44 protein-coding genes and 1 pseudogene (2 of these 45 cut by a window edge) are annotated in these 57,671 nt (G+C 58.6%); 32 read left to right on the top strand and 13 right to left on the bottom strand.

Going from position 1 to position 57,671, the window contains the following annotated elements:
• From tpx to HG800_RS24155, 4 genes are all read left to right on the top strand, one after another.
• Positions 1 to 488 carry the 3' portion of a thiol peroxidase gene (gene tpx / locus HG800_RS24170; RefSeq protein ID WP_169980429.1) on the top strand. Its footprint begins 52 nt before the window's first position, so the window shows 488 of its 540 coding nt (coding positions 53–540); its start codon lies off the left edge, out of view; its stop codon occupies positions 486 to 488.
• 1,012 nt (positions 489 to 1,500) lie between these two features.
• A complete protein-coding gene (locus tag HG800_RS24165; RefSeq protein ID WP_169980427.1) occupies positions 1,501 to 2,778 on the top strand; it encodes a hypothetical protein in 1,278 nt (425 codons plus the stop codon).
• Positions 2,779 to 2,819: 41 nt separating this feature from the next.
• Complete coding sequence (locus tag HG800_RS24160; protein WP_169980425.1) at positions 2,820 to 3,518, top strand: nucleotide exchange factor GrpE; 699 nt, start codon at positions 2,820 to 2,822, stop codon at positions 3,516 to 3,518.
• A gap of 138 nt (positions 3,519 to 3,656) precedes the next feature.
• On the top strand, positions 3,657 to 4,322 hold the full coding sequence (locus HG800_RS24155) for a dioxygenase family protein (protein ID WP_169980423.1): 666 nt from the start codon (positions 3,657 to 3,659) through the stop codon (positions 4,320 to 4,322).
• A 144-nt stretch (positions 4,323 to 4,466) separates the two neighbouring features.
• Here HG800_RS24155 and HG800_RS24150 read toward each other — a convergent pair whose 3' ends face one another.
• Complete coding sequence (locus tag HG800_RS24150) at positions 4,467 to 5,624, bottom strand: type I restriction endonuclease (protein WP_169980421.1); 1,158 nt, start codon at positions 5,622 to 5,624, stop codon at positions 4,467 to 4,469.
• Between the two features lie 283 nt (positions 5,625 to 5,907).
• On the opposite strand from HG800_RS24150, the gene HG800_RS24145 reads away from it, so the two are divergent.
• The 8 genes and pseudogenes from HG800_RS24145 to HG800_RS24115 all read left to right on the top strand — a co-directional run bounded on the left by HG800_RS24145 (position 5,908) and on the right by HG800_RS24115 (position 15,996).
• On the top strand, positions 5,908 to 7,572 hold the full coding sequence (locus HG800_RS24145) for an Hsp70 family protein (protein WP_169980419.1): 1,665 nt from the start codon (positions 5,908 to 5,910) through the stop codon (positions 7,570 to 7,572).
• Between the two features lie 59 nt (positions 7,573 to 7,631).
• Positions 7,632 to 8,297, top strand: a complete 666-nt coding sequence (locus tag HG800_RS24140) for a hypothetical protein (protein WP_169980417.1) — start codon at positions 7,632 to 7,634, stop codon at positions 8,295 to 8,297.
• Between the two features lie 53 nt (positions 8,298 to 8,350).
• Positions 8,351 to 10,465: an Hsp70 family protein gene (locus HG800_RS24135; RefSeq protein WP_169980415.1), complete on the top strand. Its 2,115-nt coding sequence runs from the start codon at positions 8,351 to 8,353 to the stop codon at positions 10,463 to 10,465.
• Positions 10,466 to 10,471: 6 nt separating this feature from the next.
• Complete coding sequence (locus HG800_RS24130; protein ID WP_169980413.1) at positions 10,472 to 11,419, top strand: FHA domain-containing protein; 948 nt, start codon at positions 10,472 to 10,474, stop codon at positions 11,417 to 11,419.
• Positions 11,420 to 11,456: 37 nt separating this feature from the next.
• Positions 11,457 to 11,759, top strand: a pseudogene (locus HG800_RS28545) (FHA domain-containing protein); the annotation flags it as partial.
• A 507-nt stretch (positions 11,760 to 12,266) separates the two neighbouring features.
• The gene (locus HG800_RS27735) at positions 12,267 to 12,974 is read left to right on the top strand and encodes a hypothetical protein (protein WP_235963930.1); all 708 of its coding nucleotides are present in this window, start codon (positions 12,267 to 12,269) and stop codon (positions 12,972 to 12,974) included.
• A complete protein-coding gene (locus tag HG800_RS24120; protein WP_169980408.1) occupies positions 12,971 to 15,082 on the top strand; it encodes a VWA domain-containing protein in 2,112 nt (703 codons plus the stop codon). The genes HG800_RS27735 and HG800_RS24120 overlap by 4 nt, the downstream gene beginning before the upstream one ends.
• Entirely contained in the window at positions 15,082 to 15,996 is a 915-nt protein-coding gene (locus HG800_RS24115; RefSeq protein WP_169980406.1) for a hypothetical protein, read from the top strand. Before HG800_RS24120 ends, HG800_RS24115 begins: the two co-directional genes overlap by 1 nt.
• 71 nt (positions 15,997 to 16,067) lie before the next feature.
• Here the strand turns inward: HG800_RS24115 and HG800_RS24110 are convergent, their stop codons facing one another.
• Positions 16,068 to 20,426 carry an amidohydrolase family protein gene (locus tag HG800_RS24110; RefSeq protein ID WP_169980404.1) on the bottom strand — a complete coding sequence of 1,453 codons (4,359 nt, stop codon included), beginning with the start codon at positions 20,424 to 20,426 and terminating at the stop codon, positions 16,068 to 16,070.
• Between the two features lie 293 nt (positions 20,427 to 20,719).
• Between HG800_RS24110 and queF the strand changes: the two genes are divergently transcribed.
• The 3 genes from queF to bioA are packed head-to-tail and all read left to right on the top strand — an operon-like array spanning position 20,720 to position 23,310.
• Entirely contained in the window at positions 20,720 to 21,076 is a 357-nt protein-coding gene (queF, locus tag HG800_RS24105) for a preQ(1) synthase (RefSeq protein WP_169980402.1), read from the top strand.
• Positions 21,077 to 21,111: 35 nt separating this feature from the next.
• Positions 21,112 to 21,903: an SAM hydrolase/SAM-dependent halogenase family protein gene (locus HG800_RS24100; protein ID WP_169980400.1), complete on the top strand. Its 792-nt coding sequence runs from the start codon at positions 21,112 to 21,114 to the stop codon at positions 21,901 to 21,903.
• 27 nt (positions 21,904 to 21,930) lie between these two features.
• Positions 21,931 to 23,310, top strand: a complete 1,380-nt coding sequence (gene bioA / locus HG800_RS24095; RefSeq protein WP_169980398.1) for an adenosylmethionine--8-amino-7-oxononanoate transaminase — start codon at positions 21,931 to 21,933, stop codon at positions 23,308 to 23,310.
• A gap of 103 nt (positions 23,311 to 23,413) precedes the next feature.
• Here the strand turns inward: bioA and HG800_RS24090 are convergent, their stop codons facing one another.
• The 4 genes from HG800_RS24090 to HG800_RS24075 all read right to left on the bottom strand — a co-directional run bounded on the left by HG800_RS24090 (position 23,414) and on the right by HG800_RS24075 (position 28,114).
• The gene (locus HG800_RS24090) at positions 23,414 to 24,568 is read right to left on the bottom strand and encodes a lactonase family protein (RefSeq protein WP_169980396.1); all 1,155 of its coding nucleotides are present in this window, start codon (positions 24,566 to 24,568) and stop codon (positions 23,414 to 23,416) included.
• A gap of 162 nt (positions 24,569 to 24,730) precedes the next feature.
• On the bottom strand, positions 24,731 to 26,122 hold the full coding sequence (locus HG800_RS24085) for a serine/threonine-protein kinase (protein WP_169980394.1): 1,392 nt from the start codon (positions 26,120 to 26,122) through the stop codon (positions 24,731 to 24,733).
• Positions 26,123 to 26,229: 107 nt separating this feature from the next.
• The gene (locus HG800_RS24080) at positions 26,230 to 27,186 is read right to left on the bottom strand and encodes a PP2C family protein-serine/threonine phosphatase (protein ID WP_169980392.1); all 957 of its coding nucleotides are present in this window, start codon (positions 27,184 to 27,186) and stop codon (positions 26,230 to 26,232) included.
• Between the two features lie 157 nt (positions 27,187 to 27,343).
• Positions 27,344 to 28,114, bottom strand: a complete 771-nt coding sequence (locus HG800_RS24075) for a PIG-L family deacetylase (RefSeq protein WP_169980389.1) — start codon at positions 28,112 to 28,114, stop codon at positions 27,344 to 27,346.
• Between the two features lie 356 nt (positions 28,115 to 28,470).
• Here HG800_RS24075 and floA point away from each other — a divergent pair, with 356 nt between their 5' ends.
• Positions 28,471 to 29,544, top strand: a complete 1,074-nt coding sequence (gene floA / locus HG800_RS24070; protein ID WP_169980387.1) for a flotillin-like protein FloA — start codon at positions 28,471 to 28,473, stop codon at positions 29,542 to 29,544.
• Positions 29,545 to 29,677: 133 nt separating this feature from the next.
• Here the strand turns inward: floA and HG800_RS24065 are convergent, their stop codons facing one another.
• On the bottom strand, positions 29,678 to 31,294 hold the full coding sequence (locus HG800_RS24065; RefSeq protein ID WP_169980385.1) for an amidophosphoribosyltransferase: 1,617 nt from the start codon (positions 31,292 to 31,294) through the stop codon (positions 29,678 to 29,680).
• A 253-nt stretch (positions 31,295 to 31,547) separates the two neighbouring features.
• Here HG800_RS24065 and proB point away from each other — a divergent pair, with 253 nt between their 5' ends.
• The 16 genes from proB to HG800_RS23985 all read left to right on the top strand — a co-directional run bounded on the left by proB (position 31,548) and on the right by HG800_RS23985 (position 49,682).
• Positions 31,548 to 32,705, top strand: coding sequence for a glutamate 5-kinase (gene proB / locus HG800_RS24060; protein WP_235963929.1), 1,158 nt, complete (start codon positions 31,548 to 31,550; stop codon positions 32,703 to 32,705).
• A gap of 164 nt (positions 32,706 to 32,869) precedes the next feature.
• The gene (locus HG800_RS24055; RefSeq protein WP_169980383.1) at positions 32,870 to 33,589 is read left to right on the top strand and encodes a hypothetical protein; all 720 of its coding nucleotides are present in this window, start codon (positions 32,870 to 32,872) and stop codon (positions 33,587 to 33,589) included.
• Positions 33,590 to 33,907: 318 nt separating this feature from the next.
• Positions 33,908 to 34,255: an NADH-quinone oxidoreductase subunit A gene (locus HG800_RS24050; protein WP_235963928.1), complete on the top strand. Its 348-nt coding sequence runs from the start codon at positions 33,908 to 33,910 to the stop codon at positions 34,253 to 34,255.
• Positions 34,256 to 34,323: 68 nt separating this feature from the next.
• The gene (locus HG800_RS24045) at positions 34,324 to 34,965 is read left to right on the top strand and encodes an NADH-quinone oxidoreductase subunit B (RefSeq protein ID WP_390622662.1); all 642 of its coding nucleotides are present in this window, start codon (positions 34,324 to 34,326) and stop codon (positions 34,963 to 34,965) included.
• 56 nt (positions 34,966 to 35,021) lie between these two features.
• Positions 35,022 to 35,549 carry an NADH-quinone oxidoreductase subunit C gene (locus tag HG800_RS24040; protein WP_206352428.1) on the top strand — a complete coding sequence of 176 codons (528 nt, stop codon included), beginning with the start codon at positions 35,022 to 35,024 and terminating at the stop codon, positions 35,547 to 35,549.
• Between the two features lie 122 nt (positions 35,550 to 35,671).
• On the top strand, positions 35,672 to 36,901 hold the full coding sequence (nuoD, locus tag HG800_RS24035; protein ID WP_169980377.1) for an NADH dehydrogenase (quinone) subunit D: 1,230 nt from the start codon (positions 35,672 to 35,674) through the stop codon (positions 36,899 to 36,901).
• A gap of 65 nt (positions 36,902 to 36,966) precedes the next feature.
• A complete protein-coding gene (locus tag HG800_RS24030) occupies positions 36,967 to 37,500 on the top strand; it encodes an NADH-quinone oxidoreductase subunit NuoE family protein (RefSeq protein ID WP_169980375.1) in 534 nt (177 codons plus the stop codon).
• Positions 37,501 to 37,580: 80 nt separating this feature from the next.
• Positions 37,581 to 38,987 carry an NADH-quinone oxidoreductase subunit NuoF gene (nuoF, locus tag HG800_RS24025; protein WP_169980373.1) on the top strand — a complete coding sequence of 469 codons (1,407 nt, stop codon included), beginning with the start codon at positions 37,581 to 37,583 and terminating at the stop codon, positions 38,985 to 38,987.
• A 71-nt stretch (positions 38,988 to 39,058) separates the two neighbouring features.
• On the top strand, positions 39,059 to 40,810 hold the full coding sequence (locus tag HG800_RS24020) for a molybdopterin-dependent oxidoreductase (RefSeq protein ID WP_169980370.1): 1,752 nt from the start codon (positions 39,059 to 39,061) through the stop codon (positions 40,808 to 40,810).
• A 69-nt stretch (positions 40,811 to 40,879) separates the two neighbouring features.
• Entirely contained in the window at positions 40,880 to 41,944 is a 1,065-nt protein-coding gene (gene nuoH, locus HG800_RS24015) for an NADH-quinone oxidoreductase subunit NuoH (RefSeq protein WP_169980368.1), read from the top strand.
• 44 nt (positions 41,945 to 41,988) lie between these two features.
• Positions 41,989 to 42,615 (top strand): NuoI/complex I 23 kDa subunit family protein, encoded by a 627-nt coding sequence (locus HG800_RS24010; protein WP_169980366.1) that lies wholly within the window; start codon positions 41,989 to 41,991, stop codon positions 42,613 to 42,615.
• A gap of 3 nt (positions 42,616 to 42,618) precedes the next feature.
• Positions 42,619 to 43,488: an NADH-quinone oxidoreductase subunit J family protein gene (locus tag HG800_RS24005; protein ID WP_315852100.1), complete on the top strand. Its 870-nt coding sequence runs from the start codon at positions 42,619 to 42,621 to the stop codon at positions 43,486 to 43,488.
• 58 nt (positions 43,489 to 43,546) lie between these two features.
• Positions 43,547 to 44,008, top strand: a complete 462-nt coding sequence (gene nuoK, locus HG800_RS24000; RefSeq protein ID WP_169980364.1) for an NADH-quinone oxidoreductase subunit NuoK — start codon at positions 43,547 to 43,549, stop codon at positions 44,006 to 44,008.
• Positions 44,001 to 46,271 (top strand): NADH-quinone oxidoreductase subunit L, encoded by a 2,271-nt coding sequence (nuoL, locus tag HG800_RS23995; protein WP_169980362.1) that lies wholly within the window; start codon positions 44,001 to 44,003, stop codon positions 46,269 to 46,271. The genes nuoK and nuoL overlap by 8 nt, the downstream gene beginning before the upstream one ends.
• Before the next feature lie 70 nt (positions 46,272 to 46,341).
• Positions 46,342 to 48,051: a complex I subunit 4 family protein gene (locus tag HG800_RS23990; protein WP_169980360.1), complete on the top strand. Its 1,710-nt coding sequence runs from the start codon at positions 46,342 to 46,344 to the stop codon at positions 48,049 to 48,051.
• Complete coding sequence (locus tag HG800_RS23985) at positions 48,048 to 49,682, top strand: NADH-quinone oxidoreductase subunit N (RefSeq protein WP_169980358.1); 1,635 nt, start codon at positions 48,048 to 48,050, stop codon at positions 49,680 to 49,682. Before HG800_RS23990 ends, HG800_RS23985 begins: the two co-directional genes overlap by 4 nt.
• Before the next feature lie 77 nt (positions 49,683 to 49,759).
• Here HG800_RS23985 and HG800_RS23980 read toward each other — a convergent pair whose 3' ends face one another.
• The 6 genes from HG800_RS23980 to HG800_RS23955 all read right to left on the bottom strand — a co-directional run.
• The gene (locus HG800_RS23980) at positions 49,760 to 50,368 is read right to left on the bottom strand and encodes a sigma-70 family RNA polymerase sigma factor (protein WP_169980356.1); all 609 of its coding nucleotides are present in this window, start codon (positions 50,366 to 50,368) and stop codon (positions 49,760 to 49,762) included.
• A 227-nt stretch (positions 50,369 to 50,595) separates the two neighbouring features.
• The gene (locus HG800_RS23975; protein WP_169980354.1) at positions 50,596 to 52,053 is read right to left on the bottom strand and encodes a hypothetical protein; all 1,458 of its coding nucleotides are present in this window, start codon (positions 52,051 to 52,053) and stop codon (positions 50,596 to 50,598) included.
• Complete coding sequence (locus HG800_RS23970) at positions 52,050 to 54,005, bottom strand: YgiQ family radical SAM protein (protein ID WP_390622661.1); 1,956 nt, start codon at positions 54,003 to 54,005, stop codon at positions 52,050 to 52,052. The genes HG800_RS23975 and HG800_RS23970 overlap by 4 nt, the downstream gene beginning before the upstream one ends.
• A gap of 802 nt (positions 54,006 to 54,807) precedes the next feature.
• Entirely contained in the window at positions 54,808 to 55,827 is a 1,020-nt protein-coding gene (locus tag HG800_RS23965; RefSeq protein ID WP_169980350.1) for a glycosyltransferase family 2 protein, read from the bottom strand.
• Positions 55,828 to 55,916: 89 nt separating this feature from the next.
• Positions 55,917 to 56,240: a DUF971 domain-containing protein gene (locus tag HG800_RS23960; protein WP_169980348.1), complete on the bottom strand. Its 324-nt coding sequence runs from the start codon at positions 56,238 to 56,240 to the stop codon at positions 55,917 to 55,919.
• 208 nt (positions 56,241 to 56,448) lie between these two features.
• Positions 56,449 to 57,671: the 3' portion of a DUF1501 domain-containing protein gene (locus HG800_RS23955; protein ID WP_169980346.1), read on the bottom strand. Its footprint extends 166 nt past the window's final position; the window shows 1,223 of its 1,389 coding nt (coding positions 167–1,389); its start codon lies beyond the right edge, outside the window; the stop codon is at positions 56,449 to 56,451.

The raw sequence follows: 57,671 nt of genomic DNA, 5'->3' as shown, positions 1-57,671 counted from the left end.
TGGTGGGTCCTCGCCTGAATGTGGGGGACACGGCGCCGGAATTTACGTGCGTCACGAAGGGGGCCTCGGGGCTCGAAGTGGTCACGTTAAAGGACACCGGCGGAAAGGCCCGACTGTTTAGCGTGGTACCGTCGCTGGATACTCCCGTGTGCAATACCCAAACCCGAACCTTGTCGAGCACGCTCAAGGAGCTGGGGGACACCGTCGCCGCGTATACGATCAGTACCGACCTGCCGTTCGCCATGGCCCGGTTCTGCGATGAGGCGCAGGTTGGGAACATGACGAACCTCTCCGACCTCCACAATCAGAGCTTCGGACAGCATTACGGCGTGTTAATGGCCGGCGTGCCGGTACCGTTGCTGGCGAGAGCTCTGTTCGTTGTCGACCCGAACGGGACGATCACGCACGTGGAATATGTGAAGGAAGTCGCAAGTGAACCGAACTACGCGCCCGCAATTGACGCCTTGAAGAAGGCGGCTGGCGTTTAAGTGCTCGACATGTCCAAAAAAACGATCCGGGGGCCGTCCGTCGTTTCGAATGGCAGCCTCTCGGATCGTTTCGACATGGTCTTCAGACTGTTGCGGGCCGGGATTCGTCACAGGTGGACGGGTTAGATTGGTTGGGCCAGTGCGATCCGGATCGGAGCCGCTCCAGTAAGACGAATCAGAACGATTCCCGCAGGGGTCGGGATGTCCCTCGGGCCAGGTCAGGTAACGGATTTGGGTCGCCTCGATCTCGATGTGAACCCGGCACGATGGGGCACAAATCAGTGAATTGTCTGAGTCGAGCTTCTGATATGTGATGGATCGGCCGTTGGCATCGCCTCGATGCGGCAGTGGCGTTCGGGAGCGTTCGAGAGCATCGTCCAGGAGGACGGGCATCCGTCCGCGCTGGTTGTAATCCTCGACGATGATCTGAGCCACGCGCAGGAGGTGAGCACGGTGCCGAGCGGCGGCTGCCTCCTTGCTTTCGAAGGCCATGCTGGCCAGGAGTCCCATCGATAGGGCGGGGGCAAGGACAAACAGGATGACGATTCGGCCGGTGGACCGGGCGTCGGGAAGTCTGCGCAGAAGTGGCAGCCAGCAGATCAGGGCGACGGTGAGCATGAACGCCGCCACGAAGAAGAGCATGCCCAGGACGAGCTGATCAGACACCCGATACGTGCCGTCGAATCGGATCGAGGCACCGGCCGCAACCAGAGCGGCGCTCAGGGTGATCCAGGCGGCGAAGGGAAAACGACGAAGCATCAGGACCGAAGGGCGATTCAATGGCCCAGCTCGGATCAAGAGGGATTGAGCGGATCATTCAGATTTTAGTCCTCTTGTGGGTCGATGAACAGTCGATCTTGGTGAGGATTGGGTGAACCTCGGAGGTTGACTGATCCACCGCAAGCCTGCTGGACCGTTGATCGTCTCTGGCGATTGAGCGAGGATGGATTGATCGCCCGGTCTCCGCGAGGTCGCCGGACAGGCCCCTTCGTCCTGTCGCCCGAGTCTGCTGATGCCGCTGGACCTACTGACTCGACTCGATCCGCTTCGGCGCGTGCAGTGTCCGTTCTGTTTCGAGCGGTTTGCGGCCTTTGAGCTTCACATCAAGTGTGAGAGTACGGCCTGCGAGAACGACTTTGGCCGACAGGTAGAAGATCCGATTCTGACGCGGACCTATTTCGGTCCGAACGCGGATTCGATGGTTCGAAGTCCCTGGTGGATCGATCCGAGGCAAGACGAGCGCCGGGGTGTTCGTCGCCTGATGGACTGGATGATCTTGCCGGGGTCGCTGGACTGTCCTCAGTGCGGTCGAGCGACGGATTGCCGCCTTTGTCCGCGATGCCATCAACGGATGCCTGAGGCAGCGATCGCCCGAAGGCCGGGGCATCTGACGATCTTCGGCCCGCAATCGGTGGGAAAAACGACGTTCATGACGGTGGTCCTGCACGAACTGAATCAGCATGTTGGCCCCGATCGCGGCCTCTTGCTGGAGCCGATCGACGAGGAGGTCCGTCGTCGATACCGTCAGGAATATCAGGAGGTCACGTACGGTTCGGCAATGGAGGGAATCGGTGTGGGCCAGTGGGGAGAGGTGACCCGTCAGTCCCATATGCCGACTCCTCCACTGGAAATGAACCGGCGCGTTTTGCAACCGCTGGTGTATCGAGTGAAGCGTCGGGGGAAGGGGGGAGCAGAGCCGTTGCTTTCGTTCTCAGATATGGCGGGTGAAGATTGGGAGATGAATTTCTCAGTGCTTCGTCGGGAAGCCGGCCACCTGATTCAGCGAGCAAAAGGGTTGCTCTTGCTGATTGATCCGATGCGGTTGCCGCAGGTGGCGTCGGACCCTCGAATCCGCTTGACCCCGAAGGAGTCGATTGCGCCACCGGCCGACTATCGGGAGGACCTGTCAAAGCTCGCCAGTTTCTTCGAACGGACTCCGGTCCGAGTGCCACTGGCGATTTGTTTAAACAAGCTCGATCGTTGGGGACCATTGATGGCTTCTGGAACATCGCTGCATGAGGTTGCGACCTCAGTTCCCGGCAAGAACGTGAGGCAGTTGAGCGATCAACTGGTTCATGACGAAGTTCAGGCCGCCATGAGGCGGTGGGATCAGATGTCGTTTCTGGAGCATTTGAGCATCGATTTTCCCCGCCATCGGTTTTTCGCATGTTCGGCACTCGGGGATGCCGCCGCAGCCGAGGATGATGCGGCCCAACCGCTGCCGACCCCGTTGCTTGTCGAACGCCCGCTTCTGTGGTTGCTTCAGCAGCAAAAGTTGATTCGTTCATGAGATTTGACTGATACGCTGCCCTTTTTTTTTCCGAGCCGATCATGAGTGACGCGACTCGCCCGGAAGAGACCGAGGTTCCACCCGAGACCGAAGAGGCGCAAATGCCGTCGGTCGAGCCCGAAGCGGTCGAGGTTGCCATGATCATGGCGGCCTCGGCTTATGAGGTGGTGGATACGTGGGAGAATCCGGCCGAGTTGAGGATCGAGCCGGAACAGGTGGAGGCTCAGGAACCAACGGTGGACTCGATGGCTCCCGTGCTTGAAGCCATTACGCAACTTGGCGGTCGCATGGATCGGCTTCAAGCCGTGATGGACCGGGAGTTCCGGGCGGAATCGAGCCGAGAAAAGGTGGTGGACCGGCTTCACGCGGAGTTACAGGAATACAAGAACGACCTGTTGTTGAAGATCACGAAACCGATCTTCATTGACCTGATCCAGTTGCACGACGATCTGGGGAAGATGGCCGATGCCATCGGTGGAGCGGACAATACGCAGGTCCTTCGAGACGTTCAGCAAGGACTTGAAGATATCCTTTACCGCCAGGGTGTCGAGCCGTTCGGAACCGAGGATGAGACGTTCGATCCTCGCCGGCAACGGGCCGTATCGACGGTGCCGACTGACGATCCGGGGCAAGCCAAACGCATTGCCGTTCGGCTGCGTCCGGGGTTTTCGATGGGAGAGAAGGTGATTCGGCCGGAACTGGTCTCGGTCTACGCGTTGAACCGTTCATCGCCATCCTGAGTCGCCTGACCGATTCACCAGAAACGTCAGAACGGTCGATGAGCCGATCGGGTGAGGTTTGTCGCTCTTCTTCGGAAGGATTAATGCGTTTCTTCCCCGATTTTGGGGAAATGGTTTCAGCCTGAGAGGAGATCCGGAATGGGACGATGGGACAACCGTCGCTTCGATCGACGTCAGATGATCGGTGGGCTCTCGTTCGGCGCAGCCATGTTCATGGTCCGGGGAGCCTTTGCTGAGGAGTTGGTTCGCACCCCCCCGCAGACGGAAGGACCGTTCTATCCGAACCAGCTCCCGCTGGACACGGATAATGATCTCCTGAGAATCAACGATGAGATTACCCCTGCCGTTGGTGAAGTCACGCACCTTTCGGGCCGCATTCTCGACGCTTCGGGATCGCCCGTGCGCAACGCCCTGGTTGAGATCTGGCAGGTGGATAATCACGGGGCCTACCTGCACACCGGAAGCGCGAATCGAAGCGATCGTGACGCAAATTTCCAGGGATTCGGGCGCTTTCTGACCGGTTCGGACGGTTCCTACTACTTCCGTACGATCAAGCCGGTTCCCTACCCTGGACGAACGCCCCACATTCATTTCAAGATTTGGAACGGTCGGGAGCCGCTGCTCACTACCCAGTGTTATATCAACGGACACCCTGGCAATGAGCGTGACGGCATTCTTCGGAGGATCACCGATCCGGCGGATCGCAATGCCGTTCTGGTGGATTTCAAGCCGATCGAAGACTCTCGAATCGGGGAACTCGAGGCTCGGTTCGACGTCGTGCTGGGGATGACCCCGCAGGGTTAACAATTCTCAAGCTCGATCGGTGATAAACTGGAAAAGCGAGAGGGATGATGCGTAATCTCATCGTTCCGGGATTGAAGCACCCAATCGCTTCATCCCTCTCAAAGATAAATAGTAATATCAACCAGTGTTAAGATTATTGTGGTGTTAGAGTTCGCTTAATTCGGTGTTGGGTGCATCGTTAAGGCTCTGACCATTTTCTGACTGTAGATCTGGAGTTTTCGATTTTTGTTGTTGGCTTGTGTAGAATATGACTGTGTTCACAAGTCTTGATTCAAATTTAAATAAATCGGTTGGAGCCTCTATCGGAAACTTCTCCTCGTTTCTGTGAGAGTCAAAAAGTCCTACGTATTTTTGTGAATAATTAAAACGTAAACGGCAAATCGGCTTGCGATTGTTGTCGTCAAGTAAAATTCCACAATAACTTTTGGTGTCGCGAATGACGATGCGCTGTGGATTGACATGTTTAGAGAGAATCGCTCGCACAATATGATATCCTTCGGTTTCCTCCTCAGTCGTCACGATTTCCTCATCATTCTCTTGGAGGTCAACTCCTGGGACGTCTGAAGTTGATGACGACGCAACAGGTTCCACTCCGTCAAGAGCGGATTGAATTCGTTGCTGGACCATCTCTTTGATAAAATCTCGAAATGCATCTCCAACAAGCTGAGTAAATTGCTGCTTGACACTTGTCGTAATGGATCCGTTATATACTTGCTTCGTGAATAACCTGACAAACTCTTCGGAAGGTGAGTTTAACTCGTTGTTCAAGAGACCGCGAATCTGCTTTTTATACTTTAGCTCACTTGCGTTGCATAGTATGTTATTCAGGTCAAACGATTGTTTTGAGAACTTCTTGATTTCTTCGACGATCTTCGAATCTAAGCTCAGCATCGAAAATTCAAAAAATGGATGCGAATCCATTTTGTTAGGTGCTTCGATGTCTGTGTAAAATTGGTACTCAATGCCATCGGTAAGAACGGCAAACCGTGCGTCAGTTGTAGTGAAATATCTGAACAATTGTGACGCATGATTAATACTCAGTTTCGATCCAGCTGACTTGCACTCAATCAAGATTGCGGGTTTTCCGTCTCTCATTATCACATAATCAACTTTTTCGCCTTTTTTGGTTCCCACATCAGCAACGAATTCAGGAACGACTTCCGTCGGGTCAAAGACGTTGTATCCAAGAGCATTGATTAGAGGTAGAACCAACGCATTCTTCGTTGCCTCCTCGGTGGCAAGATGAACACGATGCGCAGGGATTCGAGCAGCAATCTGTGCAAGGTGATCGATGAGGTCCATTTGCTAACCCTAGCAGGGATGTGAGTTTAGGTGATTACTCTCATTTTCTGGCAAGATAGATTTTCTCAAACTAATTGAGTACTATCAAGAACCGAATTCCATGAAAGATAGGCTGTGTGAATTGATGGCTACTTCAGCCTACGGATGATCCGGACACCACTACTGTTACGACGTGGCAAATCCACTAAAATAGGACAACGGTAGCGGCGAATATTCAGGAACTGGGCTTTCATCGAGATTCTGCTGCGTTTCCCACACCATTGCAGTAACAGGAGTATTTGCCGTGAGTGAGCCGATGAAACGGGTCTACGGCATCGACCTGGGGACGACCTACTCGGCGATTGCCTACGTTGATGAGCACGGCAAGCCGGTGATCGTCCCGAATCAGGAGAGTGAGCGGATCACGCCGTCGGTGGTCCTGTTCGACGGGGATGCGATCATCGTGGGGAACACGGCGAAGGAGTCGGCGAAGGTCGAGCCGGATCGTGTGGTCAGCCGGGTCAAGCAGCACATGGGCGACCCGCATTACGTGTTCGAGTATGAAGGGCAAGCCTACAGCCCTGAGGACATCAGCTCGTTCATTCTGCGCAAGGTCGTCGGCGATGCCGAGGTTGCACTCGGTCTGGGAGACGAGGAAAAAATCACCGACGTGGTGATCACCTGCCCGGCCTATTTCGGCACGGCCGAGCGCGAGGCGACGGCGAATGCCGGGACACTGGCGGGACTGAACGTTCGGGCCGTGCTCAACGAGCCGACCGCTGCTGCAATCGCCTACGGCCTGGAGCAAGAGCGAGATCAGGTGGTCCTCGTGTATGACCTTGGTGGCGGCACGTTCGACGTGACGATGATCGAGATCAAGGATCGTTTGATCCGAGTCATCTGCACCGGTGGCGATCACCGACTCGGCGGTACGCTGTGGGATGAAGCGGTTGTGATGTACCTGGCCGATCAGTTCCGCGAACAGACCGGCCTGGACAGTGATCCGATGGACGACTCCGAAGTCCTCAACGACCTGTTCCTTCAGGCAGAGCGTGGCAAGAAGACGCTGACTCAGCGCGATAAGGCTCCCTTCCGGGTGACTCATGCCGGGCAATCGGCCCGTGTAGAACTCGATCGGGAGACCTTTGAAGCGATCACCCGGCACCTGATGGATCGGACTCTGGAACTGACCCGCGAGATGCTGGCCGACGCCAAGGCAAAAGGATTTGACTCGTTTGATTCGCTCATACTGGTCGGTGGGGCGACGCGGATGCCCCAGGTTCACGATCGGTTGGTGGCCGAATTCGAGATCGAGCCGATCAGTTTCGACCCGGATGAAGCGGTCGCTAAGGGGGCCGCGCTCTACGGCTTCAAGGAGTCAATTCAGCAGCAAGTCGTCAATTACTTGCCTGGAGCAGGAAACGAGTCGGGTACGTTCGATCCCTCGGCCGTCAGTGAACAGGAAATGCAGGAAGCGCTCGACAAGATCGAGCAGGAGACCGGATTCACCCTGACCGGCCCGGTTCGAGAGCTGGTAAGCACCCAGATCGTCAACGTCCTGTCCAAGAGCCTCGGCGTGATTGCCCGCAACGACGAGGGGCTTGATGTGGTCGTCTATCTCTTGCCGCGTAATGGAGAGGTGCCGATGGAGAGCACCCAGGATTTCGGTACGGATCAGGCGAATCAAGCGGGCGTGGATATCCGGGTGATGGCAGGCGAGCGCGACAGCCCCGAGCCGGCCGATTGCCAGGAGGTGGGTATCGCTCAGCTTCACCTGCCCGAAGGCCTCCCGTCGAAAAGTCCGATCCGGGTGACATTTGGCATTACGCGGGATGGGCGGCTGACTGTATCGGCCAAGGACCTGACCGGGGGCGGCTCAATTGACGTCGAGTTCGAAACCGAGGCCGTCATGAGCGCCGAGGACGTCGAGGAACGGTCGACGGCGCTTCGCTTGATGCAGGTGTCGTGATCGATTGACTTCGGCAGGCCCGATCAGGAGCGGATTACCCGACGGGGAGCGACCAGCCCATGACCATCACGTTTGAGTTTGCCTGCCCCTCGTGTGCTGCTCCGGGGAAGGCTCAGACCGATTGGGCGGGTCGCTCGGTCCGTTGCAAGCATTGCAAGGCAGTCTTTGTGTTGCCCGAACCCGGTGAGTCCGCTGCCAATGCTTACGAACTGGCGGAACCCCCCGATAGAGAGGCGGCTCCCGTCGCCCTGGCACCTCGAGTCGAACGAGGCACCTCGACGTTCACCCCCTCGTTTCGAGAGGGTTCCCTCGAAAACGTTCCCGTCGATCGGCTCCGACCTACCCTGAGAAAACCGGTCAACCCGCGTGAGGAATTCCAGGAGTGGAGGGGGGATGTTCGGGTCAAGGTGCTTGGGGTGATCTTAGCCACGGGACTGGTGCTGACCGGGGTTTCGTTCGCCATCCCTGGATTCGGGGGCTGGGGAGGGCTGGTCCTGGTCGTCCTGGGTCTACTGTTGACTGCAATCGGTTACTTCGTAGGAGCGTACGCCGCTTTCTGCGAAGATTTCCTGCATGGAATGCTGTATCTTTTTATTCCGATTTATACAGGTTATTATCTCGTAACACGATTCGATGATCTCTGGCCGTTTTTTGCGGGGTCAACGATTGGGTTTCTCATGTTCCTATTAGGGACCAGGGCCCTGGAACTTCACGGAGCCTTCTGAGCTTGGGCAAGTCGTGCGTGGCGGATTGCGGGTCGAGCCGGAGTGTTGACGACATGAGTACCATTGTCGGAATCGACTTGGGGACGACCAATTCCGTCGTCGCACGCCGCAACACTTATGGTCGTCCGGAAGTGATCCCGAACCGAGAGGGCGCGACCATCACTCCTTCGGTTCTCTACTTCGGTACCGATCCTCCAAGCATCGGTCAGGAAGCCAGGGAATACGCCCGACTTGGCGATGATCAGATCGCCAGTTTCTTCAAGCCGCAGATGGGCAACCCACTCTTCTCGCTCCGCTTCGGTGATCGCGAGTACGACGCGACGGAGCTTTCCGCTCTGGTCCTGGCTCGCTTGAAGGAGGACGCTCAGGCGGTGATCGGCGAACCGGTTTCGCAAGCAGTTATCACCGTGCCCGCGTATTTCGCCGATCCACAGCGCAAGGCCACGATCGATGCAGGATCGCGAGCCGGGCTGGAGGTCATGGGGATCATCAACGAACCGACCGCCGCGGCGCTGGCTTACGGACTGCAACGCAGCGGGGTCGAGGAAACCGTTCTGATCTACGATCTTGGCGGAGGAACGTTTGATGTGACCGTCGCCACGATTACACCAGAGGAAATCGTGGTCCGATCGACCACGGGCGACCATGATCTTGGCGGCAAAAATTGGGATGACCGGATCGCGACCTTTCTTGCCGAGCGGTTCGAGGCCGAAACCGGGTTCGATCCGCTTGATGATCCGATTGCGCTGAATGAGGTTCTGGTGAGGAGTGAGCAGGCAAAGTGGCAGCTCTCGGAACGATCAGCGACCCGGGTGACGCTCCAGCTCGGTGCCGACCGAAGAAGCTTTGAACTGAGTCGAGACGAATTCGAAGGAATGACCTTCCCCTTGATGGAGCGAACGCGGGCGCTGACCGAGGAGGCCATTCAGGCGGCCGGGCTTCGATGGTCGGATCTGTCGGGTGTCTTGCTTGTGGGGGGATCCACCCGGATGCCGATGGTCCGGAAGTTCGTGACCGAGATGAGCGGTCAGCCTCCTCGAGAAGGAGTGAACGTGGATGAAGTCGTCGCGCTGGGAGCGGTGATCCAGGCCGCGATCCTCGCGGGAGACGACGAGCCTCAGGATGCCCGTCCCCGCTTCACGTTGGGAGGGAGCAAGCCGGCGTTTGCCCCCTCGTTCACCCTGCCTGGAGCCAAGCGGATCAAGGATGTGATGTCGCACAGCCTGGGGACTGTCGCCATCAGCCCGGACGGATCGCGCTATGTAAACGACACCGTAATTCGAAGAAACTTGCCGATTCCTGCCTGCGAGACACGATCGTACCGCCTTGCAACGCACGGTGGTGCAAACGATCGGATGGAGGTCTACCTGACCCAGGGAGAAAGCCCCGATCCGCTTGATTGCACGATTCTTGGGAAATATGTCTTCACCGGGATCCAGGCAACCGATGCCGAGGTGGAGATTGATGTCTCACTCTCCTACGACCGTGATGGGGTGGTGCAGGTTTCGGGAGTACAACGCGATACCGGGCACGGGCTGACCGTTGAGGTGGAACCGGTTCCGGATGACCTGTCGTGGTTGGGAAGGCCTCCCGAATCGCGATCGGTGGAAGGAGACGTGGCACCGATTCGCATTTTCTTGCTCATCGATGTCTCTTCCAGCATGGCGGGTGATCCGCTCGTTGAGGCACAAGAGGCGGCACGGGCTTTTCTTGACCGCTGCGACTTCACCCACACTGAGGTGGGCTTGATCTCCTTTTCAGATCAGGTGGACTTGCAGGCTGACGCCACCGACAATGCGCGCCGGGTGCTGGCCGCGATCAATCGTCTGGTCGCGGAAGGAACAACGAACCTGACTGAGGCGATTGAACTGGCCCATGCTCATTTGACCGAGCTGGATCGGACCCGATACCTTGTGCTGCTCACCGACGGCTACCCGGATGCCCCCGAGTCGGCCGTCGAACAGGCAGATCTTGCCAAACAGGACGGGGTCGAAATTGTGGCCATTGGCACAGGAGACGCCGACCTTGACTATCTGCGACGGTTGGCCAGTACCGAGGAAGGTTCGATCTTCGCGCGTCGAGGAGAGTTGGTGCAGGCCTTTGGTCACATCGCCCGCGTGATTGCCGAAGGGGGACGTTCCCTCCGACTGATGGAACGAGGCGGATGATCTGAGATGTCTCATGCTGTTCCCGTAGAACCCCGATCACTTACTCAGACGCTTCGCAGTAATGCCCGCCAGGTGTATGCGATGGCGATTGCGGGTGCCCTGGGTGCAGTTGTGGGCTTGTACTGCTATGTGGAAATGATTCGGCCTTTTGACCTGATTCGACAGGCGGATCGGCTTTGGTGGGTGCGGAACCTCCTTGCAGGGGCGATGCTGGGCGGCACGATCGGATTCTTTCTCAACGCAGTGGATCCGCTTCGGGACGGAGCTCCGCTAAAACTTGCACGATCGGCCACCTGGGGAGCTATTGCAGGAGCGATTGGCGGCATGATCGGCCTGGTGCTCGGCGAGCTGGTGCTCGGAGGGCTTCGCGGCGGGCCTCTCGGACGGGCCGTCGCCTGGTCGATACTTGGGCTCGGAATCGGCCTGAGCCAGGGAATCGCCTCGCGATCGAAGCAACGCCTCGTCTACGGTCTGATCGGGGGAGGAATCGGGGGACTGGTGGGAGGGTTTCTGTTCGAGGTGCTTCGAGAAGGGCTTGGAAACCGTTACGACCTGAGTCAGGGACTTGGGGTGGCAATCCTCGGCGCGGGGCTGGGGGTGTTCCTGGCGCTGGTGGAACAGGTGCTCAGACGATCGTGGGTCATGGTACTCAATGGTCGGCAGGAGGGGCGTTCCTACCTGCTGGCGACCTCACTTGCGCGGGTTGGTCTGGATGAACGGGCCGAGATCGGCCTTTTTGGGGATGCCACCATCGTGCGTCGCCATGCTGAGATTGAGCGAACGGCCGAGGGGCATGTACTTCGAAACCTGGATACTCAGGGCAGGACTCGCCTGAATGGTCGACCCGTGATTGGTGAGGCGCTTCTGAACGATGGTGATCGGATCGAATTGGGCCGCACCTCACTGCTATTCCGGAGCCGGGGTGGAATGCGGTCTGGCGATGGAATCTCTTGATTGAGACCTGCGCTGTCGAGTGCGAGTAGACCTGCCGATGAACGCTTCGCTCGAGTCCAAGAACTGGTTGCTGGAGGTCGTCCGCGGTCGAGACGTCGGTCGGCGTTACCCGTTGCAGCCGGGACGAGTCGTCCTGGGCAACGCACCTGGAGCGAACGCGGGAATAGATCTGTCAGAGCAGGAAGCGAATTCATCTCGGAAGATGGCGGCCTGCCATGCCGCGGTGGAGCTGACGAGATCGGGGCTGGTGTTGGTGGATCTGGAGAGTCCCGGAGGATCGTTTCTCAATCGTCGTCGAGTGCTTCCTGGACAATCTCAGCCCCTGACCGAGGGAGACGTTCTCCAGCTTGGGGGAGTTCAATTGCGCGTTGTCGTTGATGTGTCGAAGCTCGCATCGACTTCATCGAAGACGCAGTCAGGAAGCGTTGCAAGTCAAGTACGATCGGAAGCGACGGTAAATCCGAAGCCGATTCGAAGACCGGCCGACCCGCCTCGACCCTCGCATGGGGCGGTCGCTCCACTGGCATTCGTAATGAAAGACGGTCCCACCTGCCGAAGTTGGGACGACTTCATTACCGTATCGGCCCAACGATGGGGCGGGTTGAGGGAGGAGTTGGTCTCTGGACGGTTAGCGGCATATCTTTATTCCGTGGGACGAGGCGACCTGGCCCCGAGAGCCGATTACCCGGGATCACCGGATGATCGTCTCGATGCCTGGCTTCGTACACTTCCGACATCGAAACCGAGTCATCCCGAGCTGGACGTTCATCCTCGTTCGTTGCGAGTGCGGGCAACGCCTGGGGCCACCACGCGTCAATCCTTCCGAGTGTCCAACGTCGGATTCCGGATGCTTCGATCGACGCTCCGAGTGGAACCGAACAATGCAGACTGGCTAATCATTACTCCGGAATATGTTCGAGAATTTTCCACCGTTGATGAAACCGAAGTGCCGTTCTCGATCGCGACTCCCGATTCGTTTCCAGGTCGGCTTCAAGCCACCATTGTGGTGGAAAGCAATGGAGGCAAGGCTCGCGTTGGGGTGGTGGTGGAGTCACCGATTCCCCGAGGCGAAGAACCTCTCGGGCCGTTCGAAGGTGGGAATCAAGGAAGTTGGTCGCCTGAGTTGCTTACAGATACGGTTACCGGATGGATCGCTCGTCGGGGTGGTCGATCGAGAATTCTGGGAGGAGCAGCACTTGGGTTCCTGTTGCGACTGGGGGTCGGGGCTGCCAGCGGGTTCACCTCGGTTGCCTTGCTACCGGGGCCAGCGGTGGTGCTTGGGGTGATCGGGGGCATCCTGGGAGGAATGGGATGCTTCAGGCGAGGCGGAGTGTGGGACATTCCTTCAGGTGTATTCTCAGGTGCGTTTTCAGGGATGCTGATTGCAATACTTCTTGTCGCAACCTGTCAAGCCGTGGAGCCCCTGTTCGGGGTGGGTACTTCCTCAAATCTGGTGATGCTCGTGCTGCTCTGGGGATTCCTTGGGGCTGGACTTGGTGCCGGGTCGTTGCGAGTCGTGCCCTATGCGGGTCGGAACCTGGGAAACGAGTCATGATGATGATTCGAGTCATGGGGTTGATCATCGCTTTCGGAGTCGTTTCTCCCCAGGCGATGGGGCAACATGCCGGTCTTGATCCGAGAATCGATGAGGCGATCTCCAAGGGGGTGGAGTATCTCAGGAGGGAGCAGTCGCGATCGGGACACTGGGATTATCGACTGGCGCATGACCATCGGCTTGGCATGACGGCGCTGTGTGGACTGGCGATGATGGAGAATGGGGTATCGACGGATGATGAGGCGATTGTTCGGGCTTCAGAGGTGGTGCGGGAGTTGGCGATTGCCTCGGATCAGACGTATGACCTGGCGCTCGCAATTCTGTTTCTGTCTCGACTTCAGGGGACGAACCGAGGAGAGCTCGACACGCTGATTCAACGTCTTGCTCGACGGCTCGAAGGTGGGCACAACAACGGATTCTGGTCGTATCGCGTTCCCCTGGGCACTTCATACGAAACCGGCTCGGCAGATCAAGGTGGGACAAGACCGCCACGTGAGACAGTGAGGTTCCTCGGTGGTCCGGGTGATCTCTCGAACACGCAGTTTGCGTTGCTCGGGATCTGGACGGGGGGACGTCACGAGTACAACTCGGACGCGGCGCTGGAGGCACTCGACGGTCATCTGCGCTCGACGGTGAATCCTGACGGCGGGTGGGGGTATCGGCCAGGGATCGCAAGTGCTCCCGCGATGACCTGTGCAGGCCTCATGGGGCTTGCGATCGCGGCATCGCGTCCTTCGCTCGCGGAGCGATTGACCTCTCTGGCACGTGGGGAAGCGTTGATTGCCGATCCTGTTTTTTTGCGGGCGCTTGACAGAGTTGCGGCCGATGCGAGGCTCATTGGGCCAGCGACGGATGTGTACTATCTCTGGTCGCTTGAACGGGTGTGCGTGGCGTTGGGATTGAGTACACTGAACGGGCTAGACTGGTATGAAATCGGAGCGGAGTCGCTACTGAATCGACAACTTCCGAACGGGGGTTGGCCTCCGGGGAGCTGGCAATCACTGCCGGAGACATGCCTTGCGCTGCTGTTCCTGCGAAAGTCAAACCTTGCCTTCGAGTTGGATCGGGTCTTGCGACTTCCAGGACCGGAGCAGGACGAGGTCGAGGAGGTTGATCGCCAGATTGTTCAGGCAGAAGAAACGACCGGGGACGACGCCGTTCGAGTCGTCATTCGCCAGGTGGATGAGTCGGCGTTCCCGGAGATTACGCTCGATTTCGAGGTGATTCGACCGGATGGGTCTGCGTTGGTCGATGCGGGTCAGGAGGATTTTCGCGTCACGGAATACGATCAACCTGTCGAGGTTCTTCGGTTCGAGGCTCCAACGTCTCGCGAGGTGAGGGAAACGACCGTCGTTCTGGTGGTTGACCAGAGCCGGAGCATGGAGGAGGAAAACCGGATCGGTGCGTTGAAAGAGGCCGTCCGGACGTTTCTCGGCGTCATGCCGATTGGGTCACGCGTGGCAGTAATTGCGTTCAGTGATGAGATTCGGGTGATTTGCCCGTTTACAACGGATGTGAGACGAGTCCAGGCATCTGTGGATGAGCTGCAACCGATGGGAGGAACGCGATATTATGATGCCGTGGTTGAAGCCCTCGAGTTGATTGCCTCGCAGTCGGGCCGGAGGGCCGTGCTTGCCATGACCGACGGAGAAGACACATTCAGTCGAGTGGCAGATCTGGATGAGACAATCCTTGCGGCTCGAAGACTCGGCTTGCCGGTCTTTACGCTCGGGCTTGGAAGCGAAGAGGAAATTGCCAGCAACGATCTCCGACGCCTGGCCGCCGAGACTCGGGGTCAATATTTGCCCGCGAGGAATGCCGACCAACTTCGTGCGATCTATGAGGAACTGGCGACTCGACTCGGTCAGTTGTATCAATTGGTGTACCGGACTGAACGTCCCTTGCCTGATGGAACATTGCGACCCGTCGCGGTGTATTATCGATCGGCCACAGTGGGAGCACAGGCGGAAGTCTTTATTCGAGGCATGGTGGTTCCGGCGGCGGGTTGGTCGCGATTGTTCTTGGTGCTGGTCGGGATTCTGTTGGGGCTTGCCGTGCTGCCGGGGTGGATTCGCTGGCGATCGGCAACGCGGTTGCGAGTGAATTGATGACGCCTCCTCCCCTGCGCTATCCATTGCCGACGATTGTGATCCTGGTCGTGCTGACGATCCTCGGTTGGCGAGGCAGGGACTGGCTTGCTGCGGCGAGTGCATCGGTCTGGGCGGGCATCGAACGACTTCGATCCGGCCCCCCATTTCCAGAGTCGAACGAGCCGATTCGCGTTGGGGGGCCGATCCTTCGGAAGGTTCTCTTACTGCGCGATGGAGTGGAGGCGACGGATGTTCCCGAGGGGAAACCTGTAGAAACGATCAGTCGTCGAATCTTTGCCGATGTCTATGATATCTGGCCCTTGAGCGGCGAGCCGACACATTATCGAATCGGCAATCGCCGGCCCATTGGCTGGGTCGAGGCTGGGGTGGTTCTTCCCTGGAACACACGGCTGGTTCTCTGTCCGACGGGGAGTTCACTCACGATGCGGGCCGATCCGGGAGACAGAGAAGTGAGCCCTCTTTCGCTCGATTCGGTTCCCTTTCCCGTGCTTGATTGGAGTTCCGAAGCGGTAAGGGTGGCGGTTTGGGAGCCAAGCGAGCCGTGGAGCAAGGTACAACGCAGGGGGTGGATTCGCATTCAGGATGTTCCACCTGAGACGTTCGGTGTGTTGGTCACACGATACGAGCTGCTTGAACTCCTACGACTTGCAATCGAACCGACCAGGGACGATTCTCCACCAGGTCGAATGATGGCGGTTCTGGGGATGCTTGGATCTGAGTCGAGACTTAACAATGAACAACGTGAGGCAGCCCGTCGCCAACTACCGGGTGAAATCCTGGGTGTTCGATCGATCGGAGACGACTCCGTGGAAGAACAACTTGGTCGGATCAACGAAGGCTGGAATCCCGACGTGTCATGGTCCGGAATCGCGTTTCAAGCAATCCCGTTGACAGCGATTCCTGCCCCGTGAAGAACCACAGGGCCGTCACCCTGAGCGATCTATCTCGGGGTGACGGCCCTGGTCAACGTTCCTGAGATTGATTAGCGGGAATCGGCCTCGGAATCGGTGCTCGGCGGCTCGTCCGCTTGACGATTCATCTCTCCGACCTTCATGGCAGGTGTTGCCGAATCTCGAACCAGCCCGATCGGGCTGGAGCCGTCTCGGATTTCGGAAAGCCGACGACGATAACGCTCATAGAGTTCCGTTTGGCGACTTTCAGGAGCGACGGGCCGACCTCTGATAATCAGGTGCTTGACCTCACTCGTCGGCTGGAGCAGATGTCCGGCGCTAATGATGAGGTTGGCTCGCTTGCCGGGCTCGATCGAGCCGAGTTGATCGTCAACACCGAAGATTTTCGCGGGAACCAAAGTCACAGCCTTGACGGCGTCTTCTTCAGACAGGCCGTACGCTACGGCCATCGCGGCTTCCATCGGGAGGTTGCGGACCTCCGACGCGTCACCGGTCGAGGTGATTGCCACGGTGACACCGGCCTCGACGAGCCAGGCGGGATTCGCATAAGCCGCGTCGTAGGGGTCATTTCGACCAGGATTTCGGTGGGTGCCGGTGATGAGAACCGGGACACCGGATTCCTTGATCCGACCTGCGACCTTCCATGCGTCTGCTCCTCCACTAATGATCGCCTTCAGGTTGAGTTCGTCGGACAAATCGAGGGCAGAAAGGATCTCTCCCCGGCCGTTGGCCGCGAAGACGACCGGCTTCTCTCCCCTCGCGTAGGGAACGAGGGCTTCCAGTCGAGGGTCGACCGGAGGGAATTCTCCTCGCTCAAGTGCGGTCCGGCGGATCTCGTCAAATCGAGTCGCCGAGCGGAACAGCTGCTTGAACTCATTAAGACGCTTTTCTCGGTCTCTAAAGCGTTCCCGATACCGATTGGCGAAATCTGCAGAAACGCGGCTAAGCACATCTTCCAGGTTTGCCGGAGGGGCAGGGGGGACATTCACGTAGAGTGCCAGCTCGTCATGCTGCACCATCTCGGACCAGACCCAACCGTTCAGGTCAATCAAGGCACCCTGTCCGGAAATGGTGCCTCCCGTGGGACGGACAAAACTGGAGAGGACACCAGCGATCCGGTTCGCAGCGATCAGGGCCGAATCCGCATTGATCGCCACGCTGGCGCGAAGTTCGGGCTGGTACGGAGCAAGTTCCTGGGCGTCCTGAGTGGCGGAGATGCTTCCGATCTCGTTCAGGCCAAGATCACTGCCAGAGTCGATCATCCCCGGCCAGACGTCGAGCCCAGCGAGGTTAATCGTGGAAGCTCCCTCGGGAACCGCCGTTTCCGCACCTCCGACCTCGGCAATCGTGTCACCCTTGATGATGATTGTACCGCCCTCGATGGTCGGGCCGGTGACGGGGTGAATCGTTGCGTTGATCAGGGCGTACATGCCGTCCGGGTTTGCTACGATCTCGACCTGTTGGGATCGGACCGCTTCGGAAGATTGAGGCATCTGCTCGTGATTGCCCGGTCGAGGACGAAGGATTGGACCGTCCTTGCCGTGGTAGCGCTGGAAGGCAACCTCGCCGTCGATCAGGGTGAGCTGGCACTGGGCGAAACCGTCCAGCGGGTGGGCATTAAACAACGCGATGTCGGCATCTTTGCCGACCTCAATCGAGCCGAGGCGGTGATCAAGCCCGAGTTCCCGAGCAGGGTTCAGGGTGATCATGGCGAGTGCCTGGTCCTCGGTGACACCACCGTAGCGGACCATCTTGGCAGCCTCGACAGAGAGGTGTCGAACCTCCTCGCCGCTGTCGCTCTTGATGCAAACCGCCGCGCCGGCCTCGGTAAGCAGGGCGGCATTGTGCGGAATCGCATCATAAGCCTCGACCTTATAGGCGTACCAGTCTGAGAAGGTCGAGTTGCTCGCGCCATGGGCGGCGATCTCGGCGGCAACCTTGTAGCCTTCAAGTACGTGCTGAAGCGATTGAACTTTCATTCCATAGCGTTCCGCGACGCGAAGGAGCATCAAGATTTCGTCCGCTCGATAACAATGGCTGTGAATCTTGATCGAACCGTCGAGGATGTTCGCAAGGGCTTCGAGCCGTAGATCACGGCGGAAGGGGGAAACGTCTTCGCCGCTGGCGATGGCGTCGGCAAAGGCCCGTCGCCGAGCTTGATAGTCTCGGGCTTCTTCGAAGGCTCGGACAAGGACCGCCTCGACACCAGGGCGTGTGTAAGGGAAACGTGCGGGGCGAGACTCGCGTTTCTGGGTGACATTCTCTCCGAGCGCGAACTTGACGCCCTGAGGGCCGTCTCGGACGATCAGATCGCGGGCAGCCTTACCGTAGACGAGCTTGATCACCGCATCCTGGCCACCAATGGTGTTGGCCGATCCGTGGAGCAAGCGGGCGGCGGTAACGCCTCCTGCCGCCCCCTGATAGATGGTCACGTCGTCACTGGTCACCACATCCTTAACGCGAACCTCGGGGTTGATCGAAAGCGAGCTCTCATTGAGACCTCCTTCAATTGCCATGTGCGAATGGGTGTCGATGATGCCGGGAAATGCGACCATCCCTTTCGCGTCTACGACGGTCAGGCCTTCGGGAGCTTCAATCGACTGGCCGATCTCGGCAATCTTCCCGTCCTTGATCAGGATGGACCCCTTTGGGATCGTCCCGTTGCTGACCGTGAGAATTGTCACGTCCTTAATCAAGACGTTCCCACCCGTAGAAAGGGAAGGTACGCGGTCCTCATCGAACTCAGTCGCGACATCAACAAACGGCACTTCGGCCTCGTCGGGTTCTTCCGAAGAATCGCCTTCGGACGTTGACTCAGTGCTGTCTTTGGTCGAGTCGTCGTCGGAACGATCAGGTCGATCCTGCGCGTTCCGACTGGAAGGACGTGGGCCATTACCTGCGTCCATTTCAAACTTTGCACCATCGACGAACAGGTAGCGGAGCTTGGCGTCCTTGGATCCGTACGATCCATCCCAGGCAACGAGGTGACCAAGCTTGCCGGGTTCGAGAGTGCCGAGGCGATCGGAAACTCCGGCGATCTGGGCGGCGTCGATCGTCAGGGCTTTGATGGCCGCGGCTTCATCGAGGCCGGCGTCGATTGCTTGCCTGACCTTGGCGTGAAAGTCCTCGACACGATTCAGACCATTGCTGGAAAAAGCAAAGGGAATCCCAGCTTCGGCCAGAGTGCCTGCGAGTTCCACTCGCTCGTCCCACCGTGCTTTGGACTGTTGAAGCTCTCGGAGGGGAGGATCGCGTTCGGCGAGGGGCTTCTCCCGGTACTCTGCCTCCGACGGAACTTCGGGCTCCTTTGGAAAATCCACCCGTAGCACGACCGGAGTCTTCGTGGCGTTCAACCGATCGAGGACCTTGGAGGCGTCACGACCACCGACGAGCACCGCACCGGTGCCGAACTCCTCCGCAAGATCGAGGACGCGGTGAATGGCATCCCGGCTGTCCGCCTGCCACCAGGCGGGCAAGGCGCCAGTTCGGGAGGCGTGGAGTGCTTCCAGGCCCGGATCGAAGGGCGGAAGCGGCCCACCCTTTTCACGGGCGTATTCGAGGAGTTTATGGTGGTAGTCGGCGTCGAGCATTGCTTGACGCAAGTGAGCAATGACCCCCATGAGAGCACCGGGATAACCTCCCGAATCGGGGGGGCCTGCGGCGGCCATGGCTTCTTCGATCAGGTGGATCAAGACCTCGTCCTGAGGACTGTGTGTATGTCCCGCGCAGTGCTCGTCATGGCGGATGCCAAAAACATCAAAGAGGCCGTACTCGCGTCCTCTGGGACTGGCGAGATTGAGATGCAAGGCGACCGATTCGGAGACGATTGACTCGCGTCGGCCGAACCCGCTGAGAGAAACCAGGGCACTCTGGCCGGTGGCAATGGCTCCGGACGGGGCCGAGAGCAAGGTGGTAAAGCCGAGCTTCCGTCGAGTCTGCACGGTGCTCTCGTCGAGCTTCAATGCTGAAGCGACCCGAAATTCCGGCGTCAAGCCGTTCCGGTTGTCGGGCGGGGTGCTCGCCTGTGCGAATTCGCGAAGCGGGATCGGCCGACTGAGGCCGGTGGCCGATCGAGGGACGTTCTCGTCCTGACCAATGGTTGTATAAAGATCAATAAATCCTGAATAAAGAACGAGCCCCTCTCCCTCGATCCTCTCGGCATCGTAGGGGACTTCAATTTCTGAGGTGGGTCCGACGGCCTCGATCAAACCGTCGCGAAGGACAACGGTTCCTTCCTCGATGGTGCGATCGGGGCTGGCGACGATCGTCGCCCCGGTAATGGCAAACGCTGCGGGACGATAGTCGGGTCGACGCTCGACGCCCTGTGCCCAACTGATCGACGGCGAAAGGAGGACGCAAAGGAGCGTCGCGGCGGTGATTGTGTCTCTACCCGATCGGGCAGGAGGCCGCGGTTCCGGGGGGCGAGTCATGATGTACGTCTCGAAATCCTTGGGAAGGACAAACGTCTTTGGGGAGGAGTCTCACAAGGCGGATCCAACGCGGCAATACCTCAGGAGAGGGAGACGAGGTCATTCACGACTGGATCGTGGCGTGTTCCCTACGTTATCCATCTTTGCGAATCGGTCGCAAGGTGTCGGGGAGGGAAGGGGGGACGAGACCAGGGGAGATTGGGTACAATCGAAGCGATATCGATCGTGGTCGAGATAGATCATTGAGGGCCCGTCGACCGTCCCTTGACGAGGGGTCCTGCTGGGAGCCGAGCATGTCGCTGGAGACCTTCGAGAACCAGTTTCCCGATCGGGATTACGAGATCGAGATCGTTTGCCCGGAGTTCACTGCCGTCTGTCCCAAGACCGGACAGCCAGACTTCGGAACCATTACGATTCATTACATTCCCGAAGCCCGGTGCATCGAGTTGAAATCGTTAAAGATGTACCTTCAATCGTATCGGGATCGAGGCATTTTCTACGAGAATTCGATCAACGTGATCCTCGACGATCTGGTGGCGGCCTGTAAGCCTCGACGAATGACGGTGATCGGGCAATTCACTCCTCGGGGGGGAATTTCGTCACGGATTACGGTGCAACATCAGGCGGCTTCGCCCTCCTCGACTGGCTGAGACGCTTCGGCCCTGAAACCCGAGAGGGACCGTTTATGCGACCGCCCATCTTGACACTCACCACCGACTTTGGCGGCGATGGTCCCTATGTGGCAGCGATGAAGGGGGTTGTGCTCTCCCAGGTGCCCAATGTGCAACTCGTGGATATTAGCCACCGGATCGGACCGCAGAATGTGCTGGAAGCCGCCTTTGTGCTGGCCTGCGTGGTGGACACATTCCCATCGGGAACGGTGCATCTCGGGGTAGTCGATCCAGGGGTGGGTACCCAGCGTCGGCTCATCGCCGCCCGGATGGCCGAACAGTGGTTCGTCCTCCCCGATAATGGGTTTCTGACGTACGTCGCCCGCAGCTACTCCGTGCAAGATGTCTTCGAGCTGGAAAACCGGGCAATTGCCCGCGAACCGGTTTCCAACACCTTTCATGGACGTGACCTGCTTGCCCCGGCGGCAGCTCATCTGCTGCTTGGTCGTCCTCCTCAGGAACTGGGTCCCCCGAGGCACGGCATCACACGACTTCCGGCCGTCGAACCTCGTCGAGACGGTGCCGAGGTCGTGGGAGAAGTGATCTTCAGCGACTCATTTGGGAACCTGATCACGAACGTTCCGGTCGAGATGCTGGGTGAGACGTCTCCGGAAGACTGGGACATCGAGATCGCCGGGCATCGGATCCCCGGGCTGACCCGGACCTATGGGCTGCAACCCCCCGGAACCTTGGTGAGCCTGGTTGGTAGTTCCGGATGGCTTGAAGTGTCTCTGGTCAATGGAGATGCCAGTCGTTTTCTCGACTGTGGCGCAGGGGCCACCGTCTGGTTCCGCAAGAAAGGATAATCCGCGGGAGACAGCCCGCTCGACACCATGCCCACCTCCCGCCCGGACTCTGACACCCTTCGCCGATGGGACATCGAGCATCTTTGGCACCCGTTTACCGCTCAGGCCGACTGGGCATCAGGGTCGCCCTTGATCATCGAGCGCGGAGACGGGGTTGAGCTGATTGATTCCGATGGCAACCGCTACCTCGACGGAGTCAGCTCGCTTTGGTGCAACGTCCACGGCCACCGGCACCCGACCATTGACGACGCGATCCGGGAGCAGCTCGACGCTATCGCCCACTCGACCCTTCTGGGCCTGACTCACCCAACGGCGATCGAACTGGCGAGGCGCCTTGTCGAACGGGCTCCCCAAGGTCTGACCCGCGTCTTTTACTCCGATAACGGAGCGACCGCCGTGGAGGTCGCGTTGAAGATGGCCTTTCAGTACTGGAGGCAGACGACCGCCCCCGAACCGGATCGTTCGATGTTCGTTGCGCTGGGGGGGGCCTATCACGGGGATACGCTCGGAGATGTGAGCCTGGGCGGTGTCGATCGCTTCCACACCATGTTCCGCCCCTTACTTTTTCCCGTGCTGAGGGCTCCGATTCCGTTTTGCTACCGATGTCCGTTGGGACTGGAGCGTTCGGAATGCGGGATCGCCTGCCTGGATGAGGTCGACCGCCTGCTCGGAGCGTATCCAGGGAAAGTCGCCGCGGTGGTCATCGAACCGATCGTGCAGGGAGCGGCCGGAATCGTCGTCCATCCAGAGGGCTATCTTCGTGGGCTCCGCGAGATCACCCAACGACACCGTACGCTGCTGATTGCCGATGAGGTCGCGGTGGGGTTTGGCCGCACCGGGACGATGTTCGCCTGCGATCAGGAAAACGTGACGCCGGACTTTCTGTGCCTGGCCAAGGGGATTACCGGTGGCACCCTACCTTTGGCCGCGACCTTGACAACCGAGGAAGTCTTTGCTGCCTTCGATGCTACTGCAGCCGAGGGGAAGACGTTCCAGCACGGTCATACTTACGGCGGCAATCCCCTGGGTGCGGCTGCGGCGTTGGCGACGCTCAGGGTCTTTGACGAGGAGCGGACCTTGGAGCAACTCGGCCCAAAGGTCGAATTGCTGCGGGAGCGATTGCGGGAATTCAATGCGCTTCGGCATGTCGGAGACATTCGCCAGCGAGGCCTGATGGCAGGCATCGAGTTGGTGCTTGATCCTGAATCAAAGGCCGAGTATCCGTGGCATCAGCAGGTCGGGCCTCGAGTCTGTCGCCGAGCAAGAGATTTCGGACTGCTGATTCGGCCGCTCGGCGATGTCCTGGTCGTGATGCCCCCGTTGAGCATCCATCATGATCAGCTCAATCGGATGATGGACATTATGCTTCACTGTGTTCGAGACGTGACGGAAGGCACGAGTTCTTGAGGGATGGGGAGTCGCAATGAACCTGCTCCAACCGTTTCCCTGATTGAATCAGGGAAACGGTTGGCGAGGGGCGATCAGCGGCGTGGTTCAGGGACTCCGACTCTCAGGAACCTCTGGGCACGAACATGAGGCAGACCGGAGAGGGCACCTCGACCTGGAACTCGGTTTGTTCCAGGGTGCCGTCGTCCTGATTGATCCGGAAAACGACGATTGAGCCCGTTGCCTGGTTCGCCGCAAGCAGAAACCGTCCGCTTGGGTCGATGACGAAGTTGCGCGGGGTGGAGCCGCCAGTCGATTGATGCCCGATCGGTGTCAGTGTGGCAGCCTTCTCGTCGATTCGGAACATGGCAATGCTATTGTGACCGCGGTTCGATCCGTACAGGAACTTGCCGGAAGGGTGGACGTGGATGTCGGCAGTGGAATTCGAGATGTCGGAGTCTGGGGGAAGGGTTGTGACGGTTTGCGTTTCCGTCAGCGTTCCAGCCTCGGAATCGAAGCGGAAGGCGGTAACGGTCGAATCCAGTTCGTTGATGCCGAAGGCAATCCGGTTGCTGGGATGAAAGTCGAAGTGTCTGGGCCCCGCGCCGGGCTGGACCGAGGAGGCGGGGGGATCGTTGGGGGTCAGAGAGTGGGATTCGGGATCGAAGCGGTAGACCAGGTACTTGTCGATTCCCAGATCGGCGGCCACGGCGAAGCGTTCGGTCGCGTCGAGGTTGATGGAGTGGGCGTGCGGACCTTCCTGGCGTCTCGGGTTGGGACCGGAACCTTCATGAGCAACGGCATTCGCCTCGCCGAGGGAACCGTCTGCCTCAATCGGTAATACCGCCACATTCCCACCGCTGTAGTTGGCGATCAGAACGTTCTTCCCTTCAGAATCGACAATGATGTGGCAAGGGGCGCCACCCTTGGAGGATTGCTGATTGATCAGGGTGAGCTTGCCGGCTTCGGGGTCGATGCGGAAGGCGCTGATGGCTCCACTCGATTCTCCCTCGTACTGGCCGACTTCATTGACGGCATAGAGAAGCGGTTTGCTCGGATGCAGTGCGAGGAAGGAGGGATTTTCGGTTGTCGCAACGACACCCTTCAAGGTGATCTGGCCGGAATCGGGGTCCATTTCCAGAAGGTTAATCCCCTGATCGTCTGATTCCGTGTAGGTTCCCACATAAATCTGCACAGGTTCGTTCTCCTGCCCGTGGGCCTCACTGACGCCGATATTGACCGCGAGGAGAGTGAGAAGCAGAGCGGATCGGTGATACATGGGGACGGACTCCGAGATGTGAATCAGCGAGAAGTCGCCCCTATCGCCGCCGGAGTTGGTCGGCACGCGAAGGGCCATCACTCGGCAGCTTACTCGGATCGGAACTGCGAAGCGAGTCTGCGATCGCCTCTGGTCAGATCGAGAACCTCAGCCGCGGATGCATCAGAAGTTGGAAATCATGACCGCGAGCAAGATCAGGACCACGACGATCGCAAGAATGGTGAACGTGATCCGGACCACACGATCGTCATCGGACTGGGTCGGAAGGGGAATGGCCGGGATATTCGGGTAGGAGCCGGAGTCGTCAGAATCCTCGTCGGTCAGTTCGTCATCGCGGAGAATCACGGCCGTTCGAGGAACGACGGGAGGTTTGCTCAGCGGGGCCGAGATCTCGGCTTCACCCAGGTCTCGGATCGCGCCAAGTGCAGAGAATTGACTGGGATCGCCGTCGAGGCGAAAGTCGTTGTCGTCCAGCTCGGGAGGAGGAGGGCGAAAGGTCCGTTTGGAACCGGAGGTCAATTGCTGGAGCGACCGGGGATCGGTCCAACGCGACAGATCGGCGCGGAGTTCGAGAGCCGACTGATGTCGGTCCTCGGGCTGCTTGGCCATGGCCTTGGCGACCAGGGCGGCAAAGGCGGGAGGGATGTCCGGGCAGAGTTTTTCAAGGGGATCAGGATCTTCCATCCGGTGGCGGAAGATTTTGCTCACAATATCTCCACCCTCAAACGGTGGCCGGCCGGCAAGGGCGAAATAGATCGTGCAGCCGGTACTGTAAAGATCACTCCGGCTATCGGCTCCAGAGGCGTCGGCAAGCTGTTCGGGGCTGGCGTAATCGAGCGTCCCGACCACCGCGTTCGGGTGGGTCAAGGCCCCTTCTTCGCCCATCGACTTGGCCAGCCCAAGGTCAAGGATCTTGGCGTCTCCTTCGGGCGTGACCATCAGGTTTGAGGGCTTGATGTCGCGATGAACGAGCCCCGCCTCATGCGCTGCATGCAACCCGGAGAGAACGCGAACGAAATATCGAGCCGCCTCGTCGAATCGAAGCGGACCGGAACCACCATGAATGCCTCGGACAAGGTTGTAAAGACTGTCTCCCGGCACGTACTCCATGACCATGTAGTGCGCGTCGCCTACCGACCCGACTTCGAGGGTGCGGGTGAGGTTTGGATGACGAACTCGCCTCGACAACTCCATCTCGCGGTAGAACCGTCGCAGGGCCTGTTCGTCTTCAAGAGCCTTTTTCGGGGGAAGGACCTTGATGGCGACCCGGAGATGATCACGTTCCCGGCGAGCGAGGTAAACCTTACCCATCCCGCCTTCGCCGAGCCGCTTCATAATTCGGTAATCACCCAGGAAGAAGCCCCAGGTCCGACCATTGAGCAGTTTGTTGGCCTGATATCGGGTCAGCAATCCGCGATCGACGAGCATCCGGGCGAACGCAACGGCATCATCCTCGGTTCCTGGAGCGAGTCCTCTTCGAAGGCGCTCAATCTCCTCAGACGGGAGCAGGCGGCTCTTGATCAGGCAGTGAACGAAGGTGTCGAGCCGGAGCATGGGCCAGGGGACCTTTGGGGAAGACCCGGGTCGAAGAAAGAGACATCGACCCTTCCGCCTGGCAAGCCTTGAGGGTCGGGCAACACAATCGCGTCGAACGTGTCCGGTCAGCCAGCGTGCTCGGCGGTCGGCTGCTGCTGGGTCTCGTCGATCAAGGCCTCGACGGTGATGACCATGCAAGTAACATTATCACGAGACTCGTTGTGCAAGGCTGTTCGGACCATCTGCTGAGCAATCGCGTGCGGGTCATCCTGCCGTCCGAGCATGTCGGCCAGCGTTTCGTCGGTCACGACGCCCGTTAATCCATCGGAGGCCAGAAGAAAACGATCCCCGGGAAGAAGGTCATCAACCCGGATATCTTCCGGACCGTCTCGAGCCTCGGGACTTCCAAGATAAAGGTAGAGCACGTGACGAAACTGGTGGTTTCGAGCTTCCTCCGGACGGATGGTTCCCGCCGAGATGAGGGCTGAGGCGAGGTCGTGATCCCGGGTCAACCGATCAAGCGCTTTCCCCCGAAGCCGATAGGCTCGCGAGTCACCAATCCCAGTTACCAGGGCTCGTCCAGGCCGGAAGACAGCAAGAACGACCGTTGTTCCCATGTTCGAACATTCAGGAACCACATGAGCCTGAGCAATGATCTCGCGGTTTGCCGCGGCGATTGCCTGGCGAATTGCTTCCTGATCACTCTGACCATCACATCTCGAGAAGAGTTCCTTGGGGATCAACTCCACCGCGATCCGACTGGCCTGCTCGCCTGCAAGTTGCCCTCCCATGCCGTCTGCCACGATGAACGGGCCTGCAAGGTCCGAGCGAGTCATGCCGTGCTGGCCTGTTCGGGCATTCCCATTGTCGAGAGTAATGGAACTCTCCGAGTCCGCGGGCTGAAGGACGATTTCGACACTTGAATCCAGGCCCTTCGGCCACGAGGCAAGGGTGCCATACCCGGGAACATAGAAGTTGTCTTCGTTGTGTTCGCGAACATTCCCGGTCGTGGTGACGACACCAATCCGCAGACGAAGCCGACGTGGTGTTCCAGAGGGGTCGAGGCCTCGGGAACTTCCCACGCGAGTTCCCGAGGTTGAGGAGAGCCCACGGGTGGAGTTGGGTTGCCAGAGTCGCTTCAGCCAGTTCTTCAAGGACACCGGATTCCCTTTGCGAACTCGCGGCGAGGGAAAGGCGAGAGAGAAACACGCAGCAACGATCAGTCCAGCCTTCGATCGATCATGATCCTGAGCGATGACTCGTTCCATGCTCAGCCGGAGCAGGGGCCGCCCATCGCATCAGATCCTCCACGCCGAATGATCGATAGTGCATGAACAATTCACCGGCCTCGAACCCCGCCGTCAAACCAAAATAGCGATTCATCATTTCGACGGTTTGAAAGAGCCGCGCTTTCGAGGGGGGAAACTGAGTTTCGTACGCCTTGATTGCGTCAAGCTTCCGGTCGAGGGTGTCGCCGATATCCGCCACAATGTACCCGGAAGAATCCGGGGCATCCAGGCGATGCAAGGCAATGGGAAAACTGAGTTGATTGGCGATTGTATGCGGCGGCAGACCTTCGAAATATTCGTCCCATTTCGACAAGCGACTATAGAAAACTGCCGCATCGGTCATGAGCATGGCCTGATAGTGGTCGGGTGAGGCGAGAACTGTCTTGCCTCCGAACCCGAGTACCACCCGAGGCCGGTATCGTCGAAACACTTTTGCCAGGGCGATCCGATGCTCAAATCCATCAAAGAGCCGACGGTTGGGAAGGTTCAAGCTGACCCGAACCGAGACGCCCAGAATTTTCGCCGCTCGCTGCGCCTCACGAGCCCGAATGTCAGGGCCGGCAGAACCGGGTGTCGGTTCCCCATCCGTCAGATCAACCATCCCGACACGATAGCCCAGATCGGAGAGTCGCGCTAGGGTCCCTCCACAGGCAATTTCAAGATCGTCGGGATGAGCCCCGACGGCAATCAGGTCCAACGGGAGGTCATCCGACTCGACCATGGCATCTATCCGATTCTGGCGAATGGCCTAGCTCTTTGAGTGAAGTCTAGCCTGTATCGATCGTAAGGTCAATAACTGAATGCCATTACGGCTTGATTGCTGACCAGGGACGTTCCAATCCAGGTCACGATTTTGGGAGGTAGGGACATTGCCTCGCATCCGGTGACTGCATCATCTGGCCTTCAATTGATGAACGGAATGTTGCGTCGATCGTAAGGTGCACGTGTAGATAGTGTTCTCGGTGAGACGGTCAGAAGGATCTTGAAAATATGGGGGATTTGTCCACACCCTATAGCGAGAGTCTTCTCAATGCTGTCGGGTCGTCCCAACCAGGGCTCAACCTCAGGAAGTCGCCGATGTTCGCTCTCTTGATTGCTCAGCAGGATGGGAACAATACCTTCGTCCTGCTCGTGTTTCTTGTCTTGTTTGTCTCGATCATCAGTTTGTTTGCCTTCATCCTGTTTGCCAAGTACTTCAACCTCTGGATCCAGTCCAAAACGACCAACGCCAACATCGGGCTGATCGAATTGATCGGGATGACGTTTCGAAAGGTCAATCCCAACATCATCGTTCGCTCGAAGATCATGGCCGTTCAGGCAGGGGTGACCGACCGCGACGGGGTGACACGACAGAACCTCGAGGCGCATTATCTTGCCGGTGGGAATGTCATGAATGTCATCCGAGCCTTAATCGCCGCGCAGCGGGCCGATATCCCGTTGACCTACAAGCGTGCCGCCGCGATCGATCTGGCCGGAAGAAACGTGCTTGAGGCGATTCAGACCAGCGTCAATCCAAAGGTGATCGACTGCCCTGATCCCGCCAAGGGCAGGCAGACCGTCGACGCGGTCGCCAAGGATGGAATCCAGCTCAAGACCAAGGCTCGTGTCACGGTCCGGACGAACATCGACCGCCTGGTGGGTGGTGCCACCGAGGAAACGATCATCGCCCGAGTGGGAGAGGGGATCGTCACCACCATCGGCTCGGCCGAGACACACAAGACCGTGCTCGAAAATCCGGATATGATTTCCAAGCGAGTGCTGGAGAAGGGGCTAGACGCGGGCACAGCCTTCGAGATCCTCTCAATCGATATTGCCGATATCGACGTCGGTGACAACATCGGTGCTCGATTGCAAGCCGATCAGGCAGAAGCGGACATGCGCGTCGCTCGCGCCAAGGCAGAGGAACGACGCGCCGCCGCCATCGCGCTAGAGCAAGAGAATCTTGCTGCCGTCCAGGAAAATCGGGCTAAGGTCGTCGCCGCAGAGGCCGAGGTGCCCAAGGGGATTGCCGAGGCCTTCCGTAGAGGGCAACTGGGCATCGGCGATTACTACTCGCTGAAGAATGTTCAGGCCGATACCGAGATGCGTGCAGCCATCGCCGGTACCGGGACCAACGCTCGCCGGACGCTTGACTCAGGATCGGCCGACTGAACGAAGATCAATCGGAGCGCTGGGGGCCGATCGTCTTTCCAGGAACGTCAGCCCCCGACTTCCCGATCACTCGAGGACGAGTGATCGGGCACACCATTTCGTGGTCGACAACCTGAATGGATCGCCGGACTGCTCACGGTTCGCCAGGAATGGAGCCCTCGACTCGACGAGGAGTCTCATAGGCTCGAATGCCCCCCGCTCCATTTTGATGGCAGGCAGACCCTTCGAGTTCGAGATCATAGAGTTGCTGGCCGGCCGGCGTGGGATAGCGCCCAGTGACGCAGGCCAGGCAGAGGTGGTTCGGCGAGAGGCCAATGGAGCGGGCAATGGCATCGACCGGAAGATAGCGCAGGCTATCAGCGCCGAGTTCCTGGGCCAGACGATTTTGGGCCTCTTCGGAAAGCCCGCCATCCGGGAGGTCGGCATACTGCGGTGCGATCAGTTCGTCCCTCGTGGACATGTCGATGCCGTAGAAGCAGGGAGCAATGATCGGAGGGCAAGCGACTCGCAAATGAATTTCACGAGCTCCCCCTCGGCGACGAATCTCATGAACGAGCGCTCGCATGGTCGTCGATCGGACAATGCTGTCCTCGACGAGGAGCACCCGCTTGCCGGAAAGGACCTCGGGCAGGGGGGTGTATTTCAGCCTGACCTTGGCCTCCCGATCAGCGGTTCCTTCGATGAAGGTACGGCCGAGATAACGATTGCGCATCAAGCCCTCGACCGAGGGTAAGTTCAGCTCAAAGCCCATCGCGTCGGCGGCCCCTTTGGCCGTGTCGGGCACGGGAACCACGATGGTTTCGGCATCACGAGGCACGTCTTCCAGTCGTGCCAGTTCGCGGCCGAGTCGGGCTCGGCTGAGATACACCGAGCAGTCGTCGAGTGTGCTGGCGACGTTGGCGAAGTAAATCCACTCGAAGAAGCAGTGAGCGCGCCTCGGCGTTGCGGCAAATTTCGCGACCCGAACGGAGTGGCGATCGACGACGGCAAGATGCCCCGGGGGGAGGGACTCGATCCGGGTAAACCCGAGATTCGAGAGGGGCACGCTCTCGCTTGCCGCCGCAAAGAGCGAGCCCTCGCGGGCCACACATAAAGGCCGAAGACCCAGCGGATCGCGAGCCACGATGAGTTGACCGGTCGCGGAGAGCAAGACGATGTTATAAGCGCCGTCGAATCGCTTGGAGAGGCGGGTAAACACGCCAACCCAGTCGATCTCAGGCCCTTCGTTTTGCAACTCGTAGCTGATCGAATGCATCAAGATTTCGGTATCCGTGTCTCGCTTCAGGTGATAGTCTCCCTGAGCGAGCAGCTCCTCCTTCAATTCCTTGAAATTCGTGAGCTGACCATTGAAGGCCACGGCAAACCATTTGGACTTGCGCCCGTGAGCCCGCTCGAAGGGCTGCGCCAGACTCCGCTGATCTCCGCCGCAAGTGGCATAACGGACATGGCCAATGGCCGCAGGTCCGTCCATGCCTCGCATGATTGATTCAAACTTGGCGCGATGGTTGAGTCGAAATGCTTCGGCGACCGTGCCGAGTTGTTTGTATGTCTCCAGAATCGCGTCGCGACGAGGATGATAACTGGTCATCCCGGCGGCAAGCTGTCCCCGATTCTGCATGTCGAGCAGCATCCGAGGAATCAGGCGAGCCGTGTGTTCCGGTGATCGAGGAGTTTGCGCGACTGGTGGGCCGTGTTCGTGGTCGAGATGGGCAATGGCAGCCACGCCGCATTCGTGATGAAGTTCACCCATGGTCGCGAAGGTCCTACCGGTCTTACGGTGGGGGGGGAGAGCCCTGCGATAGGCCGTTCGAGAGATCCGGCGAGCAACCAGTTGCCTTCTCATCGAAGAGAACGATTGCATCGACTTCGAGTGCCCTGGGCCTTGAAGCAAACTTCATTATAATCGGGCACCTGGAGAGACTCAATTGCGGGAGACGCCTGGACTCGGCGAATCGTGCCGGATCGTCTTCTTGCTTCGGCTTGCTCCAGACGGAGAGATGAGGATGGAGCGGGACCTGGTCCGGGAAGACCTCGCACACTCGTCACCAATCTGGGTCCTCAAGGTCGGGACCAGTGTGCTCGCGGCGCCCAATGGGACGCTGGATGAACGTCGCATTGCCAATCTCTCGGATCAGATTGCCGAGGTCGTCCAGTCTGGAAAACGTGTAGCCCTCGTCAGTTCGGGAGCCGTTGGAGCCGGAATCGGTCGCCTCGGGCTCGCAAGACGGCCGACCGACCTTCGCCACCTTCAGGCGGCTGCAGCCTCAGGGCAGGCGCACTTGATTCGGGCGTATGACGAGGCTTTCCGAAAGCATGGCTTCAGCGCAGCGCAACTCCTCTTGACTCGTTCGGACTTCGACGACCGCGCTCGTTACCTGAATGTCCGAAATACCCTGCTCACCCTCTTCGAATACGGATCGATCCCGATCATCAATGAGAACGACACGGTCAGCGTCGATGAGATCCGGTTCGGAGATAACGATTATCTCGCCGCCCTGGTGACCAATCTGCTCTCTGCGCCCTTGCTTGTCATTTTGAGCGTGGTGGATGGGCTTCTGCGGTGCGACCCTTCTCAGGCCGCAACTGTGACCTCGGGGAGTGGGAACGAGCCGATCCGAGTGATTCATGATCTTGATCAAGCCATTCAGGAACATGTGGGACCCGGACGAAGCCTTCTCGGTTCTGGAGGAATGAGGAGCAAGCTGGAAGCCGCCCGGCTGGTGGCCCGAGCCGGTGGATCGGTGATCATCACCTCCGGTTTGCGTTCTGACGCGATCCATCAAGTGCTCTATGGTCGCCCGATCGGCACCCTTATCCCTGCTTCTGGAGCGACCCAGCAGGCCCGACGCCGATGGATTGGTCTAACCGCCCGTCCGAGGGGCTTCCTCATTGTCGATGACGGCGCTCGGCTGGCCCTCGAATCAGGTCGGAGTAGTCTCCTGGCGATTGGGATCGTCGGTCTCGAAGGACAATTTCGGAAAGGAGATGTGGTCGGAATCCGGGACCTTCAGGGGCACGAATTTGCCCGAGGACTCTGCAATTATTCCCTCGAAGAAACCCAAGGGATCCAGGGCCTACGTACCGATCAGATTCAAGAACTCCGAGGACGTGTGGATTACGATGAAGTTATCCATCGGGATAATCTGGTTGTGCTCGGATAACCACATCTCACGGCAACAATCTCGGGAATTCGCTGACACCCCTGGACCCTCAATGCTAAAATTCTTGGTGTGCGCGAAGACGGATCACACGTTGAGGGTCTGCGACGGAGCGACGTCACCCACTCAACTCCCTAATGCTGGCATTCAATCCGAGGATCATCGCCATGCGAGGCCCCCATCGAGCGTGCACAGGAACGTTTTCCGCAGGAGGAGTCTTGCTGGTGGCGGTGTTCGTCATTGCTCCCTCGGTCCAGGCACAATTCAACGGCGATCCCTTCGATCCGTACCGAGCGTCTTTCCGCTCCTCGACCATTCCCATGGCCACCCAATTTGGACCCGGCAGGACCCGAGTGGTGACTCCTCCCGGAATGGGGAGTGTGCCTGGAATTGGGGTTCCCTGGGACGCCTCGTTTACCAACCCAACGTACTCGGCTCCCCCTCCGTCACGGTTCCGAAGTGCAGACTTCGATCTCCTCTCACCCTCGAACGACGTTTACCGCCGTTACGACGCGGAATTCGGTCGGGTCTATCGACCCAATGCCGAAGCCGACGAACAGTTCGCCCGGATGCAAGAGGCTCGGCAGGAACTGTATTTCCAGGCCATGCGGGAAACCGATCCCGAGCGGAAGGCAGAACTCCGAAAGCAGTTTGAGGACCTCAGCCGTCGGATCAGCCTCGGCATGTCCCCCTCCGCTCGTCGAGACTCAAGGGCTCCTCGAACCGACCGAGACGCGGCCCAGTCCCGAATTCCCGGCCAGACCGATGGTGGCACTGCGGAAGGCTTACCACGGACCGTTCGCTCCTACGAAGACCTCGCCCAGTGGTCGAGAGTCATCAACCGTCAGGCAGTCTCGGTGGGAATCGTTCGCCCCGACTCAAACTGAGCGGCCGCTGGCGTCTTGACGGGCGCATCTCGAACCTTACAATCATGCCGAGCGTTGAGGAACGTTGCGGAGATTCTCCGAACGTTTCTGACCTCGGCTTGTCGAATTGTTCGGTCGCGTCGCTCGGATCAGCATCCGAGAGATGGCTTGACCGAGCTTTTTTTTCGAACCTCTTGTGAAACTGTTCACAATCGGGCCGCAGTCACCTCGACTCAACAGACACCCGAAGCGACTGGGAGTGGACGAGTGGGCCTGGAATTCACACCGATCTTTCTGCTGATCCTCGTTGGGATTTCCGTGGCCGTAGGAATGCTCTCCATGAGCTATTTGTTGAGCCCCGGTCGCCGCAAGACCCCCTCAAACCGGGTCAAGCAGATGCCCTACGAGTCGGGGATGGACCCGATTGGCGATGCTCGGCAACGGTTCGATATTCGATACTATCTCGTGGCGATCGAGTTCCTCATCTTCGACGTGGAACTGCTTCTCCTCTACCCCTGGGCTGTTGGCCAGTGGCACCGTGACGAAACCTCGACCGCCCTCGGGGCGTCGTACGGCGTGCCGCTGGAATTAAGGACAATGGCCTTCTTCGGCGTACTGGCGTTCCTCGGAATTCTGGTCGCCGGATTCGCCTACACCTGGAAGAAGGGGGTTTACGAATGGCGATGACCCAGAATAACGGCGGCTCCGTTCCGGCTTCATCCCGCCCGGTTCTGACGAATCGTCCTGCCGCGGCCATGCCGGCCACCAAGGGCGGAATTGAGGTCCCTGAAAATGTCATTATGACGACTGTCGACTCGGTCGTCAGCGCTGCGAGGAAATACAGCCTCTGGCCCATGCCGTTTGCCACCGCCTGCTGCGGAATCGAATTGATGGCCGTCGGTGCCAGCCGTTTTGATATCTCTCGCTTCGGCGCTGAGGTCATGCGGTTCAGTCCTCGTCAGTGCGACCTGCTCATCGTTGCCGGCCGGGTGGCCATGAAGATGCTTCCGGTCTTGCAGCGTATCTGGCTGCAGATGCCCGAGCCAAAGTGGTCGATCAGCATGGGGGCCTGCGCCAGCACGGGAGGGATTTTCGACACCTATGCAGTCGTGCAAGGGGTCGACCGCTTTATCCCGATCGATGTCTACATCCCTGGTTGCCCACCTCGGCCAGAGCAAATTCTGAGGGCCTTGATGGACATGCAGGCCAAGATTCAGGCGGGCGGTTCGGTCTTTGGCACCGGCCTTCCAGAACTGGCTGAACGAGAAAAGATGCTTGCTGAGAAGCGAAATCTTCCTGCTGGCCTTGCCACCGCTCCCGAGCGAGGCGATGAGGGACGTTTCGGCTACAGATCTCCCGGTGGCGATGCCTTGCTTGGGATTGACGAAACCCGCTAACCTTCCGCTTGCTCGACCGACACTGAGCACCATGAGTTGAATCTTCGGAGCCGTTCATGAGCGAAGCGACCTCGATGACCTCGCATCCGATTGTCGACCAGTTGACCGAGCGATTCGGCGGGTCCTTGATCCGCTCGTCGACCTTTCGAGACAATCTCCGGGTGCTCGTCGATCGCTCGGCCCTCTTCGAGGTGCTTTCGTTCCTGAAGGACAACGCCGGTTACACGTTCCTTTCCGAACTGGGAGGGATCGACTATCTCGGGTACCCCGATCGCCAGGAGGGTTCCCGGTTCGAGGTTCACTACGTCTTGCTGAAGCAGGAAACCTCGGATCGCATCATCATCAAGGTAGGTGTCGATGACCCGGATCCCACGCTCCCTTCGGTCATGCCGCTCTGGGGAGGGGCGAATTGGATGGAGCGTGAAGTCTTCGACATGTACGGGATCCGATTCGATGGTCATCCCGACCTTCGTCGCATCCTGATGCCCGATGAGTTTACCTCCTACCCGTTGCGGAAAGATTATCCGCTTCGCGGTCGGGGTGAGCGACACAACTTCCCGAAGATCACCCGAGATCAGTCCTGAGCTTCGCCAGAACGGCAACCTGTGACATCGTTCGAAGCGATTCGCGTTTCCGAATCATTCCTTTTCCGGGCGTTTCGATCCCGGCACCGTCCAGCTTCCTACCCTAGCCGCGAGGTCCAGCAATGCCGGTTAATTTGCTCGAAGACGACCTCGACATGAACGTCGGGACGGGCGAGCACGAATATCACTGGACGCTCAACTTCGGCCCACAACACCCGGCCACTCATACGACACTGCGTCTCGTGCTTGAGCTCGATGGCGAGCGGATTGTCAAGGCGACGCCTCACATTGGCTATTTACACTCGGGCTTCGAGAAACTCGGCGAGCATCTGACGTTCAATCAGTATGTGACCGTTGCCGACCGCAAGAACTACATCAGCCCACCGATGAACGAGGTGGCCTGGCATCACGCGGTCGAGAAACTGCTTGATATTGAACTGACGCCGCGTTGCAAGTACATCCGCGTGATCATCGGCGAACTTTCCCGGATCAGCGACCACCTGCTTTGCACCGGGGCTGCTGCCCTCGACCTCGGTGCTTTCACGGCGTTTCTGTTCGCGTTCAACCTTCGCGAGATGATTTACGACGTCTACGAGCAGATGTCGGGCTATCGATTCCATCCGGGTTACACGCGCGTTGGTGGTGTCCTTTATGACTTCGACGACAAGGTTCTTCAGCGCATTGAGCGAGTCTTGCAACAGACTCCCAAGGTGCTCAAGGACATGGAAAAACTTCTCTTCCGCAACCGAATCTTTCTTGATCGGATGCGAGGCGTAGGCGTTTTGACCAAGGAGATGGCGATTAACCTCTCGTGCAGCGGGCCGATCGCCCGGGCAAGCGGGGTAACGTACGACCTTCGTAAGGACGAGCCGTATCTTGCCTACCCGGACTTCACGTTCCAGGTGCCTTACGCCACGGAAGGGGATTGCTACGCTCGCTTCCAGGTCCGCATGGAAGAAATGGTTCAGAGCCTTGAGATCATTCGTCAGGCAGTGAAAAACTTGCCCAGCGGGCCGGCCAATGTGCCGATTTCTGAGAAGTTTCCTTTGCCCGATAAAGGAACCGCTTACAACAGCATGGAAGGGTTGATCCAGCATTTTGAGCTGATCATGCCCAACCGAGGGCCGGACAGCCCTCGCGATGAAGTGTATGCCGCTGTTGAGAGTCCCAACGGCGAACTTGGGTACTATCTCGTCGCCGATGGTTCTCAGGTGGCCTGGCGGACCCGAACCCGCCCGCCGTCGTTCATTCACTTTGCCGTCTTCCCGCATCTGATTAAAGATCACTTGATCGCCGACGTCGTCGCGGTCCTGGGAAGTCTGAGTATCATCGCCGCGGAACTGGATCGCTGAGGAATCTTCGGAATCGTACTCAACGCTCCGCCCTTCGCCCTCGTTGAAGAAGGACCAAGTCGCCGATGCCCGCTGCCGAGAGTCCCAGCACCGCACCGTTGCTCAACGAGTCGATCCGGGAGAAAATCCGCGCCTACATCCCTCGGTATCCCGATAAGCGGGCGGTCACGCTCCCCGCGTTGCATATCGTCCACGAGCATCTCCGATGTGTCCCTTATCGGGCGATGGAAGAGATCGCCGAGATTCTCGATCTTCAACCGGCAGATGTTCATGACACGATGAGCTTCTACGGCTTTTTCCCCCAGGCACCGATCGGCGAAAAACGCCTCTGGCTTTGCCGGTCCATCTCATGCATGCTCCGGGGGGGAGACGAATTGCTTGGGGTCGCCTGTCAGGCGGCGGGTGTCGAGGGTCCTGGGCAAACGACCCCGGACGGGGCCTTGACTGTTGAGTTTGCCGAGTGCCTTGGGATTTGCGATCATGCCCCGGCCGCACTGTGCGATGACGGACGCATTTACGGACCACTCGACGAAGCGAAGGTTGCCGAGATGATTCAGGATGTGCGGGACCCTTCCCGTGCTCCTGCACCCGAGGGTTGATCGACTCGTCGGTTCCAGAAAGACCTTTCGCGACACTCAACTGGCCGCCCATAAACGAACGATCTGGGAGCGTGACGACCGTGGCATCCTTCGAACCCGTCTTGACGCGAAACTTCGAGATTGAGAACAGTCAATCGCTCGAGGTCTATGAGTCTCGCGGCGGTTACAAGGCCGCTCGCAAGGCCTTGACCTCCATGTCCCCGGATGAGGTGGTGCAACTCGTCAAGGATTCCGAGTTGCGGGGACGAGGCGGCGCAGGGTTCCCAACTGGTCTGAAATGGACGTTTCTCCCCAAAGACCGCCAGCAGACGTTCATGTGCGTCAATGGCGATGAGAGCGAGCCGGCGACGTTCAACAACCGGTACTTGTTGGAGCGTGACCCACACCAGATGATCGAGGGGATCATCATCTCCTGCTTTGCCACCAAGGCGAGCACCGCTTACCTCTACAATCGCTTCGAATACATCACCGCCACTCGAATCATGGAGAAGGCAATCGCGGAGGCGAAGAAGGCTGGTTATCTCGGCAAGAACATCTTCGGATCGGGCTTTGATCTGGAGATTTACGTTCACCGAGGCGCTGGAGCGTACATCTGCGGTGAAGAAACGGGCTTGATCGAAAGTCTTGAAGGAAAGCGGGGATGGCCTCGGATCAAGCCCCCGTTTCCGGCGGTTGAGGGCGCGTTTCGCAAGCCGACCGTGGTGAACAACATCGAAACCCTCTGCTGCGTTCCTCATATTGTCGAGCGAGGGGTTGATTGGTTCAAGTCAATCGGCACTCCAAAAAGCTACGGGCCGAAGCTGTATACGATTTCCGGCCATGTCAACAAGCAGGTCTGCGTGGAACTTCCCCTCGGCGTGACGACTCGCCAGCTGATCGAGGAACACGGCGGAGGGGTCTGGAAAGGTCGAAAGGCCAAGGCTGCAGTCCCTGGGGGCATCAGCATGGGGCTGTTGAGTGCGGACGAACTGGATGTTCCGCTCGATTTTGAGGAGATCCGGAAAACCGGCTGCCTCGGCCTCGGCACTGCCGCAGTGACCGTCGTTGATGACCATACGCCCATTATGGACGTGCTCTACAATACCTGTCGTTTCTTTGCTCACGAAAGCTGTGGGCAATGCACACCGTGCCGTGAGGGAACGACATGGTTCTACAAGACCATGAAGCGCATCAAGGCCGGTGGTGGTCGCCTCGAAGATCTCGAGGTGATGGGTCAACTGGCAAACAACATGGGTCTGACTCCTGGCACGACCATCTGTGGTCTCGCCGATGGAGCTGCCTGGCCGATCAAGAATGCCCTTGCCAAGTTCCGGCCCGAACTTGAAGCGTACATCCGTACGCATCAACATCCTGATGCGAGACCGACTTCGCTTCAGGAGGCGATTTACCAGGGTGCGTTGCCTTCTCGGCTTGGCTCTGGTTCTCCTGTGCCGCTGGCCTTGGTGGAAGCCCCTGCGAATAGTCCTCGTTTGTCGCCCGGGGCTTGATCGCCGACTCCGATTCTTCCCTGATTTGACCGCTCACGCTCTGCACGGTTCCCAGACGCCCAGGACCTTCGATGGCCACCATCATCATCAACGGTACGGAGTACACGCTGCCCGAGGGCGAGCGGCTGAACGCCATTCAGGCGGCACAGCGGTTCGGGATCGAGATCCCGTACTACTGTTGGCATCCCGCCCTCTCCGTCGTGGCCAATTGTCGGATGTGTGAGATCCAGGTCGGCGCGAAGGATCCGAAGACCGGGGAGATCAAGATGATCCCCAAAATGGTCCCCGGTTGCCAGACGCCGGCGAAAGATGGGACCGTGATCGTCACCGATAGCCCTGAAGTACAGGCGCATCAGTCGATGATCATGGAATATCTCCTGATCAACCACCCGCTTGACTGCCCCGTCTGTGACCAGGCAGGGCAGTGCGGGTTGCAAGATTACAGTTTCAAGCATGGTCAGTCGGTCCACCGGTTTGTGGAAGAGCGGACCATCAATCCTCGCAAGGACGTTTCGGATCAGATTCAGCTGAACATGGACCGGTGCATTATGTGCACCCGTTGTGTCCGGTTCACCCGAGAGATCACCGGGACCAACGAGCTCCAGGTTGAGCGTCGCGGCAATCACGCGGAGATCACCACCTTCCCCGATCGCCCGCTTGACAATCCGCTCGCCGGGAACGTGGTCGACCTTTGCCCGGTCGGAGCCCTGCTCGACAAGGATTTCCTCCACAGGCAGCGGTTCTGGTTCAATGACCAACATAAATCGGTCTGCACTCGTTGCTCTACCGGTTGTAACATCACCGCTGAGGAGAACCGCGGGAAAATCTGGCGCTTGAGGGCGAGATTTAACCCGAAGGTCAACGATTACTGGATCTGTGACGAGGGTCGGTACAGTTATAAGTCGGCCAACGATCCCAATCTCCTGCCGGGAATGTTTGTCCGCGAGGGGGCAAGTTTGCAGGAAGCGCCGGTGGACCGCGCACTCGATACAGCTCGAACGCGATTGAAGGAGATTGCGACTCAAGGGGGCCGGATCGCCGCCGTGGTTTCCCCCTTCTTAACCGTCGAGGAATCCTATCTCCTTTGCTCTTACGTCAAGGGTCTGAATCCATCGGCTCAACTGGTGCTCGGACCTTACTCGGTTGTGGGAGAGAATGTGGTATTCACTCCCGATCAGCGAGCCGGGCGTACGGGAGACACCTCCTTTGTGGTTCCTCGTCCCTTCACCATTCATGCCGAAAAGTGCCCGAATCGGAACGGTGTGGAACGCATCCTGACCCATTTCCAGGGTTCGGTGAAGACGTTTCAACAGTTCCGCGTCGAGTTGGGCACTCAACCGCTCGACGCACTGTTCATCACCGGAGGCGGTCATGACCCGGTGTACGAAGGCCCGGAAATGATCGCCTTGAGGGAGGCGGCCAAGTTCCTGGTGGTTCAAGACGTATGGCCGACTGATCTTGCAGGCCTTGCGGATGTGATTCTTTCGTCGGCGACCTTTGCCGAAAAAGCTGGCTGCTATGTCAACTCATCAGGTCGCTTGCAATATGCGTCTGCGTCACTACCGCCTCGTGACGGCAGCTTGCCTGATCTTGATCTCCTGGCGATTTTGATGGAACGTCCTGGCGGTGGTCCGGTCTCCTCCGGCGACGTTCTGGCTGAATTGGCCAGCAAGGTCCCCGGTTTCGAGGCCGTGAACCGGCTCGAAGGTCAGTTCCCTGAATTCGGGCTCCTTCTCGATGAGGAGGAGACTCCCATTCCAGGCATGGCGTTTTATGTTGACCCCTGGCATGCTCCTCGAGGTAAGGTCACCCTGGCTCGATGATCGACCGTCACACGTGACGCGATGCATTGACTTTCCATCCGTGATGCCAATCGAAGGAAGAATCGGGCTATGGCGACCTGGCAGTTTCTTGTCATCCTGGTGAAGATCGTTCTGATTGTTGGCATTTTCCAGGGTGCCGTGGCGTACATGATTATGCTTGAACGCAAGATCGCAGCCTGGGCACAAGACCGCGTCGGCCCGAACCGGGCTGGTCCGTTCGGTCTGCTTCAGCCGCTCGCGGATGGCGCGAAGATGTTGCTGAAAGAGGATGTGATCCCCGGGTACGTGAATCGACCGCTCTATATCCTCGCTCCGGCGATCGCCATCGTTGCCGCCACGATCGGGTTCGCAGTCGTGCCATTTGGCCCGGTCGGAACTGATGCTCCCACGGTGAGTGGGCACGCGATCGAATTTCAGATTGCTCCAAACGTTGACATCGGGATTCTCTATGTCTTTGCGATCGGTAGTCTTGCAGTCTACGCCGTGATCCTCGGGGGCTGGGCCTCGAACAACAAGTACTCCTTCCTCGGCGGTTTGCGGAACAGTGCTCAAATTATCAGTTATGAAATCCCGCTTGGTCTTTCCGTGCTCGGGATGATCATGATGGCTCGCTCTCTCGACCTGGGCGAGATCATGGCCTGGCAAGAGCAGAATGGCTTGGGATTCATCCCTGCCTGGGGCATTTTGGTCCAACCTCTTGGCTGCCTCATCTTCCTGATTAGTGCCTTTGCCGAGACGAATCGCCTACCTTTCGACCTTGCCGAGGCCGAGCAGGAACTTGTTGGTGGTTTTCACACCGAATATTCGGCGATGAAATTCGGCATGTTCTTTCTTGGCGAATACCTGCATGTGATCACCGTCAGCTTCCTGATGTCCATCCTTTTTCTAGGAGGTTGGGATCCCCTGTTCTTTGACCTGGGCTCGAACGGTTGGATTTCGGCGGTCATCAAGGTCGGCGTCCTCTTCTTCAAGGTCTTCCTCATGGTCGTCTTCATCATGTGGATTCGCTGGACCTTGCCGCGATTCCGATACGATCAACTTATGAACCTTGCCTGGAAGGCACTGATTCCCTTGGCCTTGCTCAATCTCATCGTCACCATGATCTTGCTTCAACTCTTCCGGGGTATCGGCTGAGCGCAGCGGACACTCCCGAATTCATTCACTCCCGGAGGACTCTCGTGAAACTGGACGACCCGAACCTCAAGCGTCTTGAGCCCCCGAAGCTCACACTGTTTGAGAAAACCTATCTTCCTCAGATTCTCGGCGGACTTGTTGTGACTGGCCGTCACATCCTCGGCGCGGCGGTTGGTGGCAAGGCCATTACCGTCCAGTACCCTGAGGAACAGCACGTTCCCTCGGCGAATTATCGTGGCGTCCACCGCTTAAACAAGGATGAGCAAGGGCGCGTTAAGTGTGTTGCCTGCATGCTCTGCGCTACCGCTTGCCCCGCCCATTGTATCGATATTGTCGGAGCCACAGCCCCTCCCGAGTGGGAAGACCGTGAGAAATACCCCGAGAGTTTCGTGATCGATGAGCTCCGTTGTATCTATTGCGGTATGTGCGAGGAAGCCTGTCCTGTCGATGCCATCGAACTGACTGGGTTGTACGACCTGACCGGCCTCAGCCGTGAAGAGATGATCTACGACAAGACCAAGCTTCTCTCAGTCTTTGATATGACCAAGGACGCTGAGCCGATGCAATCGGGTAATCCACCGGCCACCCTTGCCTTGCCCACCTCGCCGCTCGAACCCGAGGGTCCTGGCCCTCGACCTTCCTCCTCCGCTGGCATCCCCCCCAGGAGCTGATCCGTGACGCTGCTCGACACTCGGGACTTTGGCTGGATCCTGGCGATCGTCGTACTCGGCTGGGCTGGCTTGTGGCTCCTGTTGCCTCACCGTCACGGCGGTTCGAGAACAACACGGATCACCTCTGTGGGAGCGCTCCTGGCTGGGATCGCCCTCCTCCTCATCATGCCGCTCCTGACTCCACCGGGTCCACTCCTTCCGACCTTGTTTTTCTATGCGTTCAGCCTGCTCTCATTCATCGGCGCAGTCTTGATGATCACCGCTCGCGACCCCGTCTATTCGGCACTCTGGTTTGCAACCGTGGTGCTTGCAAGTTCGGGGCTTTTTTTGCTCGCGGGAGCACAGTTTCTGGCAGCAGGAACGGTCATTGTCTATGCCGGGGCAATCATCGTGACGTTCTTGTTCGTCTTGATGCTTGCTCAATCCCACGGTCAAGCAATTTACGATCGAAGTGCTCGTCGTCCGTTGGCGTCCTCCTTCACAAGTCTCTTGCTCCTTGGAGCGTTAATCGCTTCAATCATCGCCACAGGATCCGGTGTGACTCCCGAGACGCCCTCACCCCTAGTTTCGGTCAATGAGCTGATCGCGCAGGATCCGTCTACTCATCCCGTGGCGCTGGTAGCTTCCACCGCAGTTCGGGAAACTGCCCGACTTCCCGAGCCCGTTGAGTTCGGCCAGCGCCCCCCCCACGTGGCTGGGCTAGGCGGCACGCTTTTCTCTGATCATTTGTTGACCGTAGAGGTGATTGGCCTGCTTCTCTTCATCGCACTGATTGGTGCCGTTGCGATCGCAACACCACGAACCCCGGTTCGCCCCGATCGCTCCGGTAACCCAACCCCCGATGCCCCGACAGCCCCTGCCGGAACTGCCTAACGCGTGAGCTGGTTCGATTTTCACGGAGCGAGAGAAACCGAGTGAGGCCCATTGATCCATGCCGGACTACGCATTTTCTTTTGATCAGCTCTCGAACTACCTGATCATCGGCGCCGTGCTGATGTCGCTGGGCATGCTCGGGTTTCTTTCCCGAAGAAACCTGATTGTCATGTTTCTCTCAGCCGAAATGATGCTCCAGGGCACCGCCTTGACCCTTGTCGCGTTCAGCCGATTCCACGGGAACTGGACAGGGCAGGTCTTCACGATTGTGATGCTTACCGTTGCCGCCAGTGAAGCCGCCTTGGCCCTCGCCCTGATTTTGGTTCTCTTCAACCGAAATCGCTCACTCGATATCTCGCTTTGGCAAGGCCTCCGAGAGTCCGGCTTGCCCGAATCGTTGGAGACGGACAAGGCCGAGCCTTACGTCCCCCTGCCTGGTCCAGAAAGTTATCCGAACCTGACACCGTCCGGCGTGGAACCGCCGCACCCTCGCCAGCCTTGGGAGCAACGTCGTGGTTGAGTCGCTGATCCGCAACGTCTGGCTGATCCCGCTATTGCCCCTTCTGGGCGGGCTCATCGCCTTCGTCGGCGGCCGGCGACTGCAGGGCTGGAACCACCTGCCAGTCATCGCTGGAATCGCCCTTTCGTTCCTGCTCAGTCTCACGATCCTTCTGGGAACCGATGGGTCTGAAGTCACCCAGGTCTACACCTGGATCAACATTGATCAGTCGATCGATTCAGACCAAGCCTCTAAGGTCAATCTCCGAGACGCTTCCTTGATGGTTCCGATCGAGTTCCGAGTGGATGGTCTTACGACCATGATGCTCGGGATGGTGACATTCGTTGCGTCACTTGTCGCCATCTTTGCCGCAGGTTACATGGCAGGAGATCCGGGTTATCCTCGGTTCTTTTTCGTGTTCGGCCTCTTCGTCTTTTCGATGACGGGGCTCGTTCTCTCAAGCAATTTTCTGCTCACATACGCCTTTTGGGAAGGTGTTGGGGTGTGCAGTTATTTGCTGATTGGTTTCTGGTATGCAAAACCCGAAGCCGCTGAGGCGGCCAAGAAAGCCTTTCTCGTCAACCGGATTGGCGACCTTGGATTCGCAATCGCCCTGTTTCTTCTCTGGACCTACGCGCCGAACCATGACCTCAGCTATTCGAACATCCTGAGTCTGGAAACCCGGAATCTGCTTGCCTCCACTCCGCTCTTTCTTGGACAGTCGGCGCTGTTCTGGGTTGTGCTCCTACTGTTCTGGGCGGCCACGGCCAAGAGCGCTCAGATTCCGCTTTATGTCTGGCTCCCCGACGCGATGGAAGGTCCGACCCCTGTTTCGGCCCTCATCCATGCGGCAACAATGGTCACGGCAGGTGTTTATCTGCTGGCTCGATCAAGTCTGTTGCTTGCCGCGGAACCCGGTCTCCAGGTGGTCGTATCGATCATCGGTTGTGCAACTGCACTTCTCGCCGCCTTGATCGCTCTGACCCAAACGGATTTGAAGCGTGTTCTGGCCTACTCGACGGTGAGTCAGCTCGGCTTTATGTTCATGGGTTTAGGAGCCGCAGTGGGCCATATCGCTCAGTTTGCCGTGATTGCAGCGGTATTCCACCTCTTCACGCACGCGTTCTTCAAGGCCTTGCTCTTCCTCGGATCCGGTTCGGTCATGCACGCGATGGGCGGTGTGATCGACATGAGACAGTTTAGTGGGCTTCGCCATCGACTCCCTTACACCTGCTGGACCTTTGCGATCGGAGCGCTGGCCCTTTGTGGTCTGTTCCCGCTTGCCGGGTTCTGGAGCAAGGATGAGATCCTGGCCGCACTGAGTGCTGCGTCTCATGATGAGAGTGTCAAGTATGCCAACCTCTATCTCGGAATCTACTGGGTTGCCACATTCACGGCACTGTTGACTGCTTTCTATACCGGCCGAGCCTTCTTCATGACCTTTTGGGGGCCGGAGAAATTGCCCAGCCCCAACGATCCGCATTCAGCCTCCCTTTCTTCTCACGATGCACCTTCCATATCGGGTGGAGCAGCCTTTGGCGTTGATACTCCCGCCCCGGAGTCTCCTGAACTCGCTCGCTACGAATCTGCGATGGGTGCTCATCGAACTGAGCCTCATGCTCACGGCAGTCCTGAAACCAGTGGCACGACGCATCATCCTTCCGGGGGTTCCTCTCACGAACCGGTTTCTCAGGACGGTCATCATCACGGTGCGGATCCTCATCACGGTCACGACTCACATTTCGGACATGAATCACCGCCCATCATGATTGTTCCGCTCATGATTCTTGCCGTGTGTGCCGTCCTTGTCGGGGTCATCTTCGGCCCGACCACTCACTGGTTTGCTCACCACGTTGAGGCAACCCCGACATTCGATCTGCTTGAGCATGACAAGCATAAATTTGACTGGGCAACTGCAATCACAGGAACGTTGGCTGCCCTGATCGGTCTCGGTCTGAGCATCATCATGTATGCTCGACCTTCCGAGCTCCCTGGCAAAATTTCGAGCTCCATCCGGCCACTGGCCAATGCTTCGTGGAACAAGTTTTATGTGGACGAAGCATATGCCATGTTGGTCGTCGCGCCCACGAGACTGCTTGCAACCATCAGTCGATATTTCGATGTCTACGTCATTGATGGTCTGGTGAAGTTTGTGGCCTTTGTGCCTCGACTCATCGGCCAGGACGCCCTTCGGCCACTCCAAAATGGATTGGTTCAGTCCTATGCGATTGTCACCGCCATGGGGATCGCCGCACTCCTGATACTTTTGATGTTCGTCGGCTGATGCCTCAAACACTGTTCGTTTGATCCGATCCAAGCACTCCGCATTGATCCGAGGTGAGAAGGAATCCGAGATGGCAACCCTCCTGGTAATCACGGTCTTGCTCCCTCTCCTTGGGGGGCTCGTGCTGCTACTCGCGCCCAGGCTTGACCATACCGTCGCCCGATCGGGTGCCCTGGTGACGACCCTGATCACGCTCGCCCTCTCGCTCATCCTGACCTTCGCGTTTCAGGTCGGCTCAGCAGACCCTCAGTTCTCAACACAATCGAGCGAGGGGCATTATGGTCTTCCCTGGGTTTCCCTCGGAGACGGGTCGGGTATCCGGTTTGCGATGGGGCTCGACGGACTGGGGCTTTCTCTGTTTACCCTCACCGCGTTGCTGATGATTACAGCGGTCTTCTCGTCCTGGTCCTCCATCGTAGATCGTTCTCCCACATATTACGCACTGCTCCTATTCCTCGAAACCGGGCTTCTTGGGCTGTTCGCCAGCCTGGATGTTGTTTTGTTCTACATCTTCTTCGAGTTCACCCTGATCCCCTTGTTCTTCCTTGTGGGGCTTTTCGGTGGACCGGAACGAAAACGTGCATCCATCACCTTTTTCTTGTACACGCTGGCTGGAAGTTTGTTGACCTTGCTCGGTGTGATTGCACTGATTGTCGTTCATTACAAATACACACCTGAGCACGTTTTGACTTTCTCCATCCCTGAGTTGACTTCCGGGTTGGCGAATCTTCCCTGGGATGATTGGAACAACACCCGAACGATTGTCGGACCGGACGGGTATGGAACGTTCTTGCTCCAACCCCAGGTTCTGATTTTCTTACTTCTATTTGCCGGGTTTGCCATCAAGGTTCCCCTTTTTCCCTTCCACACGTGGCTGCCACTGGCTCACGTCGAAGCTCCCACGGCGGGTTCCGTCTTGCTCGCGGGTGTTTTGCTTAAGGTTGGCGGTTACGGTTTCCTCCGTTTCAATCTGGCCATGACACCGATGGGAGCCTCTGCCCTCGCCCCCATGTTGGTCACAATCGCTGTCATCGGGATTCTCTATGGAGCACTGACTGCCCTGGCACAGTCTGACGTGAAACGACTCGTTGCATACAGCTCGGTCAGCCACATGGGTTTCATCGCGCTGGGGTTGTTCTCGATGACCTTGGTGAGTGTCGATGGTGCCGTGCTTCAAATGATCAATCACGGTCTGACCACCGGGGCGCTCTTTGCTTGTGTTGGAATTCTCTACGAGCGATACCACACGAGAGAGATGAGCCAGATGGGCGGGGTCTGGAACCGGATGCCCTTGCTTGCCTTCTTCTTGATCCTCGCATCACTCGGTTCGGCTGCGGTTCCGGGCCTGAACGGGTTCGTCGGAGAGTTTCCCATTCTCGTCGGAACCTTTGCCCGATTCCCCGTCGCTGCGGTGTTCGCTGGCTTCGGGATCATTCTCGGCGCCTATTATCTCTTCGTGATGCTTCAACGTGTAGTCTTCGGTCCGCTTCGAGAGCCAGAGCAGCACGGCCACGGGCATTCTCACCAGCCCCAGGTTCCTCCGGTGCAGTGGTACGAAATCGCCGGGCTGGCACCATTGTTGATCCTCATCGTATTGATTGGCGTTTATCCCAAACCGTTCTTTGACCGGATCACTCCTTCGATCGAGCCAATTGTCGCTCGTTTCCCTGAGGTGGGAGTGGCTCGGTCCGCTGATTCGACACAGACCGTCACGGCCGAGCGCGACACAGTGCCGCCTCGAGCCTTTCTCGCCGGACCGGCGCAGGTGATCGCCCAATGACTCCCGATCAGTCGGAAACACTCTCGCGGACACTCCTGATCTTGCTGCCGGAAATCGTTCTCTCGATCTCCGCCGCGACCATCATGGTGGCAGGTCCATTCGTGCGATGGGGGCGGTCTCTCTGGGCTGGACTCTCAGGCGCAGCAATCGTTGCTTCGCTCGTAACCCTGCTCGCAATTGCACGGTTTGACACGACTGACTTCGTTTACGGAGCGGTCGCTCTGAATGACGCCCTCTCCCTCTATTCGAGACTAGCCTTTCTCCTAACGGGTCTGATTTTACTTGCACTCGGTTCAAACCAAATCGGAGATGATCGAGCCCCCGAGTTTTTCGGCGCGATCCTCTTTATTATCGCGGGTTCGATGCTGGTGAGTGCGGCGAATGAGCTGGTCTTTCTCTTTGTCGGACTCGAACTGATCTCGATCCCGACCTACCTCTTGCTCTACTTGCCCAGGCGTGATCGACAGGCTCAAGAAGCTGCGACGAAGTACTTTTTCTTGAGTGTCTTCTCAACAGGCTTACTGCTCTTCGGATTTGCCTATCTCTATGGGTTGACCGGCGTCACGAATCTCAAAGCGTTGGCGTTCCTGATGCATGAGGGTGACGGCATCATCACCTCCGGAAACGTCACGTTCGGACTCATTGCGGTTGTGTTCATCACCGCTGGGCTCGGCTTTCGGGTCGCCGCAGTACCGTTTCACTTTTATGCTCCCGACGTTTATCAGGGGGCTCCCACCATCATCACCGCCCTGCTTGCCTGGATTCCCAAGGGTATCGGCTTTGTGGCGATGCTCCGCGTCCTCACCTCGGTGGTCAGTGTGGGTGATCCAATGCTCGCGGAGCGTGCGGTATTCCTGGCATGGATCATCGCTGCGACAACCTTGGTGCTCGGCAATACGGTTGCCTTGGTCCAGACCAACCTCAAGCGCCTGTTCGCCTATTCTTCGATTGCCCATGCCGGTTATCTGATGATTGGTATTGCGGCGGCGTTTGCCACGGTCGAAGATCCTTCGAATCTCGGAGCTAATTCAGGGGCCGAAGGGATTCTCTTTTACCTGGCCGCCTATGCGTTGATGACGCTGGGAGCCTTCGGGGTGATCCTCCTTCTTGAAGCTGCTGGTGAGCGAGCGGAGACGATCGATGACCTTTCCGGTCTGTCTCGCACTCGACCCCTTCTGGCTCTTGCCATGGCACTCTGTCTGTTCAGCCTTGCCGGAGTTCCACCGCTTGCGGGATTCTGGGGCAAGTTCTTTATCTTCGTTTCCGCATGGAATACAGAGCCGATCCAGGGGATCCCCTCGCTTCGTCTTCTGGCGTTGATCGGTGTCATCAATGCGGCCGTGGGTGCCTATTATTACTTGCGAATCGTCGCAGCCATGTATTATGGTTCCCCTGCTGAGACCCCAAGCTCAACGGAACGATCTCGACCCACCTGGCCCAATCTGGCGGCAGTTGGTGCCTGTGCGGTGTTGAGTCTGGTGCTTGGCTGCATTCCCTGGCCTTTGCAAACGGCAAGTCGTCAGGCTGCAGTTTCTGCCATCTACCAACCATCACCGACTCGAATCAACGCATCCCCAGACGAAAGTGTAACTGACAATCTCGCTCGCTTCGAGGGGATGACAAATCGCTGAGCTCTCGAACTCTTTGCTGAGCGACGTTCGCAACGAAGGTCGCTCAGCATTTTATTATCTGTATCCTTATCCTTGACCTACCTCATTCGCTTGCTGAGTTCATGAAGCGAACGGGCGTGAAGTTGTCGGACAGCGCCTTCCGTTCGCTCCATAATCTCACCAATTTGGGTGAAACTTAGACCTTTCCGATAGTACAGTTCGATGACCTGCTGATAGTGCTTTGGCAGGGTTTTCATGGCTCGATCAATACCCTGGAGCCGTTCCCGACGATCCAGCACCGAACTCGGTGAAGGGCCCGGATCGGTCATCTTCGGATCACTCATCTGAGATTTCACTTCGATTGGGCGTTCACGATTCAGGTCACGCTTGATCGTGCGATATTTCAGATGCAGGTTCTGGATATTGCGTTTTAAAACCCTTTTGAGCCACCCGCGCATTTCGCTTTCGGTCATTCCGTGGAAGCGATCCAGGTCTCGCTGTGCTTCAACGATCGTCTCTTGGACGATATCAGACGGAGCTTCACGTGCCTGAATCGCCTGATTCACTTCCTCATTTGCGATCGTTAGCATCATTTTTCGAAAGAGCTGAACAACGAGCCAACGAGCTTCGGTCGATCCATCACGAGCTTCTCGAAGCAACTGATGGAAGTGGATGTCAGGAGGCGTTTGAGGAGCGATAAAAGGCATCAGACAGCTCCGTTAGTTCCTACCTGGTTCGGAGATCGTGTTACGAAGATGATGATGAATCTGGTAAACCTCATGGCACTATTGAGTGAAACCTTGGACACTGTCAAGTCTCCTCTAGTGCACCGGGTTCCCGGGGCGATCCGCGATAATGAGCGGGAAGCCATTTCCGAGATCGCTTTGCGCCAAAACAGGTGAACGGTCGTGGTTCGCTCTAAAGTGGTGCGGGATTAAGTCTCCTTCACGAAACGTTCGCCCAGGCTGTGACGCACGTCAGGGGATCGAATCATTCGGGCGAGGTACCAGGCCTCGGTATCGGCCCGATCGGGCCAGAGAACAAAGGTTCCATCGGTTGGAGTTCCATCGATGGGATCGGGGAATGGATCGAGCTGAAAGTCGGGATGTTGTCCGAGGAATCGTTCGACCTGATCCGTTGTCTCGGAGCGAACGAGCGAGGGGACCGCGTAAATTAAGACCCCTGCAGGACGGACCCCGGAGGCCACGGCACGTAGCAGACCGGCTTGCTGCTCGATCATTTGATTCAGGTGAGCCCGATCCATGAGCCAACGAAGAGCTGGATCTCGGCGCCAGAGTCCCATGCCCGTACAGGGAGGTTCGAGTAATACCCCATGATACGTCCCCGGCTTTCCGACGACGTGACGGCCATCCCAGATGCGCGTGGCCACATTCGAATACGGGCCTCGTTGGGCAATTCGGGCGGTTCTTACGCGGTTCCTGGCGTCAAGTTCGGCGACGATCAGGGTGCCTTTACCCGACATTCGATCCGCGAGAAGAACAGCCCGTTCGCCTCGGGGTTTGCCTGCGTACCACCAACGTTCTCCTGGATCCGCATCACAGGAGGCGATGACGACCAGGGAGGAGAGGTCTTGCGAGACGATATCACCGCGTCGAAAAGGTTCGAGTGATTGAAGGATGGTTCCAGGATCGAGCAATGCGGCGTCGGGATATTGGGAGTGCACGTGAGGAGAACAGCCGGCGCTCCGGAGTTGATTCCAGATGACCTCGGGCTGACCTCGGTAGACTCGGATCCAGGGAGGGCTTGGCTGCTGGAGTGTCTGAAGGAAATCCGCGACTCGGTGTTTGAGCGGCTGACCGCCGGGCGGTTCGAGGAGTTCGTCCCGAAGCCAGCGGGGAAACAAGGCCCAGGGTTCGGTGGTGGCCCGGGGCTGTTCTACGAGGCGACGGAAGGCCTCGGCCCGACGAGCCCAGCTGGGGGCGTTGCCGATCGGAGAAAGGCAGCGGGGATCGACACCGATCTGGCGGGCCCAGACGCGACACGCTTCGGGAATCTCCGAGCGATCGAGCAATACGGCGACCAGAAGTCTTGACTCAATTGGGTCAAGTCGGAGTGGCTCGATCCAACCCCACCAGCGGAAGAGCGAATCAATCGAACGAGAAACAAAGAGACGGTCGACCAGGGAAAAGGCTCGGAGTCGCTTCAGAGACGATGTGACGAGCGGCTCGGGCCGCCGGTGATCGCCGAACACGGCCGACTCTGCCTGCAAGGCAATTGAGGCGGTTTCCCTGGCCAGGTCCGCTGCGGAGACCGCATGCTCAACGAGCAAGGCCGTCGGATCATCAGATTCGGCCTGATCGCGGTCGAATCGAGGAGGACGCGTCGAGGAAGGGCCGGAGCGACGGCTGCGAGCGGGTCGAGGAGGCCTCATCCTTTTCGCCTCCGAGCGCCCGAACGGCCCGGACGATAGCCGGCTGATCGTGGCCCTTTGCCACTTCGAGAATTTTCTGAATCTGAAGCGAATGAGGCTTGTCCATCGGACTTCGACTTCGAGTCAATCTGGTGGACGTAGCGACCTTCGGCAATGGCCTTGTTGGCTCGTTCCATGCGGGCTCGAAGGGCGGCCTTTGGAGGCTGAGAGGGGATCAGGCAGTCGCACCCAGCTCCAATCAGGTCGGATCGACCAGCCTTCAGCAGGGCGTCGCGGACCTCAAAGTAGTTCTCGGGCTTGAAGAACTGGAGCAAGGCCCGCTGAAGCTTCCGATCACGGAGGTGACGGGCGATGTAGACTTCCTCGCCGGTAAACGGGTCGAGCCCGGTGTAGTACATGCAGGTCGCCACATCGAACGGGGCCGGGATGAAATCCTGGACCTGGTCGGGCTTGTAGCCGTTACGCTTGAGGAACAGGGCGAGGTTGATCATCGCCTTCAGGTCACTGCCGGGGTGCGAGGCAATGAAGTAGGGGACCGTGTACTGGGTCTTCCCGGCCCGCTGGCTGGCGGCACGGAAGGCGGTGTCGAACGATTCGTAATCGTTGATCTCCGGCTTCTTCATCCGTTTCAACACTTCGGGGTCAGTGTGCTCAGGGGCCACTTTCAGGTGGCCGCCGACGTGGTGGGCGGCGAGTTCTTGAAGGTACTCGGGGGATTGCTGCGCCAGGTCCATGCGGACGCCCGAGGCGACCAGGACCTTCCGAATACCAGGAATTTCGCGGCTCTCTTTCATGAGGTCGATCAAGGGGCCGTGGTCGGTGCCGAGCAGCTTGCAAATCTTCGGATGAACGCAGGACTGACGCTTGCAAACGGCCTCGACCTCGGGGCGGGTGCAGGTCATCTGGTACATGTTCGCGGTCGGGCCGCCGATATCGGAGACAACTCCCTTGAAGTTGGGGTCCTGGCCGATGGCCTGCAACTCCTTGAGAATCGAATTCTTCGAGCGGGATTGGATGATCCGCCCTTGATGCGCGGTGATTGAGCAAAAGGTGCAGCCGCCGAAGCAGCCGCGCATGATGGTCACGGAGTCCTTGATGGATTCAAACGCCGGAATCGGTTCGTCGCCGTACATCGGGTGTGGCCGACGGGTGTAAGGCAGGTCGTAGATGCGGTCCATGTCGGCCTCGGTAACGGGTAAGGCCGGGGGGTTGCAGACGATCGCCTGTCGATCGTGATACTGAACGAGGCGTCGGGCATTGAGTGGGTTCGTTTCCTGGTGGATCATCCGGGTGGCCCTGGCAAACTGGACCTTGTCGGACCTGACCTCCTCGAAGGTCGGGAGCGCGAGGCAGTCGGCCGGGGGCAATTCCTTAGCTCCCAGGGCATAGGCCACGCCTCGCATGTCGCGGAGGTCCTTGATCGATTCTCCCGAGGCGAGCCGCCGGGCGATCTCCAGGATCGGTTGCTCACCCATGCCGAAGACCACTAGATCGGCCTTCGAGTCGAGCAGGATGGAGCGTTTGACCGTGTCGCTCCAATAATCGTAATGTGCGAGGCGTCGCAGGGAGGCCTCGACCCCGCCGGCAATGACCGGAACGCCGGGGAAGGCCTCGCGGGCTCGCTGGCAGTAGGGCAACGTCGCGCGGTCGGGACGAAGTCCGATGCGGCCTCCAGGGCTATAGGCGTCGTCGTTGCGGACCTTCTTGTTGGCCGTGTAGTGGTTGATCATGCTGTCCATGTTCCCCGCACTGATGGCGAAGAACAGGCGAGGGCGGCCGAACGTGCGCCAGGGGTCGGCGCTCTTCCAGTCGGGCTGAGACAGCACGGCGACGCGGTAGCCTGCGGCTTCCAGAACCCGGGCAAGGATGCCGTTCGCGAAGGACGGGTGATCGACGTAGGCGTCTCCGGTGACGAAGACGACATCGACGGCATCCCACCCTCGGGCGTCCATCTCCGATCGGGTGGCGGGAAGGGGAGGAAGGAGTCGAGGCGCTCGATCATCGAGGACCGGCAACTGGGTCAAGGCCCGGTTTGGCTCGTTCGGTCCGGTCGCGATCGGTTGAAGTTGAACGAGGTCCATGAGCGGCAATCGCCAAGGGTCGGATTTCGCGAATCGAGGGGAGAAGCCTCAGTCCTGAGCAGACCATTCTACGATGCGAGCCAGCCCAAGTTCGAGCATGATCTTCGATTGCAACGGGTTCCGCTCCAGCATTGCTGCCAGAATCCCCCGCTCACCGTGCCATTTCAGACCCGAATCGGAGGGACAAGCGGCCTGCGAGATCGCGCTTCGGATCGTGACCGGGAACGCTCTGGAACGCATGGCATCCTGAAGTGTAAGTCACTGCAATTTCAGGGCTTCGCGAGTATTGGTTGGGTTCGTTCCGGGATTCAAGACAGAGCGATGGGTTCGTTTCGCGCTGGCGATTCGATCCGGTTTGGGTGTGTTTGGCGACGAGCGGGACCGACCGAAGACGAAGGCGAATGTTGTTTGCCAGAGCCGAGCAAATTGCCAAAGAGCGGAGGGGTCGAAGGTACGAACCGCCTGGCGAATCGATTACAGGATGGAGTCGCTTCCCCACTGAAATGATCGCGAATTCTCACAAGGGTAGTCACGTTTTCTTCGAGAAGGGTTCAAAGGCGTGTCGGGGGATGATCCCAGGACCGCCCGGATTCAGGGATACGTGCATTACGCTCGATACACTCGTGATTGTGAGGGTATGGAAGAATGGTGGCCCTTGACGCTCGCAGAGAGATCAGAACCCCGCTGAGTCTGTCGGCTTATCAGGTCGCTGGAATTGTCGTGAGGCCCAGTGGGGAGCAATGGCAAGTGTGGCCATCTGGAAGGCGAGGCGAGGGTCGCGAAGGATGCGAAACAGAATGGGGCGATGCAGGGAGAGGGAGCGACGGAGGCACGAGCTGGCCAGGGGGGCGTTGCCGGCGTGAAGGGCGTCGAGTGATCGGTTGAGGTAGGCGGCCGAGAGGGATCGATTGGCGGACCGGCGCAGATTACGAGGATGGGGAAGGACGGCGGCGTCGTGGGAGTGGATCTGGTCGAGGAGCTGGGCCACCTCATCAAGATCGGACGACCCGCGATGAAAGCGGTGCGTTTCACTCTCGGCATGCCAGCGGACGGCGACCGAGGGAGTCGCGAGCCAGGCGACCGACCAGCAGCGGGCAATCCGGAGCCAGCAGTCCCAGTCGACGGCATAGCGATATGCTGGGTCAAAGCCGCCGACGTCGTTCAGGGCCTCGACGCGGAGCATGACCGTGGAGCATCGGACCGGATTTCGCGCGGCCAACTCGGCAACGAATGAACCGGGAGGGAAGAAACGGTCCGTCGGGCCGAGGTCCGGGCGTTCGATGACCGAAGGGGAGATGGGGGAGCCGGCCGCGTCGATGACCTGAAACGCGCCACAGGTCATGCCAAGTCTGGGATGCTGGGCAAACGCCGCGAGATGTGCGGCAAGATGGCCGGGGAGGAGTCGATCGTCTTGATGGATGATCGCCAGAAGCGGAGTTGTTGCGAGGGATGCACAGCGGTTCCAGTTGCCGGCGAGGCCGAGACGTTCGGGGTTGATGAGGATCCGGGCTCGATCGCCAGCGAGTTGTCGGATGATCGTGAGTGTCTCATCCTCGGAACGGTCGTCGGAGACCAAGAGGTCGAAGGGATCAGCGACCGATTGATCGAGGATCGAGCGGAGCGTCTCGGCGAGGTGGCGAGCCCCATTGTAGGTGGGCAGGGCGATGGTAAGGGGGACGGAGGTGGGAGTCATTCCGGCCCGTGATTCTCAGGAGGGTTGTTTGGGGGCAAACGGCCCACGTGTGAGTTCGCCGGCCGTGTTCCGAGCACGCTGACAAAAGATCAAGGCGTAGCGGGGTTTCCCGCATGACGCTGGGTCAGGTCTCGGAGGTGGTCCCAGGTGTAGAGGCCGGAGGAGTGGGCGTCGTTCCAGGCGATCCGGACGGCGTAGCTGCCAATCGGTTCGAGGGCCTCGATACGGAGGTCGGGGCGGATGGTGGCGGGGTCGAGGATGCGGGCGCCGGTCCATTCGTCCTTGCAAGAGGCGCAGGGACACTCACTTCGGATGAAGTGATACGGAACCCGAGAGGTGCCGAGATCGGTCCAGGAGAGTTCGAGGGCCTGATCGTTCTGATGGGCGCGGATGTTGGTGGGTGGGTCGCTCATGGGTGGTAAAGGAGGTATGAAATGAGGAGGGGAAATTTCAGCCACGGATGGAACATGGATCGGGAGAAGGAAAGTGAAAGGGCCTGGAAGGTAAGAGATGCAGGATGGCCAATGGGATGAGCGTGAGTTTCCGGTAGACCTACCGCTCAAATGGGACGTCTCCGTGGTTGTTCCGTGGTCCATCCGTGGCTGAAATCTGCCTCTGTTCTTAGGCGAAGATCTCGGTGATCGGGCGTTGGGAGGCGATGGCGAGCGGGCGGTTGAGCCGATCGAAGACCTCGGTCTCGGGGTCGATGCCGAGGGCATGATACATGGTGGCGGCGATGCTCTCCAGAGGAACGGGGTCGATGGCGGGGTAGCCGCCGATGCGGTCGCTGGAGCCATAAACGGCGCCGCCAGTGGTGCCGCCACCCGCAAAAAGCACAGTGTAGCAGCTGGGCCAGTGGTTGCGCCCCTTGCCGTCGCGGTCGCCGATCTTCGGGCCGCGGCCGAACTCACCCATCCAGACGATGAGCGTTTCGTCAAGCAGCCCGCGATCGTCGAGATCCTGGATCAAGAAGGGGACGGTTTGATCGGTGATCGGCAGCAAGCGGTTTTTGAGATCGTTGAAGTTGTCTTGATGGGTGTCCCAGCCGTTCGAACCGTTGCCGCCGATGGATCGGGAGAAGTAGACGGTGACAAACCGGACGCCGGTCTCGACGAGCCGACGGGCGAGCAGGCATGACTGGCCGTAGGTGGTGCGGCCGTAACGGTCTCGGAGGGCGTCGGGCTCCTGACTGAGATCGAAGGCCCCCTTGACCCGAGGAGAGGCGAGCATGGAGAGGGCGCGACTGTAGAATTCGTCGATCCCTCGGGCGGTCGCGTCGTATTCGAGAAGCTGAGCCTGGCGATCGATCAGTTCGAGGAGGCCACGGCGGTCGTCGAGGCGGCCGAGCGGGGTTGATTCGGGCAGTTCCAGCTCGGGGAGGCGGAAGCCAGGCTCGCTGGGGTCTTGACCGATGAAGAAGGGGTCATATGGCTTGCCGAGGAAACTGGCGTGCTGGCCGGGGGTGACGCTGCCGTCGCGCAAGACGTGCGGATAGGAGACATAAGACGGAACCGCCGGGTCCTCGCTTGGGCGGAGCTTGGAGACGACGGAGCCGTAGGAGGGGAACAGTTCGAGCGTGTCTCGCAGGCGGATATCGTCGAGCGGGGGAGCATGGCCGGTCAGGCTGTAGTAGCTGGCCGAGTTGTGGTTTTTCATCCGGTGGTGGACGGAACGAATCTGCGCGACCCGGTCCATGACCTGGGCGAACCGGGGGAGATGCTCGGTGACGTTCACCCCTGGGACGGCCGAGGCGATGGGGGAGAACTCGCCTCGGATTCCTTCGGGGGCGTCTGGCTTCATGTCGAAGGTGTCGATGTGGCTCGGCCCACCGAACTGGTGGAGGA

The sequence above is a fragment of the Tautonia rosea genome (assembly GCF_012958305.1).
Classification (GTDB): Bacteria; Planctomycetota; Planctomycetia; order Isosphaerales; family Isosphaeraceae; genus Tautonia; species Tautonia rosea.
The sequence above is the reverse complement of the archived record's forward strand: the minus strand, read 5'-3'. Positions and strand labels throughout refer to the sequence as shown.

What these genes read in the sequence shown, in the direction of transcription:
- HG800_RS24165 (WP_169980427.1), top strand. Translation starts at nt 1,501, where the DNA reads ATGCCGCTGGACCTACTGACTCGACTCGATCCGCTTCGGCGCGTGCAG.
- HG800_RS24160 (WP_169980425.1), top strand. Translation starts at nt 2,820, where the DNA reads ATGAGTGACGCGACTCGCCCGGAAGAGACCGAGGTTCCACCCGAGACC.
- HG800_RS24155 (WP_169980423.1), top strand. Translation starts at nt 3,657, where the DNA reads ATGGGACGATGGGACAACCGTCGCTTCGATCGACGTCAGATGATCGGT.
- HG800_RS24150 (WP_169980421.1), bottom strand. Translation starts at nt 5,624, where the DNA reads ATGGACCTCATCGATCACCTTGCACAGATTGCTGCTCGAATCCCTGCG.
- HG800_RS24140 (WP_169980417.1), top strand. Translation starts at nt 7,632, where the DNA reads ATGACCATCACGTTTGAGTTTGCCTGCCCCTCGTGTGCTGCTCCGGGG.
- HG800_RS24135 (WP_169980415.1), top strand. Translation starts at nt 8,351, where the DNA reads ATGAGTACCATTGTCGGAATCGACTTGGGGACGACCAATTCCGTCGTC.
- HG800_RS24130 (WP_169980413.1), top strand. Translation starts at nt 10,472, where the DNA reads ATGTCTCATGCTGTTCCCGTAGAACCCCGATCACTTACTCAGACGCTT.
- HG800_RS27735 (WP_235963930.1), top strand. Translation starts at nt 12,267, where the DNA reads ATGCTTCGATCGACGCTCCGAGTGGAACCGAACAATGCAGACTGGCTA.
- HG800_RS24120 (WP_169980408.1), top strand. Translation starts at nt 12,971, where the DNA reads ATGATGATGATTCGAGTCATGGGGTTGATCATCGCTTTCGGAGTCGTT.
- HG800_RS24115 (WP_169980406.1), top strand. Translation starts at nt 15,082, where the DNA reads ATGACGCCTCCTCCCCTGCGCTATCCATTGCCGACGATTGTGATCCTG.
- HG800_RS24110 (WP_169980404.1), bottom strand. Translation starts at nt 20,426, where the DNA reads ATGACTCGCCCCCCGGAACCGCGGCCTCCTGCCCGATCGGGTAGAGAC.
- queF (WP_169980402.1), top strand. Translation starts at nt 20,720, where the DNA reads ATGTCGCTGGAGACCTTCGAGAACCAGTTTCCCGATCGGGATTACGAG.
- HG800_RS24100 (WP_169980400.1), top strand. Translation starts at nt 21,112, where the DNA reads ATGCGACCGCCCATCTTGACACTCACCACCGACTTTGGCGGCGATGGT.
- bioA (WP_169980398.1), top strand. Translation starts at nt 21,931, where the DNA reads ATGCCCACCTCCCGCCCGGACTCTGACACCCTTCGCCGATGGGACATC.
- HG800_RS24090 (WP_169980396.1), bottom strand. Translation starts at nt 24,568, where the DNA reads ATGTATCACCGATCCGCTCTGCTTCTCACTCTCCTCGCGGTCAATATC.
- HG800_RS24085 (WP_169980394.1), bottom strand. Translation starts at nt 26,122, where the DNA reads ATGCTCCGGCTCGACACCTTCGTTCACTGCCTGATCAAGAGCCGCCTG.
- HG800_RS24075 (WP_169980389.1), bottom strand. Translation starts at nt 28,114, where the DNA reads ATGGTCGAGTCGGATGACCTCCCGTTGGACCTGATTGCCGTCGGGGCT.
- floA (WP_169980387.1), top strand. Translation starts at nt 28,471, where the DNA reads ATGTTCGCTCTCTTGATTGCTCAGCAGGATGGGAACAATACCTTCGTC.
- HG800_RS24065 (WP_169980385.1), bottom strand. Translation starts at nt 31,294, where the DNA reads ATGGGTGAACTTCATCACGAATGCGGCGTGGCTGCCATTGCCCATCTC.
- proB (WP_235963929.1), top strand. Translation starts at nt 31,548, where the DNA reads ATGGAGCGGGACCTGGTCCGGGAAGACCTCGCACACTCGTCACCAATC.
- HG800_RS24055 (WP_169980383.1), top strand. Translation starts at nt 32,870, where the DNA reads ATGCGAGGCCCCCATCGAGCGTGCACAGGAACGTTTTCCGCAGGAGGA.
- HG800_RS24050 (WP_235963928.1), top strand. Translation starts at nt 33,908, where the DNA reads ATGAGCTATTTGTTGAGCCCCGGTCGCCGCAAGACCCCCTCAAACCGG.
- HG800_RS24045 (WP_390622662.1), top strand. Translation starts at nt 34,324, where the DNA reads ATGCCGGCCACCAAGGGCGGAATTGAGGTCCCTGAAAATGTCATTATG.
- HG800_RS24040 (WP_206352428.1), top strand. Translation starts at nt 35,022, where the DNA reads ATGAGCGAAGCGACCTCGATGACCTCGCATCCGATTGTCGACCAGTTG.
- nuoD (WP_169980377.1), top strand. Translation starts at nt 35,672, where the DNA reads ATGCCGGTTAATTTGCTCGAAGACGACCTCGACATGAACGTCGGGACG.
- HG800_RS24030 (WP_169980375.1), top strand. Translation starts at nt 36,967, where the DNA reads ATGCCCGCTGCCGAGAGTCCCAGCACCGCACCGTTGCTCAACGAGTCG.
- HG800_RS24020 (WP_169980370.1), top strand. Translation starts at nt 39,059, where the DNA reads ATGGCCACCATCATCATCAACGGTACGGAGTACACGCTGCCCGAGGGC.
- nuoH (WP_169980368.1), top strand. Translation starts at nt 40,880, where the DNA reads ATGGCGACCTGGCAGTTTCTTGTCATCCTGGTGAAGATCGTTCTGATT.
- nuoK (WP_169980364.1), top strand. Translation starts at nt 43,547, where the DNA reads ATGCCGGACTACGCATTTTCTTTTGATCAGCTCTCGAACTACCTGATC.
- HG800_RS23990 (WP_169980360.1), top strand. Translation starts at nt 46,342, where the DNA reads ATGGCAACCCTCCTGGTAATCACGGTCTTGCTCCCTCTCCTTGGGGGG.
- HG800_RS23985 (WP_169980358.1), top strand. Translation starts at nt 48,048, where the DNA reads ATGACTCCCGATCAGTCGGAAACACTCTCGCGGACACTCCTGATCTTG.
- HG800_RS23980 (WP_169980356.1), bottom strand. Translation starts at nt 50,368, where the DNA reads ATGCCTTTTATCGCTCCTCAAACGCCTCCTGACATCCACTTCCATCAG.
- HG800_RS23975 (WP_169980354.1), bottom strand. Translation starts at nt 52,053, where the DNA reads ATGAGGCCTCCTCGACCCGCTCGCAGCCGTCGCTCCGGCCCTTCCTCG.
- HG800_RS23970 (WP_390622661.1), bottom strand. Translation starts at nt 54,005, where the DNA reads ATGGACGCCCGAGGGTGGGATGCCGTCGATGTCGTCTTCGTCACCGGA.
- HG800_RS23965 (WP_169980350.1), bottom strand. Translation starts at nt 55,827, where the DNA reads ATGACTCCCACCTCCGTCCCCCTTACCATCGCCCTGCCCACCTACAAT.
- HG800_RS23960 (WP_169980348.1), bottom strand. Translation starts at nt 56,240, where the DNA reads ATGAGCGACCCACCCACCAACATCCGCGCCCATCAGAACGATCAGGCC.